The following is a 56,393-nucleotide window of genomic DNA, read 5'->3' on the forward strand; positions in this document are numbered from 1 at the left end:
TCCGCTTTGCGGCTTCGATGCCAGCGTGGCGTTATGGATCGACATTTTCCGCTTGATCCGCCGTGGCGCCGACGACCGGAACTTTTCCAATATCCCGCGAAACATGCCCTTCAATCTTGTTGGTGGGACCGAAGACCCTGCAACGGTGAACGGTGCCGCCGTGCGCAGACTGGCAGACAGAATGCGGAAAATGGGTTTCGAGCGTGTCAATTGCACGATCCTGCCCGGCACCCGCCACGAGAGCCTCAATGAAATCAACCGGGATGAGGTGACACAGAATTTTCTGGATTGGCTGGCGGAGGCTCTTCCGTATCCGGCAATGTCCGGCTAAAAAACGGCAGTCAACCGATCAATCGAGCTATTATCCGGGCCAGAACTCACGTTTACTTGAACCGTCTTGGCTTTGCCATCCAATCAATGCTATGGAGCGCGCCTTGCGCGTTATCGGGTTTCCGGGCAGGAAAGCCGAGCTTAAGCAGATAGCGCGAGGAATAAAGGAACACTCCGCTTGGACACACCGACGATTTCTGTGGTTATCCCCTGCCGCAACGAAGCCGACAATCTTGCCTTTTTGCTGGATGAAGTCGATGCCGCCATGCAGGGCCGCGCATACGAAGTCATCGTCGTCGACGACGGTTCGACGGACTCGACCAGCGATGTACTCGCGGGCCGCATTCATGCCGGCAAGCCACTCCGCCATCTGCGCCATGACCGGTCGTCAGGCCAGAGCGCTGCTGTGCGCTCCGGTGTTTTCGCGGCACGCGGCAAGATCGTCGTGACTATGGATGGCGACGGACAGAACAACCCCGCCTATCTCCCGGTTCTGGCAGATGCACTGTTAAAAGCCGGGCCTGATTACGGCATTGCAGCCGGACAGCGCCTCAAGCGCACGGATACGAAACTCAAGCAGCTTTCGTCTCGCTTTGCTAACAATCTGCGCGGCGCGATCCTCAAGGACAAGACCCGCGATTCCGGCTGCGGCCTGAAAGCGCTGCACACTGACCTGTTCCGGCAACTGCCTTTCTTTGACGGATGGCATCGCTATCTGCCTGCTTTGGCAATCCGCGAAGGTTTCGACGTCGTGCATGTCGATGTTGTCGACCGCGAACGCCGCCACGGCAAATCCAATTACGGCATTCTGGACCGTGGAGTGCGTGGCATTCTGGACCTTTATGGCGTCTGGTGGCTGCGGAAGCGCCGCAAGGTCGTTCCGCGTGTGAGAGAGATCACCCATGACTGATATTTTCAACAGCCTGTCACTGTGGCTGCACGAGGTTTTCGTGGCGCAGTGGGATGGCTGGATCGTACTGGGCTTCGTCGCTCAGGCCTGTTTCACCATGCGCTTCGTTGTGCAGTGGTTGGCTTCCGAAAAGGCAAAACGCAGCGTCATGCCGGTTGCCTTCTGGTTCTTCTCACTCTTCGGCGGCACTTTGCTGCTGATCTATGCGATCCAGCGTAAAGACCCGGTATTCATCGCTGGCCAAGGACTTGGCCTCATCGTCTATGTTCGCAATCTCTGGCTCATCGCCAATGAGAAGAAGCGGCTGACAGCCGGGGAGTAAACTCCCCGGTCGTTTCCAGAGCATTTCTGGACGCAAAACCGGTTTCCACTTTTATTGGAAATGCTCTGGTCAGGCCCGAAGCGTCCGCCCAACCGAACGATAATCTAGCCCGGTGCCTGCAATATCTTCTGCCTTGTAGACATTGCGCAGATCAATCAGCACATTTCCGGCCATGACATTGGCCACTCGCTTAAGATCGAGCGCACGATAAGCGTTCCATTCGGTCAGCAGGGCAACGACGCCTGCGCCCTTCGCCGCTTCGTAAGCTGAATTGCACCAGACAACATCAGGAAGCACCGCCCTGGCAGCGTCCATGGCCTCAGGGTCATGCGCCTGAACCTTGATCCCGGCTTTCTGAATGGCCGCGATAATGTCGAGCGCAGGAGACTCGCGAATATCATCGGTGTTCGGCTTGAAGGCGACGCCCAGAACAGCAACCGTGTCTGCACCGTTTTCCTTGGCCGCAGTCACGATCCGTTCGGCCATCGACTGTTTGCGCGTCTCATTGACCGCAATGACCTGTTCGATCAGCGATTGCGGCGCATCATATTTCTTGCCCGTCGCAGCAAAGGCCCGCGTATCCTTCGGGAAGCACGATCCGCCGAAGCCCGGACCGGCATGCAGGAATTTCGAGCCGATGCGATTATCCATACCGATGGCACGCGCGACTTCCTGCACATTGCCGCCGGTCTTCTCACAAAGGTCCGCAACCTCGTTGATGAACGTCACCTTCATGGCCAGAAAAGCATTGGCCGCATATTTGATGATTTCCGCATTTTCCAGCGACGTGACGACCATCGGCGTTTCACGCAGGTAAAGCGGACGATAGAGGCGCTGCATCGCGGCCCTGCCGCGCTCGTCTTCCACCCCAACAACAACACGGTCGGGTCGCATGAAATCCTCGATCGCCGAGCCTTCCCGCAAGAATTCTGGATTGGACACCATCGAGAACGACACAGCCGGATTGGCAGCCTTGATACGGTCGCGTATGCGCGCATTGGTGCCAACCACGACCGTCGACTTGATGACGACCACCGCGCCCGGCTTCATGGCGGCGGCGATTTCATCCGCAGCTGCTTCGATATATTGCAGGTCCGCCTCGCCATCACCGCGACGGGACGGTGTGCCGACAGCGATGAAGATGACATCGGTATCCGCGACACTTGCCGGAAGATCGGTGCTGAACTCCAGCCGACCATCGCGAATATTGCGGGTCATCAACTCATCAAGCCCCGGCTCGAAGATGGTGACTTTCCCGGCCTTCAGCCGCTCGATGATCGACGGGTTCTTGTCGACGCAGGTAACGTGAAAGCCGAATTCGGCAAAACACACACCCGAAACCAGACCCACATAGCCCGTTCCGATCATCGCCAGCTTCATATGCTCAGTCCTTCAGTTTGGCTTCGTGTGAGATTCCGGCCCCGGTTTGCCGGAAATGGCAGCGTTAGAGAACCGGAGCATCGTTCACTTAAAGTTACATGCAGACCGGAAACGTCAAACAACGCCATTTGCAGGCGGCTAGAACCGAAATATCGGTAGGCTCACAGCCATTTGTCGTAGTCGGATACCAGAAGATGCAGCGGCTTCTCGTTTTCATCGATATTCGAAAAACGGCCAATCGGCTCGCGGAAAATATTGTCGGTCAGGTCGTCGTTGACGGTCGAAACCTCGCCGATCAGCACATCGCCGCCTTCCCCCCAGAAAGCATGCCAATTGCCCGGCAGCAGCGTCACGCTTTCGCCCGGCTGCAGCTTCAGATGAGCACCAGCCTTCTGCGTCACAAGGCGTCCGTCGGTGGCAACAGTCACGTCGCTTTGCTCATCCACACTGCCATCCGGCAGCGAGTTGAACAGTTCCAGCACCAGCGTGCCCCCACCACGATTGATGATGTCTTCGGCCTTCACCACATGCCGGTGCATCGGAGAAAGCTGGTTCTTGCGCGAGATCATGATCTTTTCGGCATAAAGCATGCCGCCGCCGCGCTTGAGGTCTTCTGCATTGCCGTTACGCGTGGTGAAGAGGAACAGGCCGAGATCGGCAAATTTGCCCTGCCCGTAGTCCGTAATATCCCAACCAAGGCGCGCGTCGCGAATGGCATGCGCATCCGAAGAGGTCCGCGCCTTCAATTCCTCGGGCGACCAATATGCGAAAGGCGGCATGACATAGCCGAAAGAGCGGATGAAAGCGTCGCTTTCGCGGATGATTTCGTTGATTTCAGAACGTTTCATGGCCACCGAGCCTCCCATGGAATGAAACAGATTGGGATGTGGTTGACGTGGTAACTGGCTTTTAAACCAATTTGCAATCCCGGAAACGCTCCGAAGGCGGATGTAACACATATTTGCGACGATCTGATCGCGCCGCAAAAGCGACATTTTGGCGTGTCGTCTTTACGCGAAAACCATGTCGCATCCCAATGCGCGTTTAGAATAGTTCAGTGATTGAATCGGGATAACGGAAGCTAGTTCACAGACCTCGGGAGATGTGGGCAAGCCATTGAGATAACGGGACAAGCCGTGCTTCCGGAAGACAAAGGGAACACCGGATCGAGCCATAGTCGCTGGGAGAACAGCAGAAGGCAGATCCAAGATGGAAAGCAAGGGTTCGAGGCTATGGACGTTCGCAACGAAATGCTGGGGCTGTTGACCGGGCGCGACCTCAATTTCAGCCTGGAGCAGAAATTCTACACCGATCCAGAATATCACAAGCTGGATCTGGAGAACATTTTCTACAAGGACTGGCTGTTTGTCGGCCATGATTGCGAGCTGCCGAAGACCGGTTCCTATATGACCGTGCAGATCGGCGCTTATCCTGTTGTCATCGTTCGCGATGCGCAGGGCGGCATTCGTGCTTTCCACAATTCCTGTCGCCATCGTGGCTCGCGCATTTGCGCGGCTGAAAAGGGAACCGCCGCGAAGCTCGTCTGCCCTTATCACCAGTGGACCTATGAACTGGACGGGCGTCTGCTTTTCGCGCGTCAGGTCGGCCCTGACTTCAAGCCTGCCGAATACGGCCTGAAGCCGGTCCATTGCGAAACCGTCGCCGGCTATATCTATGTCTGCGTCGCCGAGGAAGCGCCCGATTTCGCTGCATTCCGCAATCTGGTCGAGCCTTATCTCGCACCGCACAATATCAAGGATGCAAAGGTCGCCTTCGAAAGTTCGATCATCGAGAAGGGCAACTGGAAGCTCGTCTGGGAAAACAACCGCGAGTGCTATCACTGCGCCGCGAACCATCCAGAACTCTGCCGCACCTATCCGGAAGCTCCGTCGGCAACCGGCGTGCAGGGCGTGATGGAAGATCCGGAGATCAACCAGCTCTGGAAGAATTGCGCCAGCGTCGGTCTGCCTGCAGAATTCAACATGTCCGAGGATGGGCGCTATCGCATCACCCGCATCCCACTTCTGCGCGACGCGGTGAGCTACACCATGTCTGGCAAGGCGGCTGTCAAGAAGCCTTTGAGCGATCAGGTAGCTGGTAACACGAATATCGGTGCAATGTTGATGTTCAACTATCCATCAACTTGGAACCACCTGATGGCAGATCATGCGATTTCCTTCCGCGTTCTGCCGATCAATGCCGAGGAAACGCTTGTCACCACCAAATGGCTCGTCCACAAGGATGCCGTCGAAGGCGTGGACTATGATCTCGATGAACTGACCCATGTGTGGATCCAGACCAATGACCAGGACCGGCAGATCGTTGAAGAAAATGCGGTGGGCATTCGCTCGCCCGCTTATCAGCCGGGCCCTTACTCGGTTGAACATGAAGGCGGCGTGATGCAGTTCCTCGAATGGTACACCAACACCATTACGCCGCGCCTGCGTGGTGAAGCGGCAAAGCTCAGCCGCGTCGCCTGATTTTTGAAATGCAGTTGAAGAAGTGAGAAGGCCATGCAGCCTCTGAAATATCTGGACGAGATGCTGCCGTGGAACGACAGGTTGCAGATGCTGGAATGCATCTCGGCCATCGAAGAAGCGCCAGACGTCATGACCTTCTCCTTCAAGACCGCCGAGGACAACTGGTTCCGCTATACGCCGGGCCAGTTCGTCACTCTGGAACTGCCGATTGAACGGGCAGATGGCCTCGGCCCGGTGCTACGGACCTATACGCTTTCCTCGACCCCATCCCGCCCCTACCACGTCTCCGTCACTGTCAAGGCGCAGAAGGACAGCATCGGCACGCGCTGGATGCTCGACAATCTGCGTCCGCCGATGAAGATCAAGGCTTACGGACCGAACGGCGATTTCTCACTCGCCAATCATCCGGGCGAAAAGTATCTTTTCGTCTCTGCAGGTTCCGGCATCACGCCGATGGTCTCCATGACGCGCTGGCTCTTCGACTGCGCACCGGCAACCGACGTCGCGTTCATCAATTGCGCGCGCACGCCGGACGACATCATTTTCCGCCGTGAACTGGAGCTGCTCGCCGGTCGCATGGAAGCAATGCATCTGGCCTTCATTGTCGAGCAATCATCGGCACGCCATGTCTGGCCGGGCTTGCATGGGCGAATAGACCGCGCCCGGCTTGAACTGCTGGCGCCTGATTTCCTGCATCGCAAGGTCTTCTGCTGTGGACCGGAGCCGTTCATGAACGGTGTACGAGGCTTGCTGGAAGACGCCGGTTTCAACATGGCCAACTATCATCAGGAGAGCTTTAATCCGGCCAGCGAGATTTCGTCGGTTCCGGTGCCGTCCACGCTCTCCGAACCGGCGAGCACAGTGACAGCACTCATCGCCCCGGCCGTGGCAGCAGCCAGCGTCGTCTTCAGCCTTTCCGGCGTGGAAGTAGAATGTACGGAAAACGACACAATCCTGCTTGCCGCCCGTAGTGGCGGCCTCAAGATTCCGAGCGCCTGCGAGTTCGGAATCTGTGGCACCTGCAAGGTGAAGTGCCTCGGCGGAGAGACCGAGATGAACCACAATGGCGGCATTCGCGACGACGAAATTGCCGAGGGCTATATCCTCGCCTGCTGCAGCCGCCCACGCGGTCGCGTGGAGATCGATGCTTAGAGCGCATCCAGAAAAGTGCGAAGCGGTTTTCGGAATAAGATGCGCGCTCTGATAATCAGGCTTTCTTCAGGAATTCGGTCCGCAGCACCAGTCCCTTGACCTGCTTGGTGCTGCAATCGACTTCGTCCGGATTTCCGGTGAGGCGAATGCCCTTGACCAGCGTTCCCCGCTTCAATGTCGTGGAGGTTCCCTTGACCTTCAGGTCCTTGATCAAGGTGACGGAATCACCGTCATTCAACTGAGTTCCATTGCTGTCGCGGACGATAACATCTGTCATGATGGTTTCCTGTCTGATGTCTGATTTGAGCCGTCCGTAGCACTCTTGCCGATGTTATACCAGAACGCGGCTTATTGCTGGTCTCGTGAACCCTGTCTGGCTATAGTCGGTTACGGAATAAGCTGGATGTTTGTATTTACGCATGTCTTTATCCTGAAACCGGTTTCCACTTCCGGGAGACATGCTCTAAGCGGGAGCACCTTATGATCGGCCATGCACTTGTGGTTGTCGACGTCCAGAATGATTTCTGCCCCGGCGGTGCGCTAGCCGTCGATCGCGGTGACGAAATCATTCCCACCGTCAACCGGCTGATCGATGAAAGCGAACACGTGATCCTCACGCAGGACTGGCACCCGGCCAATCATTCAAGCTTCGCCTCGACTCATGCCCACGCCCAGCCTTTCGATACGATCGAGATGGCCTATGGCCTGCAGACGCTCTGGCCCGACCATTGCGTTCAGGGCGGTCATGGTGCAGATTTTCACGCCGATCTGCAGTGGACACGGGCACAGCTCGTCATTCGCAAAGGCTTTCGCATCGGCATAGACAGCTATTCTGCATTCTTCGAAAACGACCGCAGCACGCCGACCGGTCTTGGCGGGTATTTACGCGAACGTAACATTGGTTCGCTCACTCTGGCGGGACTGGCAACCGACTTCTGCGTCGCCTATTCGGCGCTCGACGCCATTGCAGAAGGCTTTCAGGTGCGCGTCCGTCTGGATGCGTGCCGCGGGATCGACCTTAATGGCTCAATGGACATCATGCTGCAGAAGATGAAACAGGCTGGTGTCGAGTTGATTGACGAGCCTGTTTCAGCATCACATTTACTCTAGTGGTCTGATTCCGACATTTGCGTCCCTCTGATACAGGCGCCGAGCAAATGTCGGAATCGCAAAGACCACTGGTAACTTCATGTATCTAGTGGATTTTTCGAATTTGACGTTTGAAACAGCATCTCATGAAGTCGGGATTCAAACGTCAAATTCAATCCACCAGTTCGCCGTCCGGCAGCACGACGAAGATCAACACAGCGATGATGGTGATGAAGAACCGGAACGCGGATTCGATCCCGTTCCAGGTTTGCGACATCCACATGCCGAACCATTCGCCGCCAACCGACATGAAGCCGACCTGCCAGACCAGAAAACCGAGTGCGAGACCGGCAATGGCCCATTTCTTCGAACGGTTGAAGCTGACCGCCCGGTCAGTCAGACGGCCGAGCATCGCAAACGCCCCGATCCAGCACAGGATCGCCGTCAGCGTCTCTGCCGCGATGATGAGAATATAGGCGGCATTGTGCAGCATCGGATTAGTGATGGCGCGATACTTGATAGTGGCATCGGGAAAGATGGTATCCATCATCAGGACGTGCTGCACGAACCCGAAATTCGTGTCGTAATCGGTGATATTACCGAACGAAACCAGCGTTGCGAAAAAGGCTATAGCCGCCACGAAGGCGGTTTTGCTCAAACGTGTTACGATCATGGAAATCCCCTTCCCCGAATGAGCCGCAGCGCGCCGATCATGATCCCCTGAAAACGATCTGCAGCATGAAAGCGCGATGTCAGTCGCGTCCGGTGATGGTCCTCAACTCCGGCGATTCGGTCAAGGCCAACAAAAAGGGCAGCCGAAGCTGCCCTTCTAATCCAAGGATACAAGGCCAACTAGTGCCCTGTCACCTTTTCGGCTTCTTCCTGCCAGTTCGGATTGAGCCGGTTGTAGCGCAGCGAAGACATGAACGAGAGACCGATCAAAGCCGCGCCGATAAGGCCGGTAATGACTTCCGGAATATGTACCAGCGTCTGGACATACATGATGACCGCCAGAACCAGGATCGCATAGAAAGCACCATGTTCGAGGTAGCGGTACTGACCCAGCGTCTTGCGCTCGACAAGCATGATAGTGAGCGAACGCACATAGAATGCACCAATACCGAGACCGATAGCGATGATGAACAGGTTCGTGGTCAGCGCGAACGCACCGATAACACCGTCGAACGAGAAGCTGGCATCTAGCACTTCAAGATAGATGAAGGCGCCGAGACCACCGCGATGGACCATATCCATCTGCTCCTGCGTCGCATCCAGAACCTCGCCCAGTCCTTCGACAGCGAGGAAGGTCAGAAGACCGAACAGGGCTGCGATCAGGAAGGTGTGCGAATGTTCGGCATCAAGCTGGTACGAGAAGAAGATGATCAGAGCGATTGCCACACCGATCTCGACCCCCTGCACCGAAGCAAACTTCGACATACGGCTTTCGATGGCCTTGATCCAGTGCACGTCCTTCTCGACATCAAAGAAGTACTTCATGCCGACCATCAGCAGAAATGTACCGCCAAAGGCAGCAATACCTGTATGGGATTCCGAGATCACGCGAGCATATTCATCCGGCTGCCAGATCGCGAGTTTCAATGCCGAGATCGGATCGGTCCACATGGCAACGGCGACAATGGCAAGCGGGAAGATGATGCGCATGCCGAAAACGGCAATGATAATGCCCCAAGTCAGGAAGCGATGCTGCCATTCCGGCGTCATGTCGCGCAGGATGCGCGCATTGACGATAGCGTTATCGAAAGAAAGCGATATTTCGAGAACGCTCAAAACTGCACAGATGATGAAGACGGAGACCATTCCCCCAAAAGTGCCGGTCATTTCGAAACCGAGCCAAACGGCACCAGCGAGACCCAGTACGGTAAAAACCATGGGCCAAATAAAGTAACGAAGAGTGGCCATTTCAAACCATTGAATTCTTATTGTTTATCAAACGGAAACAGACACTGGCCGCTACAGCACACTGCCGTGAAGCGAAATCCGCTTCCCGTCGCGCGCGCTACCTGACCACTGCTCTTCCCGCCAAGGCGTACCGGCTATGTAAGTAGCTTGCCAGATGCAAACAAGAGAAAGCGTGGCAATAATTTGGCCAATTTGCGGATTTGATGTGCTGAAATATTTCGTTACTATTCTGTGATACTAAAGTAGAACAGCCTCACAGCTCCACCTACTCGCCCTCATAGTAAAATCTGCCGGAACGTCAGATTTGTGCGAATTGTCACGTGGCAAAAACTTCATCACAACATAGATTTATAATGTGGGCTGCGCACCGCTGCCGGTTGCGGGCCTTTCAGGAATAAGGGAATTCAACAGATGATTGCTCCGGAAGAGCTACAGCGCCGAATAGAAAAAAGACTTGCCGAGAGCAGTTTTTCACAACCGGAACTTCTGATCCGGCGGGCGCATCGTTTGGCGCAGGAAGGCAAGAACGGATCAGCCTCGGTGGCCGACGCACTGCTGAAGGAAGCCGGTTCGCAAATAGGTCTGCAGGAGCTTTCCGAAATAATCGACCACAAGCCCTGGCTGCTCGAAACGATTATCAATGGCGCTGGGAAAAAGGTCGGCAACTCCGACCATCATTAGATGTGCGTTAGAACAAACATTTAGAGCGCATTTCCAGTATTTTTCTTTCGATACATGACTGCAAGGGGAGACACAGATGATGATAACCGGACCTCAATGCCGTGCAGCCAGAGCGCTTGTGGAATTCTCACGCGACCGTCTGGCCCAACTATCGGGGATCGAAGCAGCGACCATCGAGCAGTTTGAGCGCAAGCTCGGTACGCCAACGGGCGAACAGATACAGGCATTGGCCAATGCGCTGGAAAAAGCCGGTGCGCAATTCATTCCCGAAAATGGTGGCGGTGTCGGGGTACGCCTGAAATTCAATCGTTCGGAGACCAAACGCATTGCCAATCTGGAGAACGAGGGCGGCCCGACTGCCTCCGACGAGGTGCCGTAGCAAGCGCAGGCTTTTCGATAGCGCGTCCTGAAAACGACCGCGTAAATAGTTGGAGCGCCGACCCGGTTCAATCAGCTCGGCGCTCCAGACTCTCAATTCCTGAAAAGGCTTACTTGTCAGTCAGGGCTGGCGGATTCAGACGCTCCTGCATCTTGATCGTCACCAGATCCTTGGCTTCAAGATTATAATCTTTGAAAGCAGCACCGCGAAGAACCTGATCGTCATAGGTCTTGACGTAGTAAGTCATGTTCTTCATGTCGGCGATGGTCGTCCACTGCGTGTATTCGAGCGGCGTTGCCGGGTCCACGATCCAGCCCTTGGGAATATCAAAGTTGTTGGCGATATGCTCGGCCAGACGAACGCTTTGCGGCCCGCTCGGCACCTTTGCGGCCGACAGAACGAAAGCCGTTGCGCGCACAAACCTTGATGGAGGCGTCGTGTCTCCAGGCACGCCCAGCATACCCGATCCTTCACCCAATGGCGTGAAAGTAGCGCCATTGACCTTGAGCGGCTTGGTATTGTCCGGCGACAGGTGAACATAATTGCGCAGATTGGTCATGTGCCAGTCGAAGGACGGCGAATTCGTCATCACTCCGAGCGGATTGTCATAAACCTTCAGCTTGCCATCGATGGGTTCAATGACAATCGATGCACCCGTCGCATCGTGCAGTGTATAATGCACAGGTGGTGCGAAACCCATATTGGGTTGCTTGACATCAATGACGGCAATGCTGCCAAGAGCTGCCTTCACTTCCGCCACGGTGGAGAAATTGGTCAGGGCCCAGCTCAAAACATCCCAAGGAGCAAGGCTGTCTTCCGCCTTGGCCGTGGAAGGATCCTGGAACTTGGCGTAATCCGGGAAATAGAGGATGCCGCCCGCAAGTCCCTTCTCATTCATGCCATCCGTGAGAGCCGGAATGCCGAATGCATTCATGCCGATCACGGCATATTTGCTCTTCCATTGCTTGCCGGGTTTCGCATCGGCGGCGGTCGCCGTGAAAGCATAGTTTCGCGGAACGACGATCATATCGGACTTGAGTTCGAACCCGAACTCCATCGTGCGCGCATAGACCATACCACCGTCGCTCGTCGGGAGAACGAAGCTGGTGCAGGCGAAAGCTGCCTGAGGAACGACCAGAGCTGCAGCGATGAGAGCAGTTGCAGCGCCCCGCGCAAACATCCGGCGAGACGACTTCCAGATAGATTGTTTCGTTTTCATGATGACCTCGTTACTCCACGATTTGTCATATTAAGAATTGCCAAAATAACTTCCTCGCCTCGCCTCAATGAGAAAAGAGGCGCCGCTCCCATTCCGAATAAATGGTTGCACCTGATGAAAGTCAACAGAACAAACCTTAATATAAGTATCAATTTTCAGTTTATTTCCCGGAATGATTAACATATATATGGAGAAAGATTTGAATCTGATGTATTATCGAAATTGCTAATACATAATCCAGGGGGTTTTTTCGGTGAAAGACGGAAGATCGCGTAACCAGAACGGGAATTTACTGTTAAAATTTTCCAGAAATATTATATTAGCATCAACTGTTTTAATAGGTATGTCAGCGACATCGTTCGCGGCAGATGCCGTGACAACACAACCAGAAATTCAGGACCAGCAGCGCTGGCGCGTGATTTTCAGCCCATATGTCTGGGGTGCATCGCTGAACGGCACCGCTGGTCTGCTAGGCCGCAGCACCGATGTCAACGTCCCCTTTCGCGAGATTTTCGATAATCTCGATATGACTTTCATGGGCAATGTCGATATCAGCAACGGCACGGTTGGTTTTTTCATCGACGGTCAGTACGTCAAGACCAGTCAGGATGAAAACCTCCGCGACAACGAACTCGCCCTCGATATCAAGACAACCACCTTGGCAGCTGGTGCTTATTATCGCGTCTATGAACAGCAGCTCGAGGGAACGACGCTCTTCGGAAACCAGCGGATTTTCGCGATTGAACCAACCGTGGGTGTTCGCTGGACAAGACTGGAGGCCGGACTTGAAGTTGGCCCTTACAGCGAGTCGCGCAAGGTGGAATGGACCGATCCCTTTGTAGGCGCGCGTGTCTTCTACGACATCAATGACCGGTGGAACATTTTTGCAGAAGCCGACATTGGTGGTTTCGGAGCTGGAACCAAACTCAGCGCCAATGGCCAGATCTATCTTGGATATCGAACAATGGTTTTCGATATTCCCACGACATTCCGTGTCGGCTACCGGGCGCTTTATCAGGACTACAAGGACAACGATACGGTTGAGAATTTCAAGTATGACGTGACCCAGCATGGGCCAGTCGTCGGTTTTTCCGTCTCGTTCTAGTGCACAACAAATTAGTTTCTGTTGTTTGACCCGCCGGCAAAACCGGCGGGTTTTTTGCTATTCTCTCCCCTTGATCAGCTCTAAGTAAAATTCAACGACTTCCGGTAATAATAAGCGGGGAATAATCTGGGGGAATGAATGACCTATATCTTCGAGCTGCCGATCTATCTTTCTTTTACGGCCTTCGCCGTACTTGGAATTGTGTTCTATGCGGTTGGACGTTTCGCGCTCGACATGCTGTCCAAACATGCCGCCAGCGACGCTCTGTCCATTCCGATCGGTGCTTTCATCAGCACCATTGCGACGGCCTGGGCCTTGTCGCTCGGTTTTGTTGCCGCTGATATCTGGAGCGTCAATTCCCGGGCAGATCAGGCGATCAGTGAAGAACGCTCGGCCATTTCCCGTCTGATCGGAACGTCCAGGGCCGAGATATTGAATGCGCCTGAACTTACTGCCGCCCTCACCGGCTATCGCCTTGCCGTGATCGATGACGAATGGCGCGAAAAGATCAATGTCGAGCCAGCAGGTTCCGTTGAAACGGCGTTGCAGAGTATCCGGCGCGAGATCATCAATCTGGCACGCGCCGACGTGCCGTCACCCGTTATCTCCCAGCTCATCAACGACTTCGATGAACTGCAGGACGCGCGCAATACCCGTCTGGCTGTCGGATCGACCTCAATCGACTATTACAAATGGTATCTCGTGCTTTCTCTTACATTCCTCACGGCGATAACCATTGCAGCGACCCACGCGGACCGTGTGCGAGCTGGTGTAAAGGCGCTCGTCATTTATTCGCTGACAGCCTCATTCTGCCTCTGGATTCTCGCAATCCACGCCAATCCCTATCAGGGGCTGGAACGCCTTGAACCGTCCCTGCTTTTCACCAGCCACAAGCACGGTTAAGATACCTGGAGATTCGATTTATTTTATCCTGCTGAAATTGCAGGGAAATCTTCTCAATCGAACGCGGAGCAGCGATTTGATGAAACTGCTGGGCGCTGGCGCCCTCATAGGCTTGGCCTTCCCGGTCGGAATGGCTTCTGCACAAACCTTCAGCGTCTGCCACGGTTATGAATGCCATTACCGGACCAAAGTTACGCTGACCGCGAAGGACCAACAGCGTATCCGGAACCTTCTGCAAAATGGCAGTCGCAGCGCAGATGGCGAACGGAAAGCACTGCGAACGGCAGTTGCAATCTTCGAACAGCGCGGTACCGCAGCGATTGGCGTCCGGGACAAGCCGAGAATGCAATTCGGCAAGGCCCGAATCAAGGGCCAGATGGATTGCATCGATGAATCGACCAATACCGATAACTTCCTGCGCTACCTGCAATCACGCGGCTGGCTGAAGCACCACACTGTCGCGCGACGCACGTCCCGCGGCGCTTTCTTCGATGGACGATATCCACACTGGACGGCAGTTGTCGAAGACAAGCAGGGCCAGAAATGGGCCGTCGATTCCTGGTATGAGGCAGGCGGCGGACCGCCAGACATCATGCCGCTGCAGCAATGGAAGCAGCGCGGTTATATGGGCGAGCGTTAAAACTCGTTCGCCCGTCTTTCCACTTACAATCACTGCCTTATATCGCCCTGCGAAGGGCATTCACTCAATAGCAAACGGGCATCCTGCCCTAGAGATTACCGGGCATCACAGAGGGGACGATCCATGCCGATTTTGAAGCGGTCTTTTTCCAGCATCTGCACTACAGCGCTCGTTGCAGGCAGCATGCTTGCCGCACCGATTGCCGAAGCTTGCACACGTTTCGTGTATCACGGGGCCAACGATCAGGTGATGACCGCCCGATCCATGGATTGGAAAGTGGATGTTGCGACCAATCTCTGGGTCTTTCCACGCGGCATGAAACGTTCCGGCGAGGCCGGCAAGAACTCGCTTCAGTGGACATCCAAATATGGCAGTGTGATCGCCTCCGGTTACGACATTTCCACGACAGATGGACTGAACGAAGCAGGACTTTCCGTTGGCGCATTGTGGCTCGTTGAATCGGAATATCCGAAATATGACGGCACCACACCGGGCCTCAGCATCGCGGCTTGGGCGCAATATGTGCTTGATAACTTTGCCACAGTCGACGAGGCGGTCAAAACTCTGCGCGCAGAGCCTTTCACCATCGTGACGGACAAGGTCCCCGGTGAAGACAGACTGGCCACGTTGCATCTGGCCATATCCGATTCCAGCGGCGACAGCGCGGTCATCGAATATATCAACGGCAAGCAGGTGATCCATCACGGCAAGCAATATCAGGTGATGACCAATTCGCCGACATTCGACGAGCAGCTTGCGCTCAACTCCTATTGGACCCAGATCGGCGGCACTGTCATGCTGCCGGGCACCAATCGCGCCGCCGACCGTTTCGCGCGCGCATCGTTCTATGTAAACGCCGTCCCGAAAACCGACGACCCTGTTGAGTCGATTGCCAGTGTTTTCAGCGTCATCCGGAACACTTCGGTGCCTTTCGGCCTGACAACACCTGACCAGCCGAACATTTCCTCGACGCGCTGGCGGACGGTGGCCGACCAGAAGCGCATGCTTTATTTCTTCGAATCGGCTTTGACACCCAATGTCTTCTGGGTTGATCTCAAGGAAATCGACTTTTCGCCAGAGACCGGCAAGGTCAAGAAACTCGACCTCGGCGTCAATCAGACCAACACGTTCAATGGCGTCGTCAACGACAGTTTCAAGGAAAGCGAGCCCTTCAAGTTCCTCGGTCTTTGAGCTGGTTCTACAGTTTTTTGCTGAACCAATCACGCTCCGCTGCGTTAGTTATCCATAACCAACCCAGAACGGAGGACCAACCAATGGACTGGAATCGCGTTGAAGGAAACTGGAAACAGGCCAAGGGCAAGATCAAGGAACAGTGGGGTAAACTTACCGATGACGATCTCGACCAGATCAATGGCCGGCGCGAGCAGTTGGAAGGCAAAATCCAGGAACGCTACGGCATAGAAAAAGACCGCGTGCGTTCTGAACTGGATGATTGGTACAATCGCCAGACCTGGCTTTCATAAAGCCGCATCCTTCAAGAGAAAGCCCTGCCCATTGGCAGGGCTTTTTCAATTATTACCGGCAGCCATCCACGCGCTGCAGAGAGGCGGAAAGCCCCATCAGGGAGAAGGTATAGCGAGTCTGTGTACCGCGTGCCGACGTTGCCTGCACATTGAGCGTTTTGCCCGCGCGCATTGCCCGCATCAGCTTCGCTTCGTCGGCAACATTTTCCGCCCAGGCGCGATTGCCCTCGCTGAAGAACGGAAAGCGCGCGCCATCCACCATCACATTGACCGAACTGTTGGCTTTCAGCTGATATCCCATCACCAATTGAGGGCTATACTGGCCATCCGCCTTGGAAATAATCACGAAATTATCGCCGTGCTGCACGCCGGTCGGCTGAAAATTGATCGGCACAGTCAAAGCATAGCATTTGTTACCCGCAAGCTCGGTGTTCTGGTAAACGCCCCAATCGCGGAATTCACCCAAATAACTCGTCTTCGCTGAAGCCGCGAGAGAGCTCGCCACCAACCCTGCCAATGCCAGCGCAACGGTGGTTGCATTTTTTCTCATCGCCCAAAACCTCCATTTTGTCGCCAGTTCACGTCACTTAAAAAATTGTTTCATTGCGTTACTATTTTCTTAACGAACTGCTAAAATTTGTTGAAAGTTTGCGATGGAAAGCAAAAACACCGGTCTGTTGAACAGACCGGATACCGCACAAGGTAACAGCTCCAATGGAAATATCGCGCAACGCGACAAAATTGATTGAAGGAGACATCGCAATCCCCAAGAAGCCCCCCCTTAGACCTCCCGAAATATTTGGTCTGGTACCACATTGCCGTTTTTGCCTGCATTGCACAGGATAACGCGGCACCCGACAATCGCGAGTACAGTTAAGTTCAAAAAAGTCCATGAAGACATGCCGACCACGTATATATGTAGATCGGCATATCTCAATGTTACGCGTTGATTACATCTTTGGCAGCAAGACCTTATCAATTACATGAATAACGCCATTTGACTGCTTCACATCAGCAATGGTTACGTTCGCAACATTGCCATTCTCGTCGGTTAACGTAATCTTATCGCCGCTTTCCTTTGCCTTGAGAATACAGCCACCGACTGTCTTCACATCATGCGAGCCCTTGTCATCGGCAATCATCTTCTTGATGTTCTTTGACATCGCGTCCGCTGCAACGACGTGGCACGTCAAAACCTTGGTTAGCTTTGCCTTGTTTTCAGGCTTAAGCAGTTCATCAACAGTGCCTTTTGGAAGTGCGGCAAACGCTTCGTTTGTTGGTGCAAACACTGTAAATGGCCCCTTACCTTTCAGCGTTTCCACAAGGTCTGCGGCCTTTACTGCTGCAACCAGTGTAGTGTGGTCTTTGGAGTTCATCGCATTTTCAACTATGTTTTTGTTCGCATACATTGGCGAGCCGCCGACATTGGGGTTTTCGGCATAAGCAGATGTGGCAGCAACCAGCATTACAGTTGCTGCTGAAAGTGCACGGAACGTAAAGGGGTTCATAGTCTGTCTCCTCCTAAAGCAAACAATTCTGGGAGATAACACCTGCCCAGAAGCTCCTGAAAAGGTAGCCAATGAGGAAGACGAGATTAGAAAGAGAAAAGTTTCAGGAGCCAAGCCAAACTTGTGGCACCTTACAATGGGCGCACAATACCACTAGCCACGATTGGGCCAGATGGTACCCCGGTTGGAGACCCGCCAAATGGTTCAAGACTGACGGCGAGTGTCGTACCCGCTGTAATATCGTCGCGTAGTTCAAGCGGAATGGTAAGTTCCCCTTGTTTGCCTGGCTTAAAGATGCCCAGCGAAACCGGGTTGCCTTTTTGCAGTACCAACCAAAGTTCAAGCGATTTCTCGCCGGAGGCTCCAGCTGCAACAGGGATGACTTGAAGATATCCGCTGGCCGGATCATAGGAAGCGAGCAAATTCACACGTACGTCTGTTGCTGACAGTTCGGCAACCAGAGGACCGCTGTTCTTAGACGTTAGATTACCGCCGAAAGCGAAGATAATCGCTACACCGGCAGCGATTGTTGTTGCCAAAGAAACCCATCGCCAGAAGATAACAGAACTCCATAACGACACAGTATGCCCTGCATCCTGTGTCGATCCAAACAATCGCTTCTCTATTTCTCCGAATATATTTTCATTCACTGGCAATTCTTGATAGTCGTCATTGAAATGCGAGAAACTGATCTGCCATCGCTCAACTAGTAACGCGAACTCCTTGTCATGAAGCATCCTTTGCTCCACTTGGCGACGCTTCTCATTTGACAAAACGCCGAGCACGTATTCACCAGCCAGCACGTCATCCTGACCGCGTTTGCCATGATTTTGCTCGCTTGATGTCATCGCTGCATGCACTCTCTCAGTTTCAATAGACTGCGTCGCAACCAAGTGCGTACAGTATTCAAAGGCACTTGTAATTCCTGGGCGAGCTCAAGATAGCTGAGACCTTCCACATAAGCTTGCCGAACCGCTTTCGCATGAACTTGATCAAGCTCTCGCATGCAATCATCTATCCGGCGTCCTTCGTCTCTTGCCAGCACCTCCTTCTCGGGGCTTGGATTGACGTCGTCAGCCAGATCATGAACTTCGTCAAGATCCTCCGTAACAGGTTTTCTTGCTCGAATGACATCTATTGAATGATTGCGGGCGATAGTTGCCAACCAAGCTGAAGCCACGCTTTCACCAATCCCAAACGTACTCGAACGTTTCCAAATCTTGATATAGACGTCTTGAAGGGCTTCCTCTGCCTCCGATCTGTCTTTCAATATACGAAGGCAAATCGCGAATAGTTTCGGGCTAGTATCCTTATAAAGTGAGGCGAAAGCGTCTTTGTCACCCAAAGCCACTTTGCTAATCAGAACGGATGTTTCATCTGTCTGTTTCAACGAAATTAGTGCTTCTCATACGAATCTGCGGGATCAGCGAAAACGATTATTCGGCATCCGTATCAGTCCAGCATAATACTCTTTAAAAGAGCTTGAATATGCTCAATCATATGCAAAAACTAATTGCTGTAAATATCAACTTGAATAGCCGCTTTACTTGCACCAACTGGACATGGTTTGGCTGAGTCTCGTTTAGAGTTGCAAACGAGCGCACAGAACGGCGAACTCGCCAAAGATAAGCCAAATAAATTACTGAGGGAGAAAATGGTGGGCCCGGAGGGACTCGAACCCCCAACCAAGCGGTTATGAGCCGCCGGCTCTAACCAATTGAGCTACAGGCCCCACGCAACGTTGACCTACCCTAAAGAAAGCCGGGATACAAGCTGTCAAATGCATCAGTTGCCCTAATGCGCACATATTCAGTTGCGATGCATACAACCTAGAGCATTTCCAGCAAAAGTGCGAAGCGGTTTTGCGTAGGATAATGCGACGAAACAAATAGTTAGAGCGGTTCCAGCGACTCCGCTTTAACTGGAACCGCTCTAAAACCACGGTATTTCTGATTTGAACCAGCAGTTGTAATTGGCACGCAATTCGAATCTGATATCGTCGGCTTCATACATAAGAGGGAACTTAAGAAATAAGCGATTTCAAAGGCAAAGTGGCCAGCCGCTCCGGTGTAACCAGCTTTGCCAGAGCTGCCTCAACTTTCTCTACAGGAGATTTTATGAACAACCGCGCTACCACTCTTCTTGCAACCTCCTTTTCTGCAATCATGCTCGCAGGCGCGCTGACGCTGCCAGCTCTGGCACAGGAGAATCAGATGACGAAGCAGCCTGCGCGTATCGCCGTCACTGGCGAAGGCACCATGACCGCCTCGCCCGATATGGCCATCCTCAATCTCTCCGTACTGCGCGAGGCAAAGACCGCTCGCGAAGCTATGACCGCCAACAACGAAGCCATGGCGAAAGTACTCGAAGCCATGAAGAAAGCTGGTATCGAAGATCGCGATCTTCAGACCGGCGGCATCAACATCCAGCCACGCTACGTCTATCCGGACGACAAGAATGGTTTGAAAGAACCAAGCATTACCGGCTATACGGTTTCGAACAGCCTGACTGTACGCGTGCGCGATCTGGCCAAGGTCGGCAATGTGCTTGATGAATCCGTCACGCTCGGCGTCAATCAGGGTGGCGATCTGAGTTTCGTGAACGACAACCCAGCCGCCACGATCAATGAAGCGCGCAAGCGTGCCGTTGCCGACGCCATCGCCAAGGCAAAGACCCTTGCCGATGCTGCCGGTGTAGGCATTGGCCGCGTTGTCGAGATCAACGAGCAGAGCCGCCCACCCATGCCGATGCCAATCGCTCGTGCTCAGTATAAGACCATGGCTGCAGCAGCGCCGGAAGATGCCGTGCCCGTTGCAGCTGGCGAGAACAGCTATAACGTTTCGGTCAATGTCGTTTTCGAAATCAAGGAATAATGGCAATCCAATTGGCAATTGCGAAGGGGCGCTCCAGCGCCCCTTTTCTTTTACCCGCCACAAAGAAAAGCCCCGGCCTGATTTACTCAGGCCGGGGCTTTTGAAACTTAAACCGTGCGCCTTAGCGAATGATCGGGCAACCACGAACATTTGCGAACACGACACCGGCAGGGCGACCATGACGGAAGCCACGAACCTGAACCGACTTGCCGCGATAGACGACACGCGCATTGCGGATGCCCATGCGATTAGCCTTCATCTTGGCGCCTTCGATGGAGCAGGCACGGCCACGATAAGCTGGACGGCTATGGTGGTAGCCTCGGTAATCGATATTCACGATGGCAGAGCTTGCCGACGTGCTGATGGTTGGAGCGACAACCGGCGATGCGGCGCTGGCGGAAGCTGCCGTCGTGAAGATGGCGGCAACACCAAGAGCGGCGGTTACGACGAACGACTTGAGCGAAATAGCAGACATCTTTGAACCTCTTCGATTTGTTTTCAGGTCTTGCCTGAGGCACCCGAGAAGTAGCGCCCTATAGATGAACAGAATGAAAAACCAACGTTCATGTGCCGTTCAGCTTCATATGAAGTAGAAGGAATGCCTGCGCACTGCTTTTATAAACTTAATAAATTCAATGCGTTATAAGGAAACAAAATCCGCGCTGCTATATTTGAAGCATAGATTAAATTTACGCAATGTTTGAAAAACGCAAACGAGCCATCAGCGGTGGCTCGGCATCACCATATGATCGAGATAATCGTCGTCATCTTCCAGATCGTGATCGAAAGCCGTCACCTTGCCGCGAACGGAAATACCTGCCTCGTGCACCGTTTCGGGTGAACCCGAAATAAGCGGATGCCACCAATAGAGATCCGAACCTTCTGCAACCAGACGGTAGGCGCACGTCACAGGCAGCCAGTCCACCTCGTCAACGATTTCCGGCGTCAGAAAAACGCAGTCCGGCACCGTCTTCTTGCGGTTCGGATAATCACGGCACTGGCAGCTGTCCGGGTTGAGCAGCGTGCAGGCAACGCTGGTCCAGTAAATCTCGTTTGTGTCGTCATCCTGCAATTTATGCAGGCAACATTGGCCGCAACCGTCACACAGGCTCTCCCACTCGCTGCGGGTGAGCTGGTTCAAGGTCTTGGTGCGCCAGAATGGTTTGTCGTTCATAACGCAGCGTATAATGGAATTATGTCGGGAATGGCGTGGACAAATCGCCGCCATTTCAGAACACTTGATATTCGATCCGGATCGGGCTATTAGACCCGCGTCATCATCATGACCGTAAGCGTCTTACGTTAGGCAACGCATCAATCTCGCCGGGAACGGCAATTCGCATTGATGTTTCGTTGCGCCTTCCCTGCATAATATTCAGGAATACACATGTCTCAGTTTGAATGCGCACGCCGCAGGAAGCTGCCTGCACGCTATGCATCTATTGTGATGCCGTTCATCCTATCGATCATGATGACGTTCATTGTGTCGTTGATTGCAACCGCCAAGACCCTTGGCATTGCCCATCCCAATCTCGCATCCAGCTGGATGACGGCATGGGCCCTTTCGTGGGTGGTCGCCTTTCCGGTTCTCCTCGCCATTCTGCCCATCGTGCGCAGAATGGTCGCCATGGTGTGCGACCCGCATTAACAGTTAGAGCGCGTTTCGATCTGATAAGATCAGATCGGCGCTCTAACGTCTTCTATTTCAAGCATAATCTTATCGATCCTCGTTTCACTCCGGTCGGATTATGCTCTAAAAAGCAAAAGCCGCGCATCTTGATGCGCGGCTTTTTCAATTCTCTCGCAGGCGGCTCAGCGGAAAATAGCTTCGCCTTGTTCATCCACGATCTGCCGTCCCTTATTCAGCGAAATGCTGGCGGCATCTTCGATGCCGGGGCAACGGTCGGCGCGAACGAAGCGATATTCCTTCACTTCGCCATCGATCGTCTTGGAAATGACGCCGCAGACCTGATACTGCCCGCCCTCGCTATAGGGCGTGGCAATGATCAGAAAGTCCTTGTGTTCAAGGCGACCCGCCTCTTTCGGCTCTGCCGGTGTCTCGGAGGCAGAGCCTCCACCGAAAAGACGCTTCAAAAAAGACATATCGCCTCCCCTTCCCGTATGTGTTTGTTCAGTTCAGCTATCCAGGCCCTAGCTATCGAGGAACGAACGCAGCTTACGCGAACGGCTCGGATGCTTCAGCTTGCGCAGCGCCTTGGCCTCGATCTGGCGGATACGTTCGCGGGTAACCGAGAACTGCTGGCCGACTTCTTCCAGCGTGTGGTCGGTGTTCATACCGATGCCGAAACGCATACGCAGAACACGTTCTTCACGCGGCGTCAGCGAAGCCAGAACACGGGTCGTCGTATCGCGCAGATTAGCCTGAATCGCTGCATCGATTGGCAGAAGCGCGTTCTTGTCCTCGATGAAATCGCCCAGATGTGAATCTTCCTCGTCGCCAACCGGCGTTTCGAGCGAGATCGGCTCCTTGGCGATCTTCAGCACCTTGCGCACTTTTTCGAGCGGCATGGCGAGCTTTTCAGCCAGTTCTTCCGGCGTCGGCTCACGACCGATTTCATGCAGCATCTGGCGCGATGTACGAACGATCTTGTTGATCGTTTCGATCATGTGCACCGGAATACGGATGGTGCGCGCCTGATCGGCAATCGAACGGGTGATTGCCTGACGAATCCACCATGTCGCATAGGTCGAGAACTTGTAACCACGGCGATATTCGAACTTGTCGACCGCCTTCATCAGACCGATATTGCCTTCCTGAATGAGATCGAGGAACTGCAGACCACGGTTCGTGTACTTCTTGGCAATCGAGATGACGAGACGAAGGTTGGCTTCCACCATTTCCTTCTTGGCGATGGTCGCTTCGCGTTCGCCCTTCTGCACCTGATTGACGATACGGCGGAATTCGCCGATGGAGATCGCGGTTTCGGTCGCCAGCATCTGGATTTCCGAACGCAGACGGTCGATGGCGCGCTCTTCCTTGGCTGCAAATTCCTTCCAGCCACGGGCTGAAAGCGTGCTCACGCGCTCTACCCATTTCGGGTCCAGCTCGTGGCCCTGATATTCCTTCAGGAATTCCTCACGACGCACACCGAAGGATTCGGCCAGACGCAGCAGCTTGCCTTCGTTCTGCACCAGACGCTTGTTGATGTCGTAAAGCTGTTCGACGAGCTGTTCGATACGGTTCTGGTTCAGTGACAGCGACTTCACTGCCTTGATGAGCTGATCTTTCAGTTCCTTGTAGCGACGCTCCTGGCTCGACGACAGTTCGCCCGTCGCGGCCAGACGGCCCTCGACCTGCTGGTCCTGCAGCTTGCGCAGTTTCTTGTAGGTGTCGGCGATAAGGTCGAGCGTTTCCATGACCTGCGGACGCAGTTCGGCTTCCATGGCCGCCAGCGACAGGTTGGCTTCGTCCTCGTCCTCTTCTTCCTCTTCCGCGGGCATGTCGCCGCCGACATTGGTAATGTCGTCGTCATCACGCGAGCGGCGCTGAGGCTTGTCATCGCGCGGCTTTTCCTCTTCCACGCGCTCGATCACCGGAGCCTGTTTGGCTTCCGGACCGGCATAGGTGGTTTCGAGGTCGATAATTTCGCGCAGCAGAATGTTGGAATCGTTCAGCTGGTCGCGCCATATGATGATCGCCTGGAAGGTCAGCGGGCTTTCGCAAAGCCCGGCGATCATGGTCTCGCGACCAGCCTCGATACGCTTTGCAATCGCGATTTCGCCTTCGCGCGACAGAAGCTCGACGGACCCCATTTCGCGCAGATACATGCGCACCGGATCGTCGGTACGGTCGGTCGGCTCTTTCTTGGTCGTGGTGGTGGCAACAGCCGTGCCACCGGATTCGACCAGATCGCCGCCCTCTTCCGAGTCGTCGTCGTTGTTTTCTTCGCGGTCGTTGTCCTGCTCGTCATCTTCAACGACATTGATACCCATATCGGAAAGCATCGACATCGTGTCTTCGATCTGCTCGGATGTCACTTCCTCGGAAGGCAGCACGGCATTCAGCTCGTCCATGGTGACGTAGCCGCGCTTCTTCGCGAGTTTGATCATCTTCTTGACAGCATCGTCAGAAAGGTCGAGAAGCGGACCGTCGGCAGCACCTTCGCGCTCGACTTCGGCTTCTTCGTTTTCCTTAACCTTCGTTGCCATATGTTCTTCTCCAGGCGACCCCGGTCGCTTCTAAGATATATAGAGTTCTCGGACAGTTTTGCGAGGCCGCAATCCGTCAGTTGATTCTGCGAGTAGCCGATTTCCTGTTAATGGCGGATTAACCTTGCCATCGGTATCGGGCTTCTTCATCTCCGATTTCTTGTGGGCAGATCAGGCGGTCAACCAGACAACGCCACTTTCCGGGCCACTTTTCCGGCCCAAATCCGGCTTGCTGCCTTGCAGCATCGGATATCACCGGTTTCTGTTCTTTTCCTTGTTCGAACTGTCGTGATTCCGTCATTTACGCCACACGTCAAGAGCGACTCACATGATTCGGGCTTAAAAAGCGAATCATTTGTTGTCGCGACCTCTTCGTTGGCCAGATAGAGCACGTTTTCCGGATCGCAACCCCGCATTTCCGGCTGTTCTCGCAGAACTGATTCGGAAATCCGAATCAGAAACCGCCGGGTGGGCGCCCCGAAGACAGTCCAAAACCGTCGATCAGAGCTTCAGTCGCATCAGCTTTCAAAATCTGATTTTGTATATCTCTGAGACGTGCAAACAATTCGCCCGTCTCGTCTGTTTCAAGTGCGGCCTCAACGGCCCGCAGCTCCTTATGTAGTGTGCGCGCACGCTGATGCAAGTGAAGCGCCTGACGAAGGGCTTCGCGCGCGTCGTCTTCTGCGGCCAGAGCCGTCGCAGTCCAGAGTTTCGCACCCTTCACCACGAGTTCGAGCATTTCAATCTGCTCGCCATGACCGGCATTGACCAGTGCGTGCCGCATGGCGTGACCATCTTCCATATGGCCGGCAGCCAGCACATCCAGCATGGCCAGATGCAGCGACTTGAGTGCCTCATGTCCCAGATCGAGTGCCGCCAGCGTCTCGAAATCTTCTTCAATCAGCCGTGGGTGATTGAGAAGCGTCAGCACGATGGCCGTTTCGCGCAAGGGGGCATGTGATCCAGCGCCCGGCCTGCCGCCCTTTACCAGCGTGGAGCGCACCAGACTGTCGGAAATCGCAAGGCGGCCATTGCCGCCCGCCGGTCCGCCGCGTCCCCGTCCGCCATCATTCCTGCGGTTGAAAGACGAATTGCGCTGACCGCCGCCTTGATACCCTTGACGCCCCTGGCCAAAAAAAGCTTGCGCCCGGTCGCGCATATCCTGACTGTAGTGGCGCCGAATGTCCTCATTCGCGATGCGGCTGGTAATTTCACGCAGCCGCGCCTCCAGTTCGGCGCGGCGTTCCGGCGTATCGAACACACCGCCCGTCGTTTCCCGCGTCCACACCATATCGACCAGCGGTCTGGCGTCACGCAGGACCGCATGAAATGCGGCTGGGCCTTCCGCCTTGACCAGATCGTCCGGGTCCTGCCCTTCCGGCAATAGTGCAAAGCGCAGCGATTTGCCGGGCTGCAAGGCAGGCAATCCAAGATCGACGGCGCGATAGGCGGCGCGAAGCCCCGCACCATCGCCATCAAAGCACAGAACCGGTTCAGGGCTGATGCGCCAGAGAAGTTCGAGCTGTTCTTCCGTCAGCGCCGTACCGAGCGGAGCCACCACCTGATGGATACCCGCCTGCGCAAGCGCGATCACATCCATATAGCCTTCAACAGCGATGATGGATTTGGCCGGCTCTCCAGCTTGCGGCTGGCAGGCCTTGCGCGCCCGCAATCCGTTATAGAGAACCCGCCCCTTGTGAAAGAGTTCGGTTTCCGGCGAGTTCAGATATTTGGCCGGAGCGTCCGCAGAAAGCGCACGCCCGCCGAAAGCAATGATCCGCCCGCGCAAATCCTCTATCGGGAACATGACGCGATCGCGAAAACGGTCGTAGGAAACGGCAATCCCCTCGCCGTGCACGACGAGACCGCACGCTTCGATCTGCTCGCGCGACACGCCTTTGCCAGCCAGAAACTCCTTCAAGGCATTGCGCGACTCTGGCGCATAGCCAATGCGGAACGACTGCTGCGTTGCGGTCGAAAGTCCGCGATCCCGCAGATAGGCGCGTGCCTTGGCTCCAACGGCGCTTTGCAGCTGGTTTTCGAAGAACTGCGCGGCCAGCTCCATGACGTCATAAAGCGTTGCGCGCTGCGCCTCGCGCTTTTCCATTTCCGGATCGCGCGCAGGCATCGGAACGCCTGCCATATCGGCCACACGCTCCACTGCTTCCGGGAAACTCAGGCCTTCAAGATCGGTCAGAAACTTGAAGTGGTCGCCGGTTACGCCGCAGCCGAAACAATGATAGCGACCCTTGCGATCTTCGCAGTGAAAGCTTGGCGTCTTCTCGCCATGAAACGGACAGCAGGCCCAGAAATCACCCTTCGGAGGATTGCTCTTCTTGCGGTCGAACGAAGCGCGCGTTCCTATCAGCGTCGAGATCGGGACGCGGTCTCTGATCTCATCGAGAAAGGAGGGCGGAAAACGCATTACAGATTTCACTTTCAGTTCGTTCAGACAGCGGGAGTGTATTCCTTAGAGTATATAGGCGCGCCCGTTCTGACAGTCCATCGTGCAGGCATGTCCCTCCCCGCTAATCACATGTCGCTGCCAAACAAGCCCGCTGTCACAAAACTGTCATATATCCGTCATGACGCTGCGGGAATGGATTGCTTTTAATTGCGAACAAGCCCATATCTCTTGAAGAATTGATTAGCCGGAACATATTTTTTCTTCATTTGTTGCGTTAGCTTAATCACAGATGTCAACCTCCAACCCGAAGGGATTTTGCCGTGAATGGTTCTTTGGTCCTTTTGCATCTGGCCGGTGCAGTTGCGCTCCTGCTTTGGGCGACACGCATGGTTCGGACCGGGGTGGAGCGTGCCTATGGCGACCGGCTGCGCAGACGCTTGCGCAACCAGATGCAGAACCCGCTGCTTTCCGTCGCCTTCGGCCTTGCCCTTGCTGTCGCCCTGCAAAGCTCGACAGCGGTTACGCTTCTCGTCGGTTCATTTGTCGGTTCAGGTTTCGTAAGCGGCGTTGCAGGCCTCATGGCCGTGCGCGGCGGCGAGCTTGGCTCCGCCCTCGTCGTCAAGATCCTGAGCTACGACCTCACGCTTCTGGTACCGCTCTGCCTTGTCATCGGCACAGGCATCTTCATGACCACCGAGCGCCGCGACTGGCGGCAGATCGGACGCATTCTGGTCGGTATCGGCCTGCTCATCATGTCACTGGAAATGACCGGACAGGCCACCGAGCCGCTGCGGCAAAGTGAATTGCTGCCGGTCATCGTCGACTATCTGTCAAGCGACCCGATCACTGCCTATCTGCTCGCAGCACTCATGACATGGCTGTTTCATTCCAGCGTTGCCGCCGTCATCCTGCTTACGACCTTTGCCTCGCGCGGGCTGATCCATCCAGAGCTCGCCGTGGTGATGGTTCTCGGCGTCAATCTGGGGTCTTCGATCATCGCCCCGATCCTGACCCGGCATGCGCCACCTGAAACCCGCGTCGTGCCACTCGGCAATCTTTTGATGCGCGGCGCCGGGTCACTCATCATGCTCGTGCTTTACCAGACCTTCAAACCGTCGGTTGCCTTCCTCGGCACCGATCCGGTTTCGCAGGTGGTCAATGCGCATATCCTGTTCAATGTCATCGTGATGATTGCCGGTATTCCGCTTTCTGGCCTCGTGCTGCGCGCAACAGAGGCTCTGGTTAATCTCAATGCGGACAAGGGCACCCCGGCTTCACAGCAGCCCATCGAGATCGAGCAATATAGCGCGCTCGACACTGCCGTGCTCGACCGGCCCTCACAGGCGCTTGCCAATGCAACCCGCGAAGTGGTCGGCGTCTGCGACACGATCGAAGTCATGCTGCGGCGGATCATCGAGCTTTATGAGAAGCCCGATCAGGTGCGGATCGATGAACTTGAAGCTCTCGATGACCGCGTGGACAAGCGCCATGCTGCCATCAAGCTCTATCTGACCAAGCTTGCAACCCATGAGCTGAGTGATTTCGAGTCGCTGCGCATGCAGGAATTGCTGGGCGCATGTGTGAAGCTTGAGCAGGTCGGCGACATCATCGTGCGCAACATGCTGGCGCATGTTCAAAAGAAGATGGACCACAAGCTGGAATTCACCGAAGAAGGCTGGAAGGAACTCAGCCATTTCCACGCCATGGTTCTGGCCAATGCGCACATGGCGTTCAATGTGATCGTCTCACGCGATGGCCGTACGGCCCGTCAGCTAGTGCAGGAAAAGGACCAGCTGCGTGAACTGGAAAAGCAGACCAGCATGCGCCATTTCAGCCGACTGCGCGAAGGCGCCACCCGCAGCATCGAGACCAGCAGCATCCATCTCGACACGATCCGCGACCTCAAGCAGATCAACTCGCTTCTCGCCTCAATGGCCTATCCGGTCCTCGAAGAACAGGGCCTCCTCAGCGATACGCGACTGAAAGCCGTCAAGCAGGGCTGAGTATAGCGCCCAAACAATAGAAAGCCCCCGCCAGAGCGGGGGCTGAAACAAAAGCGAAAGGCACTTATGCCTCACGCTTTCACTGCAGAAGCGATTTCACGATGGCGCTGGCCTTGGTGAAATCCATCTTGCCTGCATAGCGCTCTTTAAGAACGGCCATGCACTTGCCCATGTCGCGCAGACCTTGAGCACCGATTTCGGCAATCACATCCGCACAGGCCTGCTTGACCTCATCCTCGCTCATCTGCTGCGGCAGAAATTCGGAAATGATCGTGATTTCCTCACGCTCGGCTTCAGCGAGCTCAAGACGGCTGCCTTCTTCATAGATGCGGGCGGATTCTTCGCGCTGCTTGACCATCTTGCCGAGAATACCCAGCAATTCTTCATCCCCGACCGGGTCCTTGCCAGCAGTACGGTTGGCGATATCTCGGTCCTTTACCGCAGCCAGGATCAAACGCAGCGTCGACATGCGACGCTTCTCCTGTGCTTTCAGCGCGGTCGTGAGGGCCTGGGAAATCTCCTGGCGAAGCATAACGTCTCTCCTGACGGTGTAAGTTCTTTGTTGTTCGTTTCCTGCATCTATACAACAAGCGAATAGAATCGCCGAGCTGTCCGAACCACCATCCCGAGAAATAATAATACGACGATTATCGTCATTATTTCAGGAAAGCATGGCCTCGGACGATTGACCCGGCGTCCAAGTTTCTCTATTGCTCAAGGCTTAGCAGGACATCGGCACGTGCTCGCGGCGGGAGGTTTAAAATCCCCGCTGCCTTTTGGCGCATATATGACCCTTGACGCTTCATCTTTCAAGCCACCCTTCCGGTGGTCGTTGGAACACGAACGCGTGCCGCATAAAGCATGCCGCCCAAAAGTGGGAACCGGTTTTGGGACAACGGCATGCATGGAAACAAACAGTTAGAGCGTCGATTTGATTCCATCAGTTCGACGCTCTAGCTGGCAACGAAATAACAGCACACGCTGGCGCGCGGCTAACAATCAGGAGTGCAGACCATGACAGAAACCACACCGAAAACAGCACCCTGGACTGTTGAGAAGCGAACCGCCATCCTCGTACTTGCGGACGGAACCGTGATCGAAGGCAAAGGCCTCGGTGCAATCGGTGCGATTGAAGCCGAGGTCGTGTTCAACACGGCGCTGACCGGTTACGAAGAAATCCTGACCGACCCGTCTTATGCCGGTCAGATCGTAACCTTCACCTTCCCGCATATCGGCAATGTCGGCACCAATGCCGAAGACGTTGAAGACCTGACGCCGGCCAATCGCCACGGCGCAGTCGGCGCGATCTTCAAGGCTGACATCACGTCACCATCGAATTTCCGCGCAACGGAAGATCTGGATGCGTGGCTGAAGCACCGCGGCGTCATTGCACTGGCCGGTATCGATACGCGCGCGCTGACCTCGCTCATCCGCGAGCGCGGCGCACAGAACGCAGTCATTGCTCATGATCCGAGCGGCAAGTTCGACCTCGAAGCACTCAAGGCACGCGCCGCCGCATGGAGCGGTCTTGAAAATCTCGATCTCGCCAAGGACGTCACGGTTGGCCAGAGCCTCACATGGAAAGAAACTCCATGGACGCTCGCAGACGGCTATGGCGAACAGGACACCCCGGAATATCACGTGGTGGCGCTCGATTTCGGAGTGAAACGTAACATTCTGCGCCTGCTCACCGGCCTCGGCGCAAAGGTCACCGTGCTGCCTGCAACGGCAACGGCTGAGGACGTTCTGGCCCACAACCCGGATGGTGTCTTCCTGTCCAACGGTCCTGGCGATCCGGCAGCGACCGGCGCATATGCCGTTCCAACCATCAAGAAGCTTGTCGAAACCGACCTTCCGGTCTTCGGCATCTGCCTCGGCCACCAGATGCTGGCGCTCGCACTTGGCGGACGCACCGAGAAAATGCATCAGGGCCATCACGGCGCCAACCATCCGGTGAAGGACTACACGACCGGCAAGGTCGAGATCGTATCGATGAACCACGGCTTCGCGGTCGATTCAGACTCGCTGCCGGAAAATGTCGAGGAAACGCATGTGTCGCTCTTCGACGGCACCAATTGCGGCCTGCGCGTCGTCGGCAAGCCGGTATTCTCGGTGCAGCACCATCCGGAAGCATCGCCCGGCCCGCAGGATTCGCACTATCTGTTCCGCCGCTTCATCAACCTGATCCGCGAAAAGAAGGGCGAAACGCCGCTTCCGGAACGCGAACAGGCGGCTTAGAGCGCATCCCGAAAAGTGTGAAACGGTTTTCGGAAGAGATGCGCGTCAAAACAAAAAGTTAGAGCGCCTATCTGATTCAATCAGATCGAAACGCGCTCTAAGCCCTCTAAAAGAATTATCGAAGTAAAAGGCCGGAGTAAAAACTCCGGCCTTTTCATTTTCCGTATCGATCAAACCTCTGAGGGCTTGGCCGAGGGCGTTGGACGCACCCGCGCCACCACGATGACCAGCGCCAGAAAAACCAGTCCGGCTCCGACGGCATAGGGCATTCCAGCGAAGACGAACGGCGCATTCATGCCGGTGAACACGGCGAATAGCTGCGTGAAGATGAGCGGGCCGATGATGGTCGTAATGCTCGACACGCTTGTCAGTGCACCCTGCAATTCGCCTTGCGCGGAAGGCGGAACCTTGCCTGCCGCAATACTGCGCAGCGGCGGATCGGCCAGACCTTCCAGCGCCGTCAGGAAGATGACGGCATAAACCATCCAACCTTCCCATGCGATGGCGTATCCAATCATGCCAAGACAGGAAAACAGCACGCCTGTGATCGCTGTGCGCCGCTCGCCAAGCACCGGCAAGACCCTTGGCAGAACCAGCGCCATCACGAACGCTGCGCCGATACCGAAAAGCCCCAGCGACAGACCTATCTGGGCTTCGCTCCAGTTATAGCGATAAGCACCGACGAAGGCCCAGACGGACGGATAGACGGCATGAGCCAGCCAGAACAGGAAGAAGACCAGCACCACCCAGCCGATGCCGGGATAGTTTCGCATCTGCTTGAGCGCGCCCAGCGGATTGGCCCGGGCGAACTGGAAGGTGCGCCGGTTTTCGCGCGTCAACGTCTCCGGCAACAGGAAATAGGCGAGGATGAAGTTGATGAAAGACAGGAACGCCGCTCCGTAGAACGGAACGCGCGGACCGAACTCCCCCAGCAAGCCGCCCAGCACCGGACCAAGCGCAAAGCCGACACCGAAAGCAATGCCGATCAGGCCGAAATTGCGCGCACGATTGCTGTCATCGCTGACATCGGCAATGTAGGCGGATGCCGTCGCGAAGCTTGCTCCGCTGATGCCTGCCAGCACACGGCCGACAAACAGCATCCAATAGGTGGTTGCGAGCGCACAGATCAGATTGTCGAGCGCGAAGGTGAAAATCGAGGCGAGCAGCACCGGCCGTCGCCCGAAACGGTCGCTCAGATTGCCGATCATCGGCGCGAACAGGAACTGCATTCCGGCATAGACCAGCAAAAGCCAGCCACCATCGACGGCTGCGGTGCTGATATCCGCACCGGTCAGCTCTTCGAGAAAAGTCGGCAGAACCGGCATGATGATCGCAATGCCGATAATGTCGAGGAACAGTGTCATAAAGACGAGTAACAAGCCCCGCCGTACAAACTGGGGATCATGCATGGGACACCTGAAATATGCTCCACGACTGAAAAGGTGGAACATTCATAAATTGTGTTGATTGGAGAACTCGCGCGCCATCGCCGCTCAAAATTGAGCGTCACGCTTGCAAATCGGAAAAAGGCCGCGCCGGTGCGAATGCATTTATCTGGAAAATTATTTCACGACAAGGCGAATATTGCGGGCTTTCGACAAAAAGAACGGGCGTTTTTCCTCCACAAAGAAAAAGGCGGTCGAAACCGCCTTTTTCTAAAGTATCAGAACGACTTTAAACATCACCGCTGAATGTATCACAGGATTCCAGCTTGCCGCTATCGAAGCCGCGCTGGAACCACTTGGCGCGCTGGGCGGATGTGCCATGATTGAAGCTTTCCGGCACAACGTAACCCTGACTACGGCGCTGCAGCGTGTCATCGCCGATCTGGTGTGCCGCATTCAGAGCTTCTTCAAGGTCGCCCGCCTCCAGAATGCCCTTCTGTTCCGTGTAGTAACCCCACACACCGGCGAAGCAATCGGCCTGAAGCTCAACACGAACCGACATCTGGTTGGCCTGCGCTTCGCTCATCTGCTGACGCATCTGGTTGAATTTCGGCAGAATGCCGAGCAGGTTCTGGATATGGTGCCCGACCTCATGCGCAAGGACATAGGCCTGTGCGAAATCGCCGGAAGCGCCAAAACGGTTTGCCAGTTCCTTATAGAAGCTCAGATCGATGTAGAGCTTGCGATCGCCGGGGCAATAAAACGGCCCGGACGCCGCGGAAGCAAAGCCGCAGGCCGAACGAACCTGTCCGGAAAAGAGCACCATGGTCGGCGGCGTGTAGGTCTGGCCGCGTGACTTGAAAATGCCGCTCCAGACGTCTTCCGTCTCAGCCAGTACGGTGCGGGCGAACTGCGTTGTCTCATCATTGGCAACCGCGCCCCCCTCGGCAGCGGTCCGTCCGGATTGACCGGCTTGCTGGGTTACGCTCGGCCCCATGCTGCCATCGCCGAACAGGATCGGCAGCGGATCGATACCAACCGCACGCAGCACGAAGAACATCACCACCAGAATGAGAATACCGGAAATGCCGCCGCCGCGAACGATTCGAAAGCCGGGACCGCCAAGGCCCCCGCCGCGACCGAAGCCGCCACCTATGCCACCGCCCTGCGCCCCGCGCTGATCTTCCACATTGTCACTTTGCCTACGGCCTTGCCAGCGCATTGACCAACTCCCCTACACCGTGCCGCTCTCGACGAAGCAGCACCAAACTATACATGTAATTGTCGCATAAAGAGTTGGCACGGCAACATAAAAAGTAAATGGCAGTGTCAATCACAAACGAAGACTCTTTCGCAATAGTTTGGACAATAGAAATCCCTTTCCGCTTCGATAGACAAAACCTGTCAAAACAAGCATCAATGGAAGGGATCCTAGAAAAATTGACGGCTTCCTTCACAATGTCACAAACATGAAGGCGAAGCCTTCACAATCTATACGCTAGTAATTGCGGAAATGCGCGGCATTCGCTAAAGCATGCTCTGTCAATGGGGGCATAGACGATGCAGAATCGAAAACAGCTTTATTCGATCCAGATATTGCGCGGTCTTGCGGCAACGGCCGTCCTGATCGCCCATACGATTGAGCATCCGCGCGCAGAAACAAACAATGCCATCACGATGCTGGGTGTTTTCGGCGTTCAACTGTTCTTCGTCATCAGCGGTTTCATCATCGCCTATGTCAATGCCGACGGCCCGTTCAGGCCCGGTGACTTTCTGCTGCGCCGCGTTTTCCGCATCGTGCCGCTTTACTGGCTCTGCACGATCACGGTTTTCATCTGCGCTCTTTATCTGCCGTCACTGTTCAAGACGACGGTTCCGGATGTGGGCTATTTCATCAAATCGCTGTTCTTCATACCCGCCGCCACACCGGGTGACCCAAGCGATTGGCGCCCGATCTTCAAACTCGGCTGGTCGCTGAACTACGAATTGTTCTTCTATCTCGTATTCGCCTTGTTCTGGTGGTGCAAAAATGCCTTACAGCGCACGATCTTGCTGACCGGTATCTTCGGCGCATGTGTCATCGGAAGCTTCTTCGTCGAACCATCGGCGAGCATCGCTGCATTCTATCTTCACAAGAACCTGCTGACATTCATGTGCGGCATGTGGCTGGCCGAAGCGGAAAAACACCGCCTGTGGGAAAAATTGCCCCCGGTGGCGCTGGCCGGAATTGGCGTCCTCGCCATAGCGGCTCTTTACGGCACCTTCTCCACCCCACTGGTCGCATTCAACAACTTCTTCACTTATCTCATCATGTGCGGTGCGGCTGTTTTACTGGTTGCCGGTGCATTGGGCATCGAGCGCTGGCTCGGCGACCTGCGAGACAATTTCTTTGTCGATCTCGGGGCGACTTCCTATTCGCTCTACCTGACACATATGTTCGTGGTCGGTTTTGGCTGGGCGGTGATGCGGAAGCTGAACCTCGGCCCCACACTTGAGATCGCCGGCATGGCTGCCATCGTGATTGGTGCGATCATCGCAGCAAAGATTTCCTATCGCTTGATCGAACTACCGTCGAACAGGCTCGGCCATATGCTCACAAAGCGCAACAAACCATCGCTGAAAGTCGCTCAGGCAGAAGCCTGAACGGCCCGCGAGCACTGTGTTTCGGTCATAACATCGACGGAGAAAGTATGAGGCGGGCAAGAATTTTCGTGAATGCCCGCACTTTCTTTGAAATAAAACGATTTGTGGGGTTCCGCTTTCGGAATCGATTGCCTATAAGGCCCGCTTAGCCCACAGAATTCATACGCTGCCAACCCGCCGGAAAACCGTGCGGGCTTTTCTGGCAGGCTAAGCAGCATGTCTCTCGAAAGTGGGAAGCGGTTTCGAGACAAAGACATGCGTAAAACAAGAGCATGATCCCGAAAATGGGAACCGGTTTTCGGACAAGATCATGCGCGCGAAGAAGATAGGACGAGCGCCCATGCCGAAACGTACAGATATCAAATCGATCCTGATTATCGGCGCGGGCCCCATTGTCATCGGCCAGGCTTGTGAATTCGACTATTCGGGCACGCAGGCCTGTAAGGCGTTGAAAGAGGAAGGCTACCGTATCATCCTCGTCAACTCCAATCCGGCCACGATCATGACCGATCCCGATCTGGCGGATGCAACCTATATCGAACCGATCACGCCGGAAGTGGTCGCCAAGATCATCGCCAAGGAACGCCCGGACGCGTTGCTGCCGACCATGGGCGGCCAGACCGCGCTGAACACCGCATTGTCGCTCCGCCGCATGGGCGTTCTTGAGCGCTACAATGTCGAGATGATCGGCGCCAATGCGGAAGCCATCGACAAGGCGGAAGATCGCGCGCTTTTCCGCGAAGCCATGGAAAAGATCGGCCTTGATACGCCGGAATCCCGCCTCGCCAACGCCACCGAAATCAAGGACGAAGACCGCAAGCGCCACGAAACCAAGCGCGCCGAAGTCAAGGCGCAGTTTTCGGGTGACGATCTCGACAAGGCGCTCGACAAGCTTGAAACCGAATGGCAGCTCGGCGAAGTCGAACGCAAGCAGCGTTACATGACGCATGCACTTGCAAAGGCTGCGCAGGCGCTCGACGTGGTTGGCCTGCCTGCCATCATCCGCCCAAGCTTCACGCTCGGCGGCACCGGCGGCGGCATTGCCTATAACCGCCAGGAATTCTTCGAAATCATCGAGCGCGGTCTGGACGCATCGCCGACGACCGAAGTGCTGATTGAAGAGTCGGTTCTGGGCTGGAAAGAATATGAAATGGAAGTCGTCCGCGACAAGGCGGACAACTGCATCATCATCTGCTCGATCGAAAACCTCGATCCGATGGGCGTACACACCGGCGATTCGATCACCGTCGCGCCTGCGCTGACGCTGACCGACAAAGAATACCAGATCATGCGTAACGCCTCGATTGCGGTGCTGCGCGAGATCGGCGTCGAAACCGGCGGCTCCAACGTGCAGTTCGCGATCAACCCGGCCAATGGCCGCATGATCGTCATCGAAATGAACCCGCGCGTGTCGCGTTCTTCGGCGCTTGCTTCCAAGGCGACCGGCTTCCCGATTGCCAAGGTCGCAGCCAAGCTTGCCGTCGGCTACACGCTCGACGAACTCGACAACGACATTACCGGCGGCGCAACGCCTGCCTCGTTCGAGCCGTCGATCGACTATGTCGTCACCAAGATCCCGCGTTTCGCCTTCGAAAAGTTCCCCGGTTCCTCGCCGATCCTGACCACCGCCATGAAGTCGGTCGGTGAAGTCATGGCCATTGGCCGTACTTTCCAGGAAAGCTTACAGAAGGCGCTGCGCGGTCTTGAAACCGGCCTGACCGGCCTCGACGAAATTGCCATTCCGAATATCGAGGAAGGCGACGAGAAGAACGCCATCCGCGCTGCCATCGGCACGCCGACGCCGGATCGTCTGCGCATGGTCGCGCAGGCCATGCGCCTCGGCCTGACCACCGAGCAGGTGCACGACGCATCGAAGATCGATCCGTGGTTTCTCGAACAGATCGAAGCCATCGTAAAGACCGAAGAGCGCATCCGCGAACACGGCCTGCCGCAGGACGCTGAAAACCTGCGTATGCTGAAAGCCATGGGCTTCTCCGATGCGCGCCTTGCAAGCCTGACGGATCAGGACGCGGAAGACGTGGCCAAGCTGCGCGGCGAACTCGACGTGCATCCGGTCTACAAGCGCATCGACACCTGCGCTGCCGAATTCGCTTCGCCGACTGCCTACATGTACTCGACCTATGAAACGCCTTTCGTCGGCCAGCCGCGCTCGGAAGCCGAGGTGTCGGATCGCAAGAAGGTCGTCATTCTCGGCGGTGGTCCGAACCGCATCGGTCAGGGCATCGAGTTCGACTATTGCTGCTGCCATGCGGCTTTTGCGCTCAATGATGCTGACTATGAAGCCATCATGATCAACTGCAATCCGGAAACGGTTTCGACCGACTACGACACGTCGGATCGTCTCTATTTCGAACCGCTGACAGCGGAAGACGTGCTGGAAATCCTGCGCGTTGAACAGGAGAAGGGCACGCTTCACGGCGTCATCGTACAGTTTGGCGGCCAGACCCCGCTCAAGCTCGCCAATGCGCTTGAAAAGGCCGGTATCCCGATCCTCGGCACGTCGCCGGACGCCATCGACCTTGCGGAAGATCGTGACCGTTTCCAGAAGCTGTTGATCAAGCTCGATCTCAACCAGCCGAAGAACGGCATCGCCTATTCGGTGGAGCAGGCACGCCTCGTCGCAGCCGACCTCGGCTTCCCGCTTGTCGTGCGCCCGTCTTATGTTCTGGGTGGCCGCGCCATGCAGATCATCCATGATGAACGCTCGCTGCAGAACTATCTGCTCGACACCGTGCCGGAGCTGGTGCCGGAAGACATCAAGGCCAAGTATCCGAACGACAAGACCGGCCAGATCAACACGCTGCTCGGCAAGAACCCGCTTCTGTTCGATACCTATCTGACGGAAGCCATTGAAGTGGACGTCGACTGCCTGTGTGACGGCAAGGACAGCTTTGTCGCCGGTATCATGGAGCATATCGAGGAAGCTGGCATTCACTCCGGTGACTCGGCCTGCTCGCTGCCGGTGCATACACTTTCGCCTGAAACCGTTGCCGAGCTGGAACGCCAGACGGCGGCGCTTGCCAAGGCGCTTCATGTCGGCGGCCTGATGAATGTGCAGTTCGCCATCAAGGACGGCGAAATCTTCATTCTCGAGGTCAATCCGCGTGCATCGCGTACGGTTCCGTTCGTCGCCAAGACGGTCGGCACTCCGATCGCCAAGGTTGCAGCCCGCGTCATGGCCGGTGAAAGCCTGGAAGCAGCACTCGGCGCCTATGGCGGCAAGCCGAAGACGCCTTCCCGCCCGCATATCGCGGTCAAGGAAGCTGTGTTCCCGTTTGCCCGTTTCCCTGGCGTCGATACGCTGCTCGGACCGGAAATGCGCTCGACCGGCGAAGTCATGGGCCTCGACTACGACTATGCTCTGGCCTTCGCAAAGGCACAGCTTGGCGCAGGCGTTGAACTGCCGCGTGAAGGCACGGTCTTCGTATCTGTTCGCGACGAGGACAAGGAACGCGTGCTCGGTGCGGTCCGCAAGCTTGCAAGCATCGGCTTCAAGGTCATGGCAACCGGCGGAACACAGAAGTTCCTCGAAGCCAACGGCGTCGAATCGACCAAGATCAACAAGGTCATCGAAGGCCGTCCGCATGTGGAAGACGCGATCCGCAATCGCCAGATTCATCTCGTCTTCAACACGACGGACAGCGCCAGTGCTGTTTCCGACTCCAAGTCGATCCGCCGCGCAACGCTGATGCAGAAGCTGCCTTACTACACGACCATGGCGGGAGCTGAAGCCGCTGCTGAGGCCATCGCTGCGCTCAAGGCCGGATCGCTGGAAGTGCGCCCGCTGCAGGACTACTTCCGCTGATAGCCTGAAGACATCCCGAAACAAAAAAGCCGCCGGTCATCCCGGCGGCTTTTTTCATGCTGTTTTCAAGGCTGGCAGCTCCAGAGGCTTACCTGAAGGATCGTCTTCCAGATTGATCTGCTGTGTGAAAAGACCGTCATGCAAATGCGGCTTGCCGAGATGGATCACGGCTGCATCCTTCAATTCGGTGTTCAGCATGTCGCGAATCCTGTCATAGGCTTCAGCGTCGAGACCATCGAGCGCACCGTCAATCACGATCCACTGCGGTTTCTGCAATATGAGGCGGGCGAAGGCGATACATTGGCGCTCATCGTCCGTCAGCACGCGATCCCAGCGCGCAACACGATCCATGCTCGTGGAAAGCCGTTCAAGCCCGGCACGCCGCAGGACATTTTCCAGATCCTGTTCAGAAAATTTCTTGATATCAAGCGGATAGACGATCACGCCCTTGAGGCTGCCCGGCGGGAAATAAGGCGCGCGCGGCATAAAGGCGACACCATCGCCAACCGGCATGCCGATCCGCCCCTCGCCCCATGGCCAAAGCCCGCCCAATGCGCGGAACAGCAGCGTTCTTTGCGTTTCGGTCCCGCCCGTCACAAGCACCCGCTCGCCGGGTTTTACCGAAAAAGCCTTGCGGGAGAGCTTCAGGCACTGATCGGGGGCGGCGATGGAAACACCGTCCAGCGTCAGCCTGTCATCTTCGTTCGTCTCAAGATCGATCTGCCGGTCCAGATGACCAAGCTCGTCCATGCGCAGCACCGCCTGACGGAAACTCGCGACACGCAGCAGCGTTGCCCGCCAGTCCGCAATCGCCCCGAAATTGTCGACGAACCAGCGCAGCGCATTGTGCACCTGTGAGAATGCGCCGACGGCCATCATCAGCCCGCCAAATGTCAGACCCCCGCCGAAATAGACCGGAGCCGCCACGAGGATCGGCGCCACGATTGTCAGCCAGCCGTAACCGGCCGTTACCCAGGTCAATCGCGTGGTCGCATAGACGATCTTGCGGATTGCGGCCAGAACCGCATCTATATCCAGATCGAGACGACGTCTTTCATCCCCCTCGCCGCGCGACAAGGTGATGGCATCCAGATGTTCGTTGACCCGCATCAACGATGCGCGGAAATCCGCCTCACGCGCATAGCGATTGGCGTTGATATTGACCAGACTGCGCCCGACGATCCATGTCAGCCATGAGGCAGAGGCCGCGTAGATGATGACAGCCCAGACCATGTAGCCGGGAATGGAGAAGCTGTAGCCAGCGACATGAAACACAAAGCCACTTGAGAGCGACCACAGGACTCCGACGAAGCTCACCAGAATGACGGTCGACTGGAGGAGGTTGATCCCAAGATCGCACGACATTTCTGCAAAGTGACGTGCATCCTCATGCAGACGCTGATCGGGATTGATGCCGATCTCGCCGGCATTGGCGAGACGAAATGCCCGACCCGGCACCAGCCATTGCCCCACGAGATCGCGCGCCAGTCCTTCACGCATCTTGAGCTTGAACATCTGGTTGAGCCAGGTTTGCGATACGTTGAGCACAAGCAAGCTGCCCGCAATCCCGAAGAAAACCATCAGCTGATGGAAGAAAGCCTGCAAATCCTTGCGCGCAAGCGCATCGTAGAAGGGTTCGTTCCAGCGATTGATGGCAACCTGTCCGATGGCGATCAGCACGATGAGAACGAAAATACCGGTCCCGAGCGCAATCAGCGTGTTGCGCACCGGCGAGACCATAAAGGCTCCCACCATCATCGAGACTTGGGAAAAAAGATCGGTTCCGTCGCGTGACGGAGAACCACCAATCAGCTTGGCCGAACTCTTGCGAAGGCGCTCCGAGACACTGCGCCTGGGTTTTTTGCGGCGGCGCTCTTTCTTGGGCGCACTCCGCTTCGTCTTGTCCTTGTCTGGTTCAGACGTCATGTCCTGCCTCGCTGCCCATCCGCCCGCTCAATTTTGCAGATATGTTTGCAACATGCTGAATATCTACGTCACGTGGAAGTCAAAGATAGGAGAGCACACGCTTTTCGCGCGCGCCAGCTGCGATGACCCACAACAATATGCGGGTTTTACCGCAAATCATTCGTTGCAATTATGGTCTGAACGCTAACCCTGCCGGAAAAGTCCATGACCGTTACAATCCAACCCACCGACAAAGTACTCATTTACGCGACATGGAACGACCGGCTTCTGGTTTTTGAAGAACCGGATTTTCCTGAAACGCCGCTTCAGGTGCCGGGCGGCACGGTCGATGCGGGAGAAGACATTCTCGCCGCCGCCTATCGCGAATTCGCCGAGGAAACCGGCCTCGTCTATGACGATGGCATGATCCATCTCGAAACCGTCGATTATGACTATCCCGAACAGGGGCAGACAGAGCCTCACCGCCGCCACTGCTTTCATCTGCGATTGAGAAACGCCGTACCTGAAACCTGGGATCACTATGAAATGTCGCCCTGCGACGGAAGCGCCCCGATTCTGTTCCGGCTGTTCTGGCTCGACCGATTGAGCGCGCAAAACCGGCTCGGGCTCGGAATGGCAAAAAGCCTCAGTAAAATCAGTTTTTAGCTGACAATTTTAGCTGTCTTGTATTGGTCAAATTTGTCGCATATAGTTAGCGCATCGATTTTTCGGTCAAGTGACTTTGCGACCCGTGCGGCCCGCCGTGCTTCCTGACGATCTCCTGTCCATAAATTCGATTCACAGGGACGTGTGCGAAGCATACGGACTACTCTACTACTAATGTTACAAAGGAATTTCCCATGGCTACGGGAACAGTTAAGTGGTTCAACACGACCAAGGGCTTCGGCTTCATTCAGCCTGATCAGGGCGGCACGGACGTATTCGTCCACATTTCCGCCGTTCAGCGCGCTGGTCTGGCCACGCTCGATGAAGGTCAGAAGGTTTCGTACGAAATCGTACAGGACCGTCGTTCGGGCCGTTCGTCTGCCGACAACCTCGTCGCAGCATAAGTTTTGCCGTAAGGCAGAGAAAAGGCGGGTCCTCGGACCCGCCTTTTTTGTTTGTCCGCTTTTCTGCTCACACCCTTGCCAGCGCGCTCGCGCCCAGAATCAGGGCCGCAATCAGCGCAGCAATGGTGCGGACGTGATTCCATAGGGTCCAGTCGCGCACATAAGTAAGCCAGACATCGGCCGACGCGGCGGCACTGGCATCCATCGCCGCGAGCTGGTTGTTCAGCGGCACATTCAAAGCCATCGTGACGCCAATAGTGCCGACAAGATAGACGGCAGCGCCGATCACCGCCCATTTCGACAAGCTTCCAAAGCCCATCAATCCCAGTACGATAATCACCAGACACAGCAATGCCGTGCCGAAAAAGGCGGCAAAGAACGTTCCGTTGATAACGGTGATATTGATCGACTGCATCGCCGTTATGCCCGCATTGGCCGGAATGCGTGCCAGCGCGGCCATCACGAAACTTGAGAACGCATAGAAGATGCCGCCTGTAATCGCGCTCCCCCATGCCGTCAGCAGAACAAGTAGTTGAAAACTCATCGTCATGATTGTCCCTCCCATGTGCCTTCAATGGCAGCCTTGCGCGCAAAATCTGCAAACCGGCGCGGCTTGCGCCCGAGAGCTTCCTCCACACCATGTGCCACACTGGCATTGCGGCCATCGAAAAGCTCGACGAAAAGATAGCGCAAAAGCGTGATGACATCTTCCGGCAAGGCCTGCTCGCGCAGCGCCGCCTCATAATCGGCGTATGAGACCGGATTGAACGACAAGTTTTTGTCTGTCGCCCTGGCAATCTCGCTTACTGCATCGCTGAAGCTGAACAGTTCCGAGCCGGTGAGTTCATAGAGCTTGTTGCGATGTCCCGTTTCGGTGAGGGCAGCAACGGCGACATCGGCAATATCGTCAACATCAATGAAGGGTTCTTTCGTCGGCCCGACGGGTAAGGTCAGCGAACCTGAAAGCAGTTCGTCCCGCATGTAGTTTTCGCTGAAATTCTGCATGAACCAGCTGGCGCGCAACACGGTCCAGTCCAGCCCGGAATCCTGCAGAACCTTTTCCGCAATTTCCGCCTCCTCCTCACCTCGCCCGGACAGAAGCACGACATGCTTCACATCCGCCTTCTTTGCCGCCAAAAGAAATGCGCGAATGGCATCAACGGCACCCGGCAGGGCCAGATCCGGCTGGTATGACACATAGGCACTGTCGATGCCGTCAAGCGCGGCAGCCCAGGTGGATTGGTTGGCCCAGTCAAAGGGAACCTCGGTGCTCCGCGACACAGAACGCACGGACACCCCCTTCTCCCACAACCTCTCAGCGACACGCCTGCCGGTTTTGCCATTGGCGCCAATCACCAGATAACGATCATTACGATGTGTATTCATCTTCCGTCTCCCAAAATATGAGTAACCCTCATATTTGCAATATGTGAGCAACTCTCATATTCTGTCAAGAGCGAAAAATGTGAGTCCGTCATGAAGCAGAATTCCGCCACGGAAACAGAAACAACCAGTGCACCGATCCTGCGCCGCACCCCCAGCCAGAGCCGGGCGCAGGAAAAGATTCGTCGCATTGCTGAATGCGCCACGGCGCTGATCGCCGCCAAAGGCAGCGACAGTCTCAAGATGAGTGAGATCGCCCAGCAGGCCGGCATCTCGATTGGCGCGCTCTATCAGTATTTTCCCGATAAAAGCGCCCTGATCCGCTACCTGTTTGAAAGCTGCAATGCCCAATCGCGCCAGTGCATCGAGGAAGGTCTTGCAGCGGCCCATTCTGCCGATGAGCTGATTGTCGCGTTCAATGCATTGATCGATGAATATCTGGCACTGATGCGTCAGGAACCGGCAATGTGCGACATCTGGTCGGCCACGCAGACCGACAAGTCCCTGTCAAAACTGGAAATTGCCGAAAGCAGGCAGAATGGTCAGTTGCTTGCTGATACGATCCGCCGGATTGCCCCCGGCAAGGTGTCCGCACAACTGGACGAGACTGCTTTCCTCCTGATGCATTTTGGCGAATCCACCATGCGCATCGCCGTCGACGTTTCGGAAGAGGAAAGCATGACGCTGATAGAGGCCTATAAAGTAATGGCCACACGCAGCTTGCGAGACCTCCTGGCAGGATGACGCCAAATATCGCCCGGTCCGATCAGTTTCGTTGCGTTAATATGTCAGCATTACTGATGGATCTGTTCGTTTCGGCAACACATTTTTGCGAAATCCAGCAATTGCCGATGAAATCACAATCCTTCTGTTGCGCTTCCTGCGCCGATGGGACATAGAAAATCCGCAAAACCGGACGCGCCCGGTGCCGGTTAACAGAGCCTGCCATCTATGGAGATCTATCATGGCATTTCTCGCCGACGCCCTTTCTCGTGTAAAGCCATCTGCGACCATCGCGGTCAGCCAGAAAGCACGTGAGCTGAAAGCCAAGGGCAAGGACGTGATTGGTCTCGGTGCGGGCGAGCCCGACTTCGACACGCCCACGAATATCAAGCAGGCTGCCATCGACGCGATCAATCGCGGTGAAACGAAGTACACGCCCGTTGCCGGTATTCCTGAACTGCGTCAGGCCATCGTTGCCAAGTTCAAGCGTGAAAACGGTCTCGACTACAAGCCGGAACAGGTCATCGTCGGCACTGGCGGCAAGCAGATATTGTTCAACGCCTTTATGGCGACGCTGAACCCCGGCGATGAAGTCATCGTACCTGCCCCCTACTGGGTCAGCTATCCTGAAATGGTAGCGATCAACGGCGGCAACCCGGTTTTCATCAACACGAAGATCGAAGACAATTTCAAACTGACCGCCGCCGATCTGGAAAAGGCCATCACACCCAAGACCAAGTGGCTGATCTTCAACTCGCCGTCGAACCCGACCGGCGCGGCTTACACGGAAGCGGAACTCAAGGCCCTGACCGACGTTCTGGTTCGTCATCCGCATGTCTGGATCCTGACCGACGACATGTATGAGCATCTGGTCTATGGCGATTTCGTCTTCACGACGCCTGCTCAGGTCGAGCCTTCGCTTTACGACCGCACGCTCACCATGAACGGCGTGTCGAAGGCCTATGCCATGACCGGCTGGCGTATCGGCTATGCGGCAGGACCGCTGCAGCTCATCAAGGCCATGGATATGGTGCAGGGTCAGCAGACCTCGGGCGCCTGCTCCATCGCACAGTGGGCCGCAGTCGAAGCACTCAACGGCACGCAGGATTTCATTCCGGAAAACAAGAAAATCTTCCAGGCCCGTCGCGATCTGGTCGTGTCGATGCTCAATCAGGCCAAAGGCATCAAGTGCCCGACACCGGAAGGTGCGTTCTACGTCTATCCGTCCTGTGCTGACCTCATCGGCAAGAAGACGGAAGCCGGTAAGGTCATCGAAAGCGACGAAGACTTCGTCACCGAACTGCTGGAAGCAGAAGGCGTCGCCGTCGTTCACGGTTCGGCTTTCGGTCTTGGACCAAATTTCCGCATTTCCTATGCAACGTCAGACGCGCTTCTCGAAGAAGCCTGCACGCGCATCCAGCGCTTCTGTGCCAGCCTGCGCTAAACAAAACAAAATAGAATAACGAAGGGGCCGAAAGGCCCCTTTTTCGTTTCTGTATTTTTGACAAAAAGAGGCGGCTTGGCAAAAAGCCAAAAAAAAAGCCAGACAAATGTCTGGCTTTGAGTTTTGAAGGTGCCTTTGAGGCAAACCTCCAGAGGGGAACACTCAGCCTGCGCAAATGGGAGGAGGAAACGCAGCGCTGAGATGATCTTTATATGCCTGTTGCCCATTGTTTTTGCAATGCGACTTTAGCGCAATGCAGCTATGCATTTTACGCATGACTAGATTAAGCAAGAAACTTATTTAAAAACAAAAGCTTACAGCAAATTGAATTACTTCGTAATATTATAATGTGCAAATTAGCCGCCTAAAGCATGAGCATCGGCAAAACAACGATGCCTCCAAATTTGGCAAATCGCCCTTTCTGAGTCGCTCAAAGCAGATGTCATGCAACTGTCACGGCTATGCAGCGGGCCTGTCACACAACGCGCCTAAAAGCCCCGGCAAGACGCCGCGCATGACGCGCCCGGCGGATGTGCAGCGCGCGAAAAGTGCTGCGACAATAGACAGACCCGAGAAGGATCGTAGCCGTGCGGATCGTTCAGATTACAGATACCCACCTCAGCCCCATTAAGCCGCACTTCAATCGCAACTGGGAACCACTCGTTGCCTGGATCGATCAGCAAAAGCCCGATCTCGTCATTCACACCGGCGACCTGACCGTCGATGGCGCAGACGTAGAGGCTGACCTTCTGTTCTGCCGCGCCTGCCTGAACGAGCTTCCAGTGCGCGTTCTCAGTCTTCCGGGCAATCACGATATCGGCCATCTTCCCGAGAGCCACCAGCCGGTCAATCCGCAGCGCCTGATGCGCTGGCGTCGTCATATCGGTCCGGACCGCTGGGCGGAAAATTTCGGCAGCTGGCGCATCATCGGCCTCAACAGTCTCGTCATCGGCTCCGGTGAAGCCGAAGAAGCGGAACAGTTCCAGTGGCTCGAAGACGAATTGAAGAACAGCGATGGCAAGCCCGTCGCCGTCTTCGCCCACAAGCCGCTCTTCGTGGACGATCCGGATGAAGGCGACAGCGGCTACTGGGGCATTCGCCCTGCCCCGCGCCAACGTCTTTATGATCTCTTCGCTCAGTATAATGTTCAGCTTCATGCCAGCGGCCACCTGCATCGTGCATGGTCGGGCGACGCCTTCGGTACGAATTATGTCTGGGCGCCTGCCGCAGCCTTCATCGTCGGGCCGATGGAACGCGACCTCCCCGGCGAACGTATCCTCGGAGCCGCCATTCACGATCTCGATGAAGTCGCCACAAGCAGCATCGTCCGCATTGATGAGCTGACGCCCTATGTCATCGATGACGTGGTGCATGAAGTCTATCCACACCACGCTGGCGACGGCGAGAAAGTCGCTGAGGAGGCAAGCCAGTGAGCACGCTCGTCCTTCGCGACATCGGCAAATCCTACGGGGGCAATCGCATTCTCGATGGCATTTCCATCGAAGCAGCAGAAGGCGAATTCATCGCCCTCGTCGGCCCGTCAGGCTGCGGAAAGAGCACGCTTTTACGTATTCTGGCTGGTCTCGACCATGCGGATGAAGGAAGCGTGGAGTTGGCAGGGCGTAACATAACCGGCGCCCACCCTGCCGACCGCAACATCGCCATGGTGTTCCAGTCCTACGCGCTCTATCCCCACCTGACGACAGCGCAGAACATCGCGGTGCCGCTTGCAATGCGTGATCTGACCGCCGTGGAACGCCTGCCAATGATCGGCGCTTTCATTCCCGGCCAGCGCAGGAAGCGCGCCGCCATCCAGAAGCAGGTCAGGGCAACCGCAACAAGCCTCAAGATCGACGACCTGCTCGACCGCAAGCCGGGCCAGATGTCCGGCGGCCAGCGCCAGCGCGTGGCCCTTGCCCGTGCGCTCGTCCGCCAGCCCGGTGCATTCCTGATGGATGAACCATTGTCGAACCTCGATGCCAATCTGCGTGTTCACACTCGTGCGGAAATCGTCGAATTGCATCGCCGCGCCGATGTCCCGACTATCTATGTGACCCACGACCAGGCTGAAGCGCTCAGCATGGCCGACCGCGTTGCTGTGATGATGGGCGGAAAACTGCTGCAGATCGACACGCCAACCGCAATCTATAACGATCCGCGCCATATCGAGGTCGCACAGTTCATCGGCACGCCGCGCATCAATATTCTGGAAGCATTGGTCAGCGATAACGGCATGGTGCATTTTGCCGGTCGCCCCATCCTGCAGGACGTCGCCGCCCATTCCGGCACTAATATCCGCATCGGCATTCGTCCTGAGCATTTTCAGCTCAAGCCGCATGACAAGACTGGCATTGCGGGCACGGTATCGCGGATCGAATTTCTCGGCTCGGAAGTACTGGTCTATCTCAAGGCTCCCGGCGCCTCACAAGATCTCACTGTGAAGCTCACACCCGAACAAGCCCGTGACATTGTCGTCGGCCTGCCGGTGGGCCTGCATTTCGATGCCAGCCACGCCCACCTCTTCGGAGAAGATGGTTTGCGCCTGCGCCAGCCCGCCGGGAACATCGTCAAACCTGCATCGCCGGCAAAGGCTGCCGCTCATGTCTGATTTTACGCTATCCGGCCCTGCGGCCACCAGCGCGCGCACTGCGGCTGATGAAGCCCGCCGCCGCGAAGAACGGCTGGCCTGGAAACTCGCAGCTCCGGCCATCGTTCTGACGGTGCTGCTGATCCTCCTGCCGACAGCCGCCGTCATTTTCTGGAGCCTGACCAATTTCGAGCTTGGCTATGACGGTTTCGAATTCATCGGACTGGAAAACTACGCCGAACTCTTCAGCGACCGGACGTTTCTGGTCTCGCTGAAGAACACCGCCATCTATACCGCGATCGTGGCACCGGCCTCCGTCTTTCTCGGCCTTGGCGTGGCCCTCCTCATCGAAGGCGAAGTTCGCGGCAAATCCTTCTTCCGCACGGTCTATTTCCTGCCGGTCGCTTCGCTCCTCGTCGCCATGGCAACCGTCTGGCAATATCTGCTGCATCCGACACTCGGCCCCGTCAATGCCATGCTGGGCATGATCGGTATTGCCGGTCCCAATTGGCTTGGTTCCAGCGACACGGTTCTGACCAGCCTTGCGATGATCGGCGTATGGCAGAGCGTCGGCTTCAACATGGTGCTGTTTCTGGCCGGGCTCACCGCCATTCCGCGAGAACTCTATTCCGCAGCCGAAGTGGACGGCGTGAAAAACAGCTGGGAACGCTTCCGGCTGGTCACGTGGCCCCTGCTCGGACCCACCACGCTTTTCGTCACGACGATCAGCATCATCAATGCCGTGAAGGTGTTTGAGACGGTCAAGACGCTGACCGAAGGCGGCCCGAACAAGGCATCGGAAGTCCTGCTCTGGACCATCTATCAGGAAGGCTTCGTCTATCTGCGCGTCGGTTATGCCTCGGCAATGACGGTGATCTTTCTCGCGGTTCTGGTGATCCTGATGATGTTGCAGTTCCGCGTGCTGGACCGCCGCACCCATTACTGAGGAAACCCGGATGACATTGGCTCGTTCTTTCCGTCTTGGCATTCTTTCACTGGGTGCCCTGCTTTTTCTCGCGCCCTATATCTTCATGCTGTCGACGGCAGCAAAGTCGCAGCAGGATATTTTCTCGTCCTCCCTGTCGCTGATCCCGCACAACTGGGCACTCCTGGATAACCTTGCCAAGGCATTCAGCCGTGTGCCGATGGGGCTCTTGCTGTTCAACGGCGTAGTCGTCTGCGCGCTCATTCTGGTCATTCAGGTCGTGGTCGCCATTCCCTGCGCCTATGCCATGGCAAAGCTCAATTTCCGCGGCCAGCGCACTATGATGATGATGGTCATGCTCGGCCTGCTCGTGCCGATCCATGCCACCGCATTGCCCTTCTATGTCGGCTTCAATCAGCTCGGCGTGCTCAACAGCTATTTTGCTCTCAGTGCTCCGTTCTTCATCTCGGTCTTCGGCATATTCCTGTTTCTGCAGTTCTTCCGCGCCATGCCGGATGATCTCATCAGCGCCGCGCGTCTCGACGGCATGTCAGAGGCAGGCATCGTCATGCGGGTGATCGTACCCAATGCCTGGCCCGCCATCACCGCCTTCTCGATCTTCTCGGTAGTTGCGCACTGGAACGATCTGTTTTGGCCGCTGATCGTCATCAACGGCATGGAGCGCGCCACGCCACCATTGGGTCTCCTCTATTTTCGCGCTGCGGAAGCAGGTGACGATTATGGGGCCTTGATGGCGGCAACCCTCATCATCACGCTGCCGCTGCTGCTTGCGTTTCTTGCCGCCCAGCGCCGCTTCATCGAAGGCATCACCCTCACCGGCCTCAAGGGCTGAATTCTTCCCTCCCATCCTCCACAGGAGTTCAAACATGAAACGCTTTTCCGGTGCACTCGCCGCTCTGGCTATGGCAACAGGCCTCGGCTCGCCCGCCTTTGCCGAAACGACGCTGAATGTGCACTATCCGATGCCAGGCTTTTTCAAGGATGTCATGGCTGACATCTCTGGAAAGTTCATGGCAGAAAATCCGGACATCAAGATCAACTTCGTCAGCCCCTCGGCAACCTACGAAGAAGGCATCCAGACGATCATGCGTCAGGCCGGAACGTCGGAAATGCCGGACATCACCTTCACTGGTTTGAACCGCCTGCGCGTATTGGCCGAGCGCAACATCGGCGTCGACATGAAGCCGCTGGTCGAAAAAGAAACCGACATGGAAGCACAGGGCTTCACTGATCACCTGCTGAGCCTCGCCCGCGTTGGCGACCGTCAGGTTGGTCTTGCTTTCGCGACCTCCAACCCGATCATGTATTACAATGCCGATCTGGTTAAGGCTGCAGGCGGCAATCCCGACACGCCTCCAACCACTTGGGATGAAGTGATCGAGCTCGGCGGCAAGATCAAGGCGCTTGGCAACGGCAATGAAGGCATTGATTTCCGCTGGCAGGGCGACGACTGGATGTTCTCGGCGCTTCTGTTCGGCGCAGGCGGTACCATGCTGACCGAAGACGAGAAGAAGGTCGCCTTCGACGGACCGGAAGGGCTCGAAGCCTTCAAGCTGGTCGACCGCATGGTGAAGGAAGGCGGCATGCCGGTTCTGACCAAGGCAGCGGGTGAGCAGGCTTTCGCGGCTGGCAAAGTCGGCTTCTCGTTCCAGACGACTGGCGCGCTGCGCAACACGATCAAGAATGTCGGCGACAAGTTCGATCTTCGTACCGCGAAAATTCCTCTTATCAATGCTGAAAAGGGTCGCCTGCCAACCGGCGGCAATGCCGTTGTTATCCTGACAGAAGATCAGGCCAAGCAGGATGCGGCATGGAAATTCGCCAAGTTCGCTGCCGGCCCTTACGGCGCTTCCGTTGTCGTTCCCGGCACCGGCTATGTGCCGAACAACGAACTGGCTGCAAAGTCCGACGAATATCTCGGCAAATTCTACGCGGAAAATCCGCTGTTCAAAGCCGGTCTCAGCCAGATGTCACTGATGATCCCGTGGTATGCTTTCCCGGGTTCGAACGGCGTGAAGGTGACGCAAACCATCGTGGACAATCTTTCGCGCGTCGTCGAGCAATCCGCCACGCCGGAAGACGCCCTTGCCGATGCGTCCAAGGAAGTGCAGCGCCTGCTGCCACGCAAATAACCAGCCATCGCCATAAGCAAAAAGGCCGCGCTAGCGATCAGCGCGGCCTTTTTTTATGAACAGTAAGATACGATTAATAGGTCCAGTTGCGGGCCTTCGAGAACAGGAAGTCGCGGAAAGCGTGCAGTTTCGCAGAGTTCTTCAAGGCTTCCGGATAGCAGAAGAACGTATCAAAGGACGGTATTTCTTCCAGTTCCGGCAGAAGTTGCACCAGCCCGGATTCCTTGTCGGCCATATAGTCAGGCAGAACGGCGATGCCGACGCCACGCTGCACAGCGCGACGGATCGACAGCAGATTGTTCACCTGCAACGCGGGAATGCGCGTGCTACCATCGGCACGCCCGGCAATCTCCAGCCAGTTTAGGCCTGTCAGATAGCTTGGCGCCGGTTCACCGAAAGTCACGACACGATGCTGATCGATCTCATCGATCGAATTCAGCTTGCCATATTTCGAAACATAACCAGCCGACGCATAGACATGCATATGCACTGTGAACAGCCGACGCTGAATCAGGTCTGGCTGCTGCGGTTGCCGCAACCGGATGGCACAATCCGCATGACGCATCGTCAGGTCCAGTTCCTCATTGTCGAGGATCAACTGCAGCTGGATATCGGGATAAAGCTCGACGAATTCCTGAATCCGCTCGATCAGCCAGCCGGAGCCAAGACCAACAGTCGTCGTCACGCGGAGACGGCCTGTCGGCTTTTCCTTGCTCTCGGCAAGCTTCGAGCGAACGTTTTCAAGTTTCATCAGCACGTCATGCGCCGTGCGATAAAGCGTTTCGCCCTGCTCCGTCAAAATGAGCCCGCGGGCATGACGATGAAACAGCGGGACGCCGACATCCTGCTCCAGCGCGCTCACCTGACGCGAGATAGCCGATTGCGACAGATGCAATGTCTGGGCTGCGTGGGTGAACGACCCAGCCTCAGCCGCAGCATGAAAAATGCGCAGTTTATCCCAGTCGAGCGGAGCGACCACGATTATCCCCTCTCATTGTTTTCACCGCATTCACCTTACGCAAAACCGCCTCACACTTTTGGCTTGGAAATGCTTTACTCCGCAGCTTCGTGCAGCGGTTCCTGTGCGGCAAGCCAGCGCTCGGCTTCCAGAGCAGCCATGCAACCCAAACCGGCGGCAGTCACAGCCTGCCGATAAATATCGTCCGTGACGTCGCCCGCAGCAAAAATGCCCGGAACGTCGGTAGCCGTCGAATCGGGTGCAGTCCACAGATAGCCGTTCGGCTTCTGCTTGAGCTTGCCCTCGAACAAAGAAACCGCAGGTGCGTGGCCGATAGCGACAAAAACACCGTGCGTGTCGAGTTCCTGCGTCTCGCCCGTCACGACATTCTTGAGGCGTACGCCGGTCACAGTTGCGCCCATCGGCGGCTTTGCCTCGGTGCCAAGGATTTCATCGATCACGCTGTTCCAGACCACCGAGACGTTCTGGCGCGAAAGCAGACGATCCTGCATGATCTTCTCTGCACGGAAGCCATCGCGGCGATGCACGACCGTCACGCTCTTGGCGATATGGGAAAGATAAAGCGCTTCCTCAACAGCGGTATTGCCACCGCCGACAACGACCACATCCTTGCCGCGATAGAAGAAACCGTCACAGGTCGCGCAAGCAGAAACGCCACCGCCCATGAAGGTCTGCTCGCTGTCGAGGCCAAGCCACTTGGCCTGCGCACCCGTGGCGATAATCAGGGCATCGCAGGTATAGATCGTGCCGGAATCACCCTTCAGGCGGAAAGGACGCACCGTGGTTTCAACCTCGGTAATAATGTCATGGACGATTTCGGAGCCGACATTTTCCGCTTGCTTTGCCATCTGTTCCATCATCCATGGCCCCTGCACCGGATCGGCGTAGCCCGGATAATTTTCCACATCGGTGGTGATCATAAGCTGACCACCCTGCTGGAGACCGGCAATGATGAGTGGTTTCAGCATGGCGCGAGCAGCATAAATCGCAGCGGTATAACCAGCAGGACCTGAGCCGATGACTATGACTGGCGCGTGACGCTGTGACATGAAGTTCTCTCCGGTCCCGGAACGTCTTGATCTGATTGATCCAGATCAGCGCTCCACATGTTTGTTTTCACATGTACCTTGTCCAAAATGTTCCACACTTCGGGGGTACTCTAAAATCGATTTAAAGCGGCGGGTTCCGGCTCACCAGAATCGCTTTCGCGCCTGTTTGGCCAATGCCCCGACATTATGGCCAAGGTAGGTCTGCCCCTCAATGTTTGCAAGGTTCCACAGGGATTTGCTGTGCTTTAGCCACAGCTTGTGACCTTTAAGCAAAGCCTTTGACAGCCAGCGCATTGCGGGTGGATCGATCTCACGCTAAACAATGGAAAATTTGCCCAACCTCGGAGCCGTCCGCCATTTATAAGACAGTCGCCAATATCTGTGCGCGTTTCGGCCTCCTCATGGCGGTAGCCATGCTTCTGCCTGCAGCAATCGACCTGCGCGATGGGAGTGACGACTGGCTGATCTTTGTACGTTCAGCTGCGGCAACCGGCGCGCTCTCAGCCTTGATTCTGCTGGCCACCCAGAACCAGACGATGCGCTTCACCCCGCGCCTTGGCTTTCTGCTGACGGCGTGCCTCTGGCTGACAGCGAGTTTTCTGGGTTCGATACCGCTTTATTTCTCGCATTTGCCGATCAGCTATGCGACGGCCTTCTTCGAGGCCATGTCGGGCGTCACGTCAACCGGCGCGACCGCGCTGACCGGGCTCGACAACATGCAGCGCGGCATTCTTTTGTGGCGCTCGCTTCTCTGCTGGATCGGGGGTATCGGCTTTATCGGCTTGGCTCTGCTGATGCTGCCGTCCCTGCGGGCGGGCGGGTTGGCGCTCTTCCATATGGAGAATTCCGACAAGTCGGAAAAAATTCTCCCGCGCATGAACCAGATCGCGCTCGGCATCGTGCTGGCCTATCTCAGCCTGACCGCCGCCTGCATCATTGCTTATTTTGCCGTCGGCATGAGCATGTTCGACGCCATCAACCACGGCTTCACGACGATTGCGACAGCAGGCTTTTCCACTCACGACAGCTCCATCGGCTTTTATCAGGGAAACCGCCCGCTCCTGGTCGTGTCCACGATCTTCATGGCCCTCTCGGCCCTGCCCTTCGTGCTCTATATCAAGGCCTTCATGCCACGCCGCATGGAATCGCTTGTCGACCCGCAGGTGAAACTGTTCTTCACGATCGCAATCAGCTTCAGCTTTGCACTCGCGGTGGTTCTGCGACTTGGGTCCGATGTGCCTTTCGGCGACGCGCTGATCTCGGCTTCGTTTCATTTTGTCTCGGTCATGACGACAACAGGCTATGCCACGGAAGATTATTTCCTGTGGGGACCACCGGCGATTGGAATTTTCTTTCTCGCTTCATTTCTGGGTGGCTGCGCCGGGTCTACATCAGGCGGCATCAAGATGAACCGTCTCATCATCCTTTGGAGCTTGACGCGCGCCAATCTTGCCCGGCTCATCATGCCACATGCTGTCATCAAGATCCGCTACGGCAGCTCGGAAGTTTCCGGCGAAATCGCACAGAACGTGCTTCTCTACCTGTTCCTCTACTGCGCCTCGCTGATTATAGGCGCGGTGCTGCTTGCTTCACTGGGCCTCGACTTCGTGTCGGCCTTCACTGGCGCGTTGACTGCCCTCTCCAATATCGGCCCCGGCTTTGGCGACACCATTGGCCCCGTCGGCAACTTTTCCACCATTCACGACCCGGCATTGTGGGTCCTTTCCTTCCTGATGCTGGCAGGGCGTCTGGAGCTCGTTACCGTGTATATCCTGTTCACTCGCACTTTTTGGGTGCGTTGACAGAACGTTAGGCAGTTTACATCCGCCCGTTTCATTTGATATGAGCAGGATTAGATTGCGCCACGATGGCGACGAATGTTCTATAATTACCCCGGAATGAAATTTCCTTGCGCGCGGAGTTACGCATGCCGATCAAGGCCGATCTGGATGAAATCGATTGGAAAATCCTTCGGGAGCTCCAGAATAACGGGCGCATCACCAATGTCGAGCTGGCCGAACGCGTCGGTATTTCGGCTCCGCCCTGCCTGCGCCGTGTGCGCAAGCTGGAAGAAAGCGGCGTTATCCGGGGCTATCGGGCCATTCTGAATGGCAATTCCCTTGGACAGGATTTGGTCGCTTTCTGTTCGGTTGGCCTCCATCGCCAGGCAGATGCCGACCTCAAGGCTTTTGCCGAGAAATCCAAGCAGTGGCCTCTGGTACGCCGCGCCTGGATGGTTTCGGGCGAGTCCGATTTCCTGCTCCATTGCGTCGCGCGCGATCTCAACACGTTCCAGACCTTCGTGATCGAGGAACTGACCGCCGCTCCCAATGTGGATTCCGTGCGCACCGCGCTGACCATTCGTCCGGTCAAGGACGAACCGCTGATGATTCTCTGATATTTCGACGGTTTGCGCCGGGAATTATACCAGGTCTGGATGAGCTTGCCTCATCAAGACCTGGTTAAGCCCGTGCGGTGATTGAGCATTTTCAGGGCGTGATGCGTCAGCATTGCAGCGCCCTGTCATTACTTGTTACGTCCCGGCGAATACGCGCTCGTAGACAGCGCTGATGGCAGCTGCTTCCTTTTCGAGCGGAAAAGTCGCGCGAACATGCCTGAGAGCATTCTCGCCATCGCGTTCCGCCAGAGCCGGATCTGCCAGATAAGGTTCGATAGCCTTGCGCAGGGCATCTCCGTCACCGGCCGCAACCGATGTTCCGGTGCCTTCCACGATCATTTCCGCATAGGCACCCGCATCGCTGGCAACGACTGCCGTTTGCGACGCCATGGCTTCAAGCGGTGTCAGCCCGAAACCTTCATTGCGCGAAGGCGCAACATAAAGCGTCAGGCGGCGATACCAGACGCGGATATCCGGCACTTCCCCCAGAATGAGGATACGGTCCTGCAAACCGGCAGCGGCGATCTTCGCCTTCAGCGCATCCTCGAAAGACTGGTGTTCTGCAGTCGTGCGTCCGGTGATAATGGCCGTCCAGCCCGGATATTGCGGCAACAGCGCAATCATCGCATCGACGAAAAGGTCTGTTCCCTTGGAGGAACGCACGCGACCGAAGCAACCGACAGCATATTTTCCGGGCAGACCCGACGCCGCGAAACTGTCCTCATCGCCG

54 protein-coding genes, 1 tRNA gene and 1 pseudogene (2 of these 56 only partly in view) are annotated in these 56,393 nt (G+C 55.9%); 31 read left to right on the plus strand and 25 right to left on the minus strand.

Features of this window, described 5'->3' with window-relative positions; translation table 11 throughout:
- The 3 genes from AC1RHM_RS03645 to AC1RHM_RS03655 all read left to right on the plus strand — a co-directional run.
- Nucleotides 1–331, plus strand: partial view of an alpha/beta fold hydrolase gene (locus tag AC1RHM_RS03645; protein ID WP_029376066.1) — the final stretch only. 614 nt of this gene lie to the left of the window's left edge; the window shows 331 of its 945 coding nt (coding positions 615–945); the start codon falls outside the window, past its left edge; its stop codon occupies nt 329–331.
- A gap of 177 nt (nt 332–508) precedes the next feature.
- The gene (locus tag AC1RHM_RS03650; RefSeq protein ID WP_010659700.1) at nt 509–1,240 is read left to right on the plus strand and encodes a glycosyltransferase family 2 protein; all 732 of its coding nucleotides are present in this window, start codon (nt 509–511) and stop codon (nt 1,238–1,240) included.
- Complete coding sequence (locus tag AC1RHM_RS03655) at nt 1,233–1,562, plus strand: lipid-A-disaccharide synthase N-terminal domain-containing protein (protein WP_010659699.1); 330 nt, start codon at nt 1,233–1,235, stop codon at nt 1,560–1,562. The genes AC1RHM_RS03650 and AC1RHM_RS03655 overlap by 8 nt, the downstream gene beginning before the upstream one ends.
- 69 nt (nt 1,563–1,631) lie before the next feature.
- Here the strand turns inward: AC1RHM_RS03655 and AC1RHM_RS03660 are convergent, their stop codons facing one another.
- Nucleotides 1,632–2,942 carry a UDP-glucose dehydrogenase family protein gene (locus AC1RHM_RS03660; protein WP_010659698.1) on the minus strand — a complete coding sequence of 437 codons (1,311 nt, stop codon included), beginning with the start codon at nt 2,940–2,942 and terminating at the stop codon, nt 1,632–1,634.
- Between the two features lie 161 nt (nt 2,943–3,103).
- The gene (locus AC1RHM_RS03665) at nt 3,104–3,790 is read right to left on the minus strand and encodes a D-lyxose/D-mannose family sugar isomerase (RefSeq protein WP_010659697.1); all 687 of its coding nucleotides are present in this window, start codon (nt 3,788–3,790) and stop codon (nt 3,104–3,106) included.
- A gap of 384 nt (nt 3,791–4,174) precedes the next feature.
- On the opposite strand from AC1RHM_RS03665, the gene AC1RHM_RS03670 reads away from it, so the two are divergent.
- Together AC1RHM_RS03670 and AC1RHM_RS03675 are read left to right on the plus strand one after the other, a co-directional pair.
- Nucleotides 4,175–5,422, plus strand: a complete 1,248-nt coding sequence (locus tag AC1RHM_RS03670; protein WP_010659696.1) for an aromatic ring-hydroxylating oxygenase subunit alpha — start codon at nt 4,175–4,177, stop codon at nt 5,420–5,422.
- Between the two features lie 33 nt (nt 5,423–5,455).
- Complete coding sequence (locus AC1RHM_RS03675; protein ID WP_010659695.1) at nt 5,456–6,574, plus strand: FAD-binding oxidoreductase; 1,119 nt, start codon at nt 5,456–5,458, stop codon at nt 6,572–6,574.
- A gap of 55 nt (nt 6,575–6,629) precedes the next feature.
- On the opposite strand, the gene AC1RHM_RS03680 is transcribed toward AC1RHM_RS03675, so the two are convergent.
- On the minus strand, nt 6,630–6,851 hold the full coding sequence (locus AC1RHM_RS03680; RefSeq protein WP_010659694.1) for an alkylphosphonate utilization protein: 222 nt from the start codon (nt 6,849–6,851) through the stop codon (nt 6,630–6,632).
- A 203-nt stretch (nt 6,852–7,054) separates the two neighbouring features.
- Here AC1RHM_RS03680 and pncA point away from each other — a divergent pair, with 203 nt between their 5' ends.
- Nucleotides 7,055–7,684 (plus strand): bifunctional nicotinamidase/pyrazinamidase, encoded by a 630-nt coding sequence (gene pncA / locus AC1RHM_RS03685; RefSeq protein WP_010659693.1) that lies wholly within the window; start codon nt 7,055–7,057, stop codon nt 7,682–7,684.
- Nucleotides 7,685–7,835: 151 nt separating this feature from the next.
- Here pncA and AC1RHM_RS03690 read toward each other — a convergent pair whose 3' ends face one another.
- Entirely contained in the window at nt 7,836–8,336 is a 501-nt protein-coding gene (locus tag AC1RHM_RS03690; protein ID WP_010659692.1) for a DUF2165 family protein, read from the minus strand.
- Nucleotides 8,337–8,515: 179 nt separating this feature from the next.
- Entirely contained in the window at nt 8,516–9,583 is a 1,068-nt protein-coding gene (locus tag AC1RHM_RS03695) for a DUF475 domain-containing protein (RefSeq protein WP_010659691.1), read from the minus strand.
- 411 nt (nt 9,584–9,994) lie between these two features.
- Here AC1RHM_RS03695 and AC1RHM_RS03700 point away from each other — a divergent pair, with 411 nt between their 5' ends.
- Together AC1RHM_RS03700 and AC1RHM_RS03705 are read left to right on the plus strand one after the other, a co-directional pair.
- Nucleotides 9,995–10,264 carry a hypothetical protein gene (locus AC1RHM_RS03700; protein WP_010659690.1) on the plus strand — a complete coding sequence of 90 codons (270 nt, stop codon included), beginning with the start codon at nt 9,995–9,997 and terminating at the stop codon, nt 10,262–10,264.
- Between the two features lie 76 nt (nt 10,265–10,340).
- Nucleotides 10,341–10,643 (plus strand): helix-turn-helix domain-containing protein, encoded by a 303-nt coding sequence (locus tag AC1RHM_RS03705; protein ID WP_010659689.1) that lies wholly within the window; start codon nt 10,341–10,343, stop codon nt 10,641–10,643.
- 109 nt (nt 10,644–10,752) lie between these two features.
- Here the strand turns inward: AC1RHM_RS03705 and AC1RHM_RS03710 are convergent, their stop codons facing one another.
- The gene (locus AC1RHM_RS03710; protein ID WP_010659688.1) at nt 10,753–11,862 is read right to left on the minus strand and encodes a linear amide C-N hydrolase; all 1,110 of its coding nucleotides are present in this window, start codon (nt 11,860–11,862) and stop codon (nt 10,753–10,755) included.
- A 343-nt stretch (nt 11,863–12,205) separates the two neighbouring features.
- Here AC1RHM_RS03710 and AC1RHM_RS03715 point away from each other — a divergent pair, with 343 nt between their 5' ends.
- The 5 genes from AC1RHM_RS03715 (at nt 12,206) to AC1RHM_RS03735 (ending at nt 15,994) form a co-directional block, all read left to right on the plus strand.
- On the plus strand, nt 12,206–12,967 hold the full coding sequence (locus AC1RHM_RS03715) for a hypothetical protein (protein WP_010659687.1): 762 nt from the start codon (nt 12,206–12,208) through the stop codon (nt 12,965–12,967).
- Nucleotides 12,968–13,105: 138 nt separating this feature from the next.
- Nucleotides 13,106–13,870, plus strand: a complete 765-nt coding sequence (locus tag AC1RHM_RS03720) for a bestrophin-like domain (RefSeq protein WP_010659686.1) — start codon at nt 13,106–13,108, stop codon at nt 13,868–13,870.
- Nucleotides 13,871–13,949: 79 nt separating this feature from the next.
- On the plus strand, nt 13,950–14,510 hold the full coding sequence (locus tag AC1RHM_RS03725; RefSeq protein ID WP_010659685.1) for a hypothetical protein: 561 nt from the start codon (nt 13,950–13,952) through the stop codon (nt 14,508–14,510).
- A 123-nt stretch (nt 14,511–14,633) separates the two neighbouring features.
- Complete coding sequence (locus AC1RHM_RS03730; RefSeq protein WP_010659684.1) at nt 14,634–15,701, plus strand: linear amide C-N hydrolase; 1,068 nt, start codon at nt 14,634–14,636, stop codon at nt 15,699–15,701.
- A gap of 83 nt (nt 15,702–15,784) precedes the next feature.
- Entirely contained in the window at nt 15,785–15,994 is a 210-nt protein-coding gene (locus AC1RHM_RS03735) for a CsbD family protein (protein WP_006467262.1), read from the plus strand.
- Between the two features lie 52 nt (nt 15,995–16,046).
- On the opposite strand, the gene AC1RHM_RS03740 is transcribed toward AC1RHM_RS03735, so the two are convergent.
- From AC1RHM_RS03740 to AC1RHM_RS03760, 5 genes are all read right to left on the minus strand, one after another.
- Entirely contained in the window at nt 16,047–16,544 is a 498-nt protein-coding gene (locus AC1RHM_RS03740) for an invasion associated locus B family protein (protein ID WP_012091713.1), read from the minus strand.
- A 400-nt stretch (nt 16,545–16,944) separates the two neighbouring features.
- Nucleotides 16,945–17,502 carry a fasciclin domain-containing protein gene (locus AC1RHM_RS03745; RefSeq protein WP_010659682.1) on the minus strand — a complete coding sequence of 186 codons (558 nt, stop codon included), beginning with the start codon at nt 17,500–17,502 and terminating at the stop codon, nt 16,945–16,947.
- Between the two features lie 131 nt (nt 17,503–17,633).
- Entirely contained in the window at nt 17,634–18,350 is a 717-nt protein-coding gene (locus tag AC1RHM_RS03750) for an anti-sigma factor (protein ID WP_010659681.1), read from the minus strand.
- On the minus strand, nt 18,347–18,892 hold the full coding sequence (locus AC1RHM_RS03755; RefSeq protein WP_010659680.1) for a sigma-70 family RNA polymerase sigma factor: 546 nt from the start codon (nt 18,890–18,892) through the stop codon (nt 18,347–18,349). The genes AC1RHM_RS03750 and AC1RHM_RS03755 overlap by 4 nt, the downstream gene beginning before the upstream one ends.
- Nucleotides 18,893–19,157: 265 nt before the next feature.
- A tRNA-Ile gene (locus tag AC1RHM_RS03760) sits at nt 19,158–19,234 on the minus strand.
- A 385-nt stretch (nt 19,235–19,619) separates the two neighbouring features.
- On the opposite strand from AC1RHM_RS03760, the gene AC1RHM_RS03765 reads away from it, so the two are divergent.
- The gene (locus AC1RHM_RS03765) at nt 19,620–20,375 is read left to right on the plus strand and encodes an SIMPL domain-containing protein (RefSeq protein WP_010659679.1); all 756 of its coding nucleotides are present in this window, start codon (nt 19,620–19,622) and stop codon (nt 20,373–20,375) included.
- A gap of 121 nt (nt 20,376–20,496) precedes the next feature.
- On the opposite strand, the gene AC1RHM_RS03770 is transcribed toward AC1RHM_RS03765, so the two are convergent.
- Together AC1RHM_RS03770 and AC1RHM_RS03775 are read right to left on the minus strand one after the other, a co-directional pair.
- On the minus strand, nt 20,497–20,850 hold the full coding sequence (locus AC1RHM_RS03770; protein WP_010659678.1) for a hypothetical protein: 354 nt from the start codon (nt 20,848–20,850) through the stop codon (nt 20,497–20,499).
- Between the two features lie 246 nt (nt 20,851–21,096).
- A complete protein-coding gene (locus AC1RHM_RS03775) occupies nt 21,097–21,549 on the minus strand; it encodes a YcgN family cysteine cluster protein (protein ID WP_029376061.1) in 453 nt (150 codons plus the stop codon).
- Nucleotides 21,550–21,762: 213 nt separating this feature from the next.
- Between AC1RHM_RS03775 and AC1RHM_RS03780 the strand changes: the two genes are divergently transcribed.
- Complete coding sequence (locus AC1RHM_RS03780) at nt 21,763–22,023, plus strand: DUF2798 domain-containing protein (RefSeq protein ID WP_010659676.1); 261 nt, start codon at nt 21,763–21,765, stop codon at nt 22,021–22,023.
- Between the two features lie 164 nt (nt 22,024–22,187).
- Here the strand turns inward: AC1RHM_RS03780 and AC1RHM_RS03785 are convergent, their stop codons facing one another.
- The 3 genes from AC1RHM_RS03785 to dnaG all read right to left on the minus strand — a co-directional run bounded on the left by AC1RHM_RS03785 (nt 22,188) and on the right by dnaG (nt 26,970).
- Nucleotides 22,188–22,478 carry an HlyU family transcriptional regulator gene (locus AC1RHM_RS03785; protein ID WP_010659675.1) on the minus strand — a complete coding sequence of 97 codons (291 nt, stop codon included), beginning with the start codon at nt 22,476–22,478 and terminating at the stop codon, nt 22,188–22,190.
- Between the two features lie 48 nt (nt 22,479–22,526).
- Nucleotides 22,527–24,545 carry an RNA polymerase sigma factor RpoD gene (gene rpoD, locus AC1RHM_RS03790; protein WP_010659674.1) on the minus strand — a complete coding sequence of 673 codons (2,019 nt, stop codon included), beginning with the start codon at nt 24,543–24,545 and terminating at the stop codon, nt 22,527–22,529.
- A 454-nt stretch (nt 24,546–24,999) separates the two neighbouring features.
- Entirely contained in the window at nt 25,000–26,970 is a 1,971-nt protein-coding gene (gene dnaG, locus AC1RHM_RS03795; RefSeq protein ID WP_010659672.1) for a DNA primase, read from the minus strand.
- A 302-nt stretch (nt 26,971–27,272) separates the two neighbouring features.
- Here dnaG and AC1RHM_RS03800 point away from each other — a divergent pair, with 302 nt between their 5' ends.
- Nucleotides 27,273–28,955 (plus strand): Na/Pi cotransporter family protein, encoded by a 1,683-nt coding sequence (locus AC1RHM_RS03800; protein ID WP_010659671.1) that lies wholly within the window; start codon nt 27,273–27,275, stop codon nt 28,953–28,955.
- Nucleotides 28,956–29,034: 79 nt separating this feature from the next.
- Here the strand turns inward: AC1RHM_RS03800 and AC1RHM_RS03805 are convergent, their stop codons facing one another.
- A complete protein-coding gene (locus AC1RHM_RS03805; protein ID WP_010659670.1) occupies nt 29,035–29,487 on the minus strand; it encodes a GatB/YqeY domain-containing protein in 453 nt (150 codons plus the stop codon).
- Nucleotides 29,488–29,969: 482 nt separating this feature from the next.
- On the opposite strand from AC1RHM_RS03805, the gene carA reads away from it, so the two are divergent.
- Nucleotides 29,970–31,193 carry a glutamine-hydrolyzing carbamoyl-phosphate synthase small subunit gene (carA, locus tag AC1RHM_RS03810; protein ID WP_010659669.1) on the plus strand — a complete coding sequence of 408 codons (1,224 nt, stop codon included), beginning with the start codon at nt 29,970–29,972 and terminating at the stop codon, nt 31,191–31,193.
- 170 nt (nt 31,194–31,363) lie between these two features.
- Here the strand turns inward: carA and AC1RHM_RS03815 are convergent, their stop codons facing one another.
- Together AC1RHM_RS03815 and ypfJ are read right to left on the minus strand one after the other, a co-directional pair.
- Nucleotides 31,364–32,602: a TCR/Tet family MFS transporter gene (locus tag AC1RHM_RS03815; protein WP_029376060.1), complete on the minus strand. Its 1,239-nt coding sequence runs from the start codon at nt 32,600–32,602 to the stop codon at nt 31,364–31,366.
- 265 nt (nt 32,603–32,867) lie between these two features.
- Nucleotides 32,868–33,800 carry a KPN_02809 family neutral zinc metallopeptidase gene (ypfJ, locus tag AC1RHM_RS03820; RefSeq protein WP_010659667.1) on the minus strand — a complete coding sequence of 311 codons (933 nt, stop codon included), beginning with the start codon at nt 33,798–33,800 and terminating at the stop codon, nt 32,868–32,870.
- A 338-nt stretch (nt 33,801–34,138) separates the two neighbouring features.
- Here ypfJ and AC1RHM_RS03825 point away from each other — a divergent pair, with 338 nt between their 5' ends.
- On the plus strand, nt 34,139–35,221 hold the full coding sequence (locus AC1RHM_RS03825) for an acyltransferase family protein (RefSeq protein ID WP_010659666.1): 1,083 nt from the start codon (nt 34,139–34,141) through the stop codon (nt 35,219–35,221).
- A 340-nt stretch (nt 35,222–35,561) separates the two neighbouring features.
- Nucleotides 35,562–39,047: a carbamoyl-phosphate synthase large subunit gene (carB, locus tag AC1RHM_RS03830; RefSeq protein WP_010659665.1), complete on the plus strand. Its 3,486-nt coding sequence runs from the start codon at nt 35,562–35,564 to the stop codon at nt 39,045–39,047.
- A gap of 54 nt (nt 39,048–39,101) precedes the next feature.
- Here carB and AC1RHM_RS03835 read toward each other — a convergent pair whose 3' ends face one another.
- Nucleotides 39,102–40,973, minus strand: a complete 1,872-nt coding sequence (locus AC1RHM_RS03835) for an ABC transporter ATP-binding protein/permease (protein WP_010659664.1) — start codon at nt 40,971–40,973, stop codon at nt 39,102–39,104.
- A gap of 204 nt (nt 40,974–41,177) precedes the next feature.
- Between AC1RHM_RS03835 and AC1RHM_RS03840 the strand changes: the two genes are divergently transcribed.
- Together AC1RHM_RS03840 and AC1RHM_RS03845 are read left to right on the plus strand one after the other, a co-directional pair.
- A complete protein-coding gene (locus tag AC1RHM_RS03840) occupies nt 41,178–41,618 on the plus strand; it encodes an NUDIX hydrolase (protein WP_010659663.1) in 441 nt (146 codons plus the stop codon).
- Nucleotides 41,619–41,812: 194 nt separating this feature from the next.
- Nucleotides 41,813–42,022 carry a cold-shock protein gene (locus AC1RHM_RS03845; RefSeq protein ID WP_006471898.1) on the plus strand — a complete coding sequence of 70 codons (210 nt, stop codon included), beginning with the start codon at nt 41,813–41,815 and terminating at the stop codon, nt 42,020–42,022.
- A 67-nt stretch (nt 42,023–42,089) separates the two neighbouring features.
- On the opposite strand, the gene AC1RHM_RS03850 is transcribed toward AC1RHM_RS03845, so the two are convergent.
- Together AC1RHM_RS03850 and AC1RHM_RS03855 are read right to left on the minus strand one after the other, a co-directional pair.
- Nucleotides 42,090–42,572, minus strand: coding sequence for an anthrone oxygenase family protein (locus AC1RHM_RS03850; RefSeq protein ID WP_010659662.1), 483 nt, complete (start codon nt 42,570–42,572; stop codon nt 42,090–42,092).
- The gene (locus tag AC1RHM_RS03855) at nt 42,569–43,408 is read right to left on the minus strand and encodes an NAD(P)H-binding protein (protein WP_010659661.1); all 840 of its coding nucleotides are present in this window, start codon (nt 43,406–43,408) and stop codon (nt 42,569–42,571) included. The genes AC1RHM_RS03850 and AC1RHM_RS03855 overlap by 4 nt, the downstream gene beginning before the upstream one ends.
- A 90-nt stretch (nt 43,409–43,498) precedes the next feature.
- Between AC1RHM_RS03855 and AC1RHM_RS03860 the strand changes: the two genes are divergently transcribed.
- From AC1RHM_RS03860 to AC1RHM_RS03895, 8 genes and pseudogenes are all read left to right on the plus strand, one after another.
- A complete protein-coding gene (locus tag AC1RHM_RS03860; protein WP_010659660.1) occupies nt 43,499–44,149 on the plus strand; it encodes a TetR/AcrR family transcriptional regulator in 651 nt (216 codons plus the stop codon).
- Nucleotides 44,150–44,369: 220 nt separating this feature from the next.
- Nucleotides 44,370–45,572, plus strand: coding sequence for a pyridoxal phosphate-dependent aminotransferase (locus tag AC1RHM_RS03865; protein ID WP_010659659.1), 1,203 nt, complete (start codon nt 44,370–44,372; stop codon nt 45,570–45,572).
- 15 nt (nt 45,573–45,587) lie between these two features.
- A pseudogene (locus tag AC1RHM_RS03870) lies at nt 45,588–45,777 on the plus strand (hypothetical protein).
- A gap of 382 nt (nt 45,778–46,159) precedes the next feature.
- A complete protein-coding gene (locus AC1RHM_RS03875) occupies nt 46,160–47,005 on the plus strand; it encodes a metallophosphoesterase family protein (RefSeq protein WP_010659657.1) in 846 nt (281 codons plus the stop codon).
- Nucleotides 47,002–48,180 (plus strand): ABC transporter ATP-binding protein, encoded by a 1,179-nt coding sequence (locus AC1RHM_RS03880; protein ID WP_492332481.1) that lies wholly within the window; start codon nt 47,002–47,004, stop codon nt 48,178–48,180. Before AC1RHM_RS03875 ends, AC1RHM_RS03880 begins: the two co-directional genes overlap by 4 nt.
- Nucleotides 48,173–49,105, plus strand: coding sequence for a carbohydrate ABC transporter permease (locus AC1RHM_RS03885; RefSeq protein WP_010659655.1), 933 nt, complete (start codon nt 48,173–48,175; stop codon nt 49,103–49,105). Before AC1RHM_RS03880 ends, AC1RHM_RS03885 begins: the two co-directional genes overlap by 8 nt.
- A 10-nt stretch (nt 49,106–49,115) precedes the next feature.
- A complete protein-coding gene (locus AC1RHM_RS03890) occupies nt 49,116–49,937 on the plus strand; it encodes a carbohydrate ABC transporter permease (RefSeq protein ID WP_010659654.1) in 822 nt (273 codons plus the stop codon).
- A gap of 34 nt (nt 49,938–49,971) precedes the next feature.
- Nucleotides 49,972–51,237 carry an ABC transporter substrate-binding protein gene (locus tag AC1RHM_RS03895; protein WP_010659653.1) on the plus strand — a complete coding sequence of 422 codons (1,266 nt, stop codon included), beginning with the start codon at nt 49,972–49,974 and terminating at the stop codon, nt 51,235–51,237.
- A gap of 73 nt (nt 51,238–51,310) precedes the next feature.
- Here the strand turns inward: AC1RHM_RS03895 and AC1RHM_RS03900 are convergent, their stop codons facing one another.
- Complete coding sequence (locus AC1RHM_RS03900) at nt 51,311–52,216, minus strand: LysR family transcriptional regulator (RefSeq protein WP_010659652.1); 906 nt, start codon at nt 52,214–52,216, stop codon at nt 51,311–51,313.
- A gap of 74 nt (nt 52,217–52,290) precedes the next feature.
- Entirely contained in the window at nt 52,291–53,265 is a 975-nt protein-coding gene (gene trxB, locus AC1RHM_RS03905) for a thioredoxin-disulfide reductase (protein WP_010659651.1), read from the minus strand.
- Between the two features lie 401 nt (nt 53,266–53,666).
- Here trxB and AC1RHM_RS03910 point away from each other — a divergent pair, with 401 nt between their 5' ends.
- On the plus strand, nt 53,667–55,067 hold the full coding sequence (locus tag AC1RHM_RS03910; protein ID WP_029376059.1) for a TrkH family potassium uptake protein: 1,401 nt from the start codon (nt 53,667–53,669) through the stop codon (nt 55,065–55,067).
- Nucleotides 55,068–55,192: 125 nt separating this feature from the next.
- Nucleotides 55,193–55,663: an Lrp/AsnC family transcriptional regulator gene (locus tag AC1RHM_RS03915; RefSeq protein ID WP_010659649.1), complete on the plus strand. Its 471-nt coding sequence runs from the start codon at nt 55,193–55,195 to the stop codon at nt 55,661–55,663.
- 135 nt (nt 55,664–55,798) lie between these two features.
- Here AC1RHM_RS03915 and AC1RHM_RS03920 read toward each other — a convergent pair whose 3' ends face one another.
- Nucleotides 55,799–56,393: the 3' portion of a glycosyltransferase family 4 protein gene (locus AC1RHM_RS03920; RefSeq protein WP_029376058.1), read on the minus strand. It continues 476 nt past the right edge of the window; only the last 595 of its 1,071 coding nucleotides appear in the window; the start codon falls outside the window, past its right edge — the gene reads right to left on this strand; its stop codon occupies nt 55,799–55,801.

It is taken from the genome of Brucella sp. GW823-FHT04E01 (assembly GCF_058796175.1).

What these genes read in the sequence shown, in the direction of transcription:
- AC1RHM_RS03655 (WP_010659699.1), top strand. Translation starts at nt 1,233, where the DNA reads ATGACTGATATTTTCAACAGCCTGTCACTGTGGCTGCACGAGGTTTTC.
- AC1RHM_RS03660 (WP_010659698.1), bottom strand. Translation starts at nt 2,942, where the DNA reads ATGAAGCTGGCGATGATCGGAACGGGCTATGTGGGTCTGGTTTCGGGT.
- AC1RHM_RS03665 (WP_010659697.1), bottom strand. Translation starts at nt 3,790, where the DNA reads ATGAAACGTTCTGAAATCAACGAAATCATCCGCGAAAGCGACGCTTTC.
- AC1RHM_RS03670 (WP_010659696.1), top strand. Translation starts at nt 4,175, where the DNA reads ATGGACGTTCGCAACGAAATGCTGGGGCTGTTGACCGGGCGCGACCTC.
- AC1RHM_RS03675 (WP_010659695.1), top strand. Translation starts at nt 5,456, where the DNA reads ATGCAGCCTCTGAAATATCTGGACGAGATGCTGCCGTGGAACGACAGG.
- AC1RHM_RS03680 (WP_010659694.1), bottom strand. Translation starts at nt 6,851, where the DNA reads ATGACAGATGTTATCGTCCGCGACAGCAATGGAACTCAGTTGAATGAC.
- pncA (WP_010659693.1), top strand. Translation starts at nt 7,055, where the DNA reads ATGATCGGCCATGCACTTGTGGTTGTCGACGTCCAGAATGATTTCTGC.
- AC1RHM_RS03690 (WP_010659692.1), bottom strand. Translation starts at nt 8,336, where the DNA reads ATGATCGTAACACGTTTGAGCAAAACCGCCTTCGTGGCGGCTATAGCC.
- AC1RHM_RS03695 (WP_010659691.1), bottom strand. Translation starts at nt 9,583, where the DNA reads ATGGCCACTCTTCGTTACTTTATTTGGCCCATGGTTTTTACCGTACTG.
- AC1RHM_RS03700 (WP_010659690.1), top strand. Translation starts at nt 9,995, where the DNA reads ATGATTGCTCCGGAAGAGCTACAGCGCCGAATAGAAAAAAGACTTGCC.
- AC1RHM_RS03705 (WP_010659689.1), top strand. Translation starts at nt 10,341, where the DNA reads ATGATGATAACCGGACCTCAATGCCGTGCAGCCAGAGCGCTTGTGGAA.
- AC1RHM_RS03710 (WP_010659688.1), bottom strand. Translation starts at nt 11,862, where the DNA reads ATGAAAACGAAACAATCTATCTGGAAGTCGTCTCGCCGGATGTTTGCG.
- AC1RHM_RS03715 (WP_010659687.1), top strand. Translation starts at nt 12,206, where the DNA reads ATGTCAGCGACATCGTTCGCGGCAGATGCCGTGACAACACAACCAGAA.
- AC1RHM_RS03720 (WP_010659686.1), top strand. Translation starts at nt 13,106, where the DNA reads ATGACCTATATCTTCGAGCTGCCGATCTATCTTTCTTTTACGGCCTTC.
- AC1RHM_RS03725 (WP_010659685.1), top strand. Translation starts at nt 13,950, where the DNA reads ATGAAACTGCTGGGCGCTGGCGCCCTCATAGGCTTGGCCTTCCCGGTC.
- AC1RHM_RS03730 (WP_010659684.1), top strand. Translation starts at nt 14,634, where the DNA reads ATGCCGATTTTGAAGCGGTCTTTTTCCAGCATCTGCACTACAGCGCTC.
- AC1RHM_RS03735 (WP_006467262.1), top strand. Translation starts at nt 15,785, where the DNA reads ATGGACTGGAATCGCGTTGAAGGAAACTGGAAACAGGCCAAGGGCAAG.
- AC1RHM_RS03740 (WP_012091713.1), bottom strand. Translation starts at nt 16,544, where the DNA reads ATGAGAAAAAATGCAACCACCGTTGCGCTGGCATTGGCAGGGTTGGTG.
- AC1RHM_RS03745 (WP_010659682.1), bottom strand. Translation starts at nt 17,502, where the DNA reads ATGAACCCCTTTACGTTCCGTGCACTTTCAGCAGCAACTGTAATGCTG.
- AC1RHM_RS03750 (WP_010659681.1), bottom strand. Translation starts at nt 18,350, where the DNA reads ATGACATCAAGCGAGCAAAATCATGGCAAACGCGGTCAGGATGACGTG.
- AC1RHM_RS03765 (WP_010659679.1), top strand. Translation starts at nt 19,620, where the DNA reads ATGAACAACCGCGCTACCACTCTTCTTGCAACCTCCTTTTCTGCAATC.
- AC1RHM_RS03770 (WP_010659678.1), bottom strand. Translation starts at nt 20,850, where the DNA reads ATGTCTGCTATTTCGCTCAAGTCGTTCGTCGTAACCGCCGCTCTTGGT.
- AC1RHM_RS03775 (WP_029376061.1), bottom strand. Translation starts at nt 21,549, where the DNA reads ATGAACGACAAACCATTCTGGCGCACCAAGACCTTGAACCAGCTCACC.
- AC1RHM_RS03780 (WP_010659676.1), top strand. Translation starts at nt 21,763, where the DNA reads ATGTCTCAGTTTGAATGCGCACGCCGCAGGAAGCTGCCTGCACGCTAT.
- AC1RHM_RS03785 (WP_010659675.1), bottom strand. Translation starts at nt 22,478, where the DNA reads ATGTCTTTTTTGAAGCGTCTTTTCGGTGGAGGCTCTGCCTCCGAGACA.
- rpoD (WP_010659674.1), bottom strand. Translation starts at nt 24,545, where the DNA reads ATGGCAACGAAGGTTAAGGAAAACGAAGAAGCCGAAGTCGAGCGCGAA.
- dnaG (WP_010659672.1), bottom strand. Translation starts at nt 26,970, where the DNA reads ATGCGTTTTCCGCCCTCCTTTCTCGATGAGATCAGAGACCGCGTCCCG.
- AC1RHM_RS03805 (WP_010659670.1), bottom strand. Translation starts at nt 29,487, where the DNA reads ATGCTTCGCCAGGAGATTTCCCAGGCCCTCACGACCGCGCTGAAAGCA.
- carA (WP_010659669.1), top strand. Translation starts at nt 29,970, where the DNA reads ATGACAGAAACCACACCGAAAACAGCACCCTGGACTGTTGAGAAGCGA.
- AC1RHM_RS03815 (WP_029376060.1), bottom strand. Translation starts at nt 32,602, where the DNA reads ATGCATGATCCCCAGTTTGTACGGCGGGGCTTGTTACTCGTCTTTATG.
- ypfJ (WP_010659667.1), bottom strand. Translation starts at nt 33,800, where the DNA reads ATGCGCTGGCAAGGCCGTAGGCAAAGTGACAATGTGGAAGATCAGCGC.
- AC1RHM_RS03825 (WP_010659666.1), top strand. Translation starts at nt 34,139, where the DNA reads ATGCAGAATCGAAAACAGCTTTATTCGATCCAGATATTGCGCGGTCTT.
- carB (WP_010659665.1), top strand. Translation starts at nt 35,562, where the DNA reads ATGCCGAAACGTACAGATATCAAATCGATCCTGATTATCGGCGCGGGC.
- AC1RHM_RS03835 (WP_010659664.1), bottom strand. Translation starts at nt 40,973, where the DNA reads ATGACGTCTGAACCAGACAAGGACAAGACGAAGCGGAGTGCGCCCAAG.
- AC1RHM_RS03840 (WP_010659663.1), top strand. Translation starts at nt 41,178, where the DNA reads ATGACCGTTACAATCCAACCCACCGACAAAGTACTCATTTACGCGACA.
- AC1RHM_RS03845 (WP_006471898.1), top strand. Translation starts at nt 41,813, where the DNA reads ATGGCTACGGGAACAGTTAAGTGGTTCAACACGACCAAGGGCTTCGGC.
- AC1RHM_RS03850 (WP_010659662.1), bottom strand. Translation starts at nt 42,572, where the DNA reads ATGACGATGAGTTTTCAACTACTTGTTCTGCTGACGGCATGGGGGAGC.
- AC1RHM_RS03855 (WP_010659661.1), bottom strand. Translation starts at nt 43,408, where the DNA reads ATGAATACACATCGTAATGATCGTTATCTGGTGATTGGCGCCAATGGC.
- AC1RHM_RS03860 (WP_010659660.1), top strand. Translation starts at nt 43,499, where the DNA reads ATGAAGCAGAATTCCGCCACGGAAACAGAAACAACCAGTGCACCGATC.
- AC1RHM_RS03865 (WP_010659659.1), top strand. Translation starts at nt 44,370, where the DNA reads ATGGCATTTCTCGCCGACGCCCTTTCTCGTGTAAAGCCATCTGCGACC.
- AC1RHM_RS03885 (WP_010659655.1), top strand. Translation starts at nt 48,173, where the DNA reads ATGTCTGATTTTACGCTATCCGGCCCTGCGGCCACCAGCGCGCGCACT.
- AC1RHM_RS03890 (WP_010659654.1), top strand. Translation starts at nt 49,116, where the DNA reads ATGACATTGGCTCGTTCTTTCCGTCTTGGCATTCTTTCACTGGGTGCC.
- AC1RHM_RS03895 (WP_010659653.1), top strand. Translation starts at nt 49,972, where the DNA reads ATGAAACGCTTTTCCGGTGCACTCGCCGCTCTGGCTATGGCAACAGGC.
- trxB (WP_010659651.1), bottom strand. Translation starts at nt 53,265, where the DNA reads ATGTCACAGCGTCACGCGCCAGTCATAGTCATCGGCTCAGGTCCTGCT.
- AC1RHM_RS03910 (WP_029376059.1), top strand. Translation starts at nt 53,667, where the DNA reads ATGGCGGTAGCCATGCTTCTGCCTGCAGCAATCGACCTGCGCGATGGG.
- AC1RHM_RS03915 (WP_010659649.1), top strand. Translation starts at nt 55,193, where the DNA reads ATGCCGATCAAGGCCGATCTGGATGAAATCGATTGGAAAATCCTTCGG.